Consider the following 57,671-nt stretch of genomic DNA (forward strand, 5'->3'; position numbering starts at 1 on the left):
GCGCAGTGTCATTTCTCGCCCTATACCGGGATGGCTTCCAAGGATGGGCGAAACTGGTCATCAACGACGAGACCGACACGTTGCTCGGAGCGACCTTCGTCGGCCCGCAGTTCTCGGAACTGATTCAAGCGGCCACCCTGGCCATCGTCGCGAAGGTCCCGGTCAGTTTCCTACGCCATGCGGTCGCGCCGCATCCGACGGTCAATCAGGTCTGGGATCCGCTGCTGGCCGAGGAGTCCGAACTCGCCCGGTTACTGAAAAACGAGACGCAGAAAGCACAGAAGAGCGCTTGAGCCTTGAAGGAACCACCATGACCTACGACCGGCCGCCCGTCTCGCCGTGACCATGCTTGTGGCGGGAATCCGCACGCTCGGCGGAAACGTGGAGACATTCGACGTGGACGACCCCCGACCCTTGGCGGCCGACGAGGTCCTCATCGACGTTCGCGGCGCCGGTGTCGGCAACTGGGACAACATCATTCGGTACGGGGGTTGGGACGTTGGCACGGGGCCGCCGCTGGCGCTCGGTGTCGAGGCCGCCGGGGTCATCAAAGCCGTCGGCAACAGCCCGGGCGGATTCGGTGTGGGCGATGAGGTGCTGTGTCACCCCGTGCCGCTGCGCGACCACGGCGCGTGGGCGCCGCTTCTGATCGCACCCGTCGGATCGCTGGCGCGCAAACCACCCGAGATCCCTTGGGAGACCGCGGCGATCTTTCCGGTGCCGGCGTTGACCGCCGAGCAGGTGGTCGGCGAGGCGTTGGCGCTTCGCGGGGGAGAGACGTTGCTCGTTCATGGCGCGGGTGGGATCACCGGCGGGCTCATTGTCCAGCTGGCCGCCCTGCGCGGGGTCGACGTCCTCGCCACGGCCGGTCCGCGCAGCGCCGTCCGGGTCCGCGAGCATGGGGCCCGCGAAGTGATCGACTACCGCGATCCGCTGTGGCCGCAACACGCGAGGGCGTTGGCGAGGGGCTCTGTCGACGCCGTCGCCAACGCGGCCCCGGGGGGTGCAGGTGCGGCCATGACCGCGCTTGCCGACGGCGGCCGGCTGGCCACCATCACCCCCGACCCGCCCGCACCCACCCGCGGGATCGGCGTGACGTCGGTTTACGTCCGTTCCGACGGGGCGCAACTCGGCCGCCTCGCCGCGCTACTCGCCTCCCGTCGATTGAGCATGCCGACCCCGCGTTCCTGCGGCCTGGATCAGGCCGCCGCCGCCCTCGCGCACGTGGTCGCGGGCCACGAGGCCAGCGGAGTCGCCATCACGACAGACAGCTCACAAAGTCAGCCGAAAAGCACACACCGCCAAGGAGTCTCGCGATGACCACCATTACCCCGATCCGCACCGGAGTGGCCGATCACATCGGGCACTACGCCGACGCCGTCGCCGTATCCGGGGGCGGCACACAGATTTTCGTCTCCGGAACACCCGGGGTGCGCGAAGACGGCACGCTGCCCGAGGACTTCACTGACGAGGCCCGGCAGTGCTGGGCCAACGTCGAAAAGGCACTCGGCAAGGCCGGCGCGACGCTCACCGACATCGTCTACATGCGCCAATGGGTCACCGGCCGTGACAATGCGTCCGCCTACCTGGCGGTAAGCAAAGAAATCATCCGCCACCGGCCTGCCGCCATGTTCAGCATCATCGACGGGCTGGTGTGGCCCAACATCCGCGTGGAGGTCGAAGTCATCGCCATCCTGCCGGCATGAGCGACTACGCAAGAGTCGAGTTGTCCACCGACGAACTATTGACCACGACCCGTTCGGTGCGCAAGCGCCTCGATTTGACCAAACCCGTTCCCATCGGCCTGATCCGGGAATGCCTGGAGATCGCGGTGCAGGCACCGACGTCGGCGAACGTGCAGAACTGGAGCTTCATCGTCGTCACCGATGCCGAACAGCGTCGGGCGATCGCCGAGGTGTACCGGCGCACCTGGGACTCGATCGCCACGTCGCCGTACGCGGTCGCCGATCGGTTCAAAGACGATCCCGCGCGCAATCGCGAGCAGCGCAAAGTCTCCGACAGCGCGGCGTACCTCGCCGAGCACCTCGGCGAGGTCCCGGTCTTGATGATCCCGTGCGTCGAGGTCATCGACGGTGACGGCACGCTGACGGGCGAAAACGCCAACCGGTATTGGAGTTCGGTCATGCCGGCCGCGTGGAGCTACATGCTCGCCGCGCGCTCCCGGGGCTTGGGGACCACGTGGACCGGGGTGACGATCATGGCCGACGACGAGATGCGGGCCATACTCGGGTTGCCCGACAACGTCTATCACGCCACGACCATCCCCACCGCCTACTACACCGGCACGACCTTCCGCCGTGCCAAACGGATTCCGCTCGACGACGTGCTGCATTTCGACCGGTGGTGAGAACCGATGATGACCAGCTCACGCAACGGGTCTGGCGCCCAGCCACGGCCATACGACGAACGGGCCCCGCAATGACGTTGCGCGACGCGGCACCGACCCGCCGGGCGATGGTGGTCGCGGTGACGGTGTCGATGGTCGCGTTCTTCGATTCCACCGTGATCAATCTGGCTTTGCCGGCCACCGAGCACGATCTCGGCGGTGGTCTGGCGTTGCAGCAGTGGGTCATTGACGGCTACCTGTTGGCGATGGCGGCCGCGATCTTGCCCGGCGGCTCCGTCTCGGACCTGTTCGGGCGCGTTCCGGTGATGCGCTTCGGGCTGTTGACCTTCGGCGCGGGCTCGGTCCTGGCGGCGGCCGCCACCTCGCCCGCGATGCTGATCGCCGCGCGCCTCGTCCAAGGCCTGGGTGCCGCGTTCCTGGTGCCGGGCTCGCTGGCGTTGATCAACACGGTCTTCGACAAGGCGCAGCGGTCCGCGGCGATCGGCGTCTGGACCGGGTGGACGGGAACCGCCTTCGCTGCGGGCCCCCTGCTGGGCGGAATGTGCGTCGACTTTCTGGGCTGGCGTTGGATTTTCGTGCTGTCGGCGATCCCTATGGCGGTCGGGTATGCCCTGACGTTCTGGCTGTGCCCGGTATCGGGGCGGGTCGAAGGCGCCCGTGTCGATACCGCGGGGGTGGTCCTGTCGGCGGTGGGGCTGGGCGCGACCGTATACGCGTTGATCGAATCCCAACGCGATGGCTGGACCGACCCGGCTGTCCTCGCACCATTGGTGGTCGGGGTCGCCGCCCTGGCCGGCTTCGTGAGGTGGCAGCACCGCAGCAAGTGCCCGATGCTTCCGTTGTCGCTGTTCACCTTTCGTAACTTCGCTGCCGCCAACCTCGTCACCGCCTTCGTCTACGGCGCATTGACGCTGGGATCGCTGGCCGTCGCCCTCTACACCCAGGAAATCGGCCGGTACTCCGCCACGGCGGCCGGACTCGCCACCCTGCCGATCCCGGCGCTGTCGTTCGTGTTCGCCCGCCATGTCGGTCGCATCGCCGCGCGGGTGGGACCACGCGCGTTCCTGATCGGGGGCCCCGCCGTGGCGGGATTGGGACTGCTGCTGATCCGTCCGAAACCCAGTGGATTCCACGCGATCAGCGACCTTATCCCCGGGATGACCGTGCTGGGCATCGGGCTGGTCGCGACGATCACACCGCTGACGTCGGTGATGCTGGCCTCGGTGCCGACCGAACACAGCGGCCTGGCGTCGGCGATCAACAACGCGGTGTCGCGGCTGGCCGCGCTGATGTCGATCGGGTCCATGGGCCTCATCACCGTCGGCGCGGCGAGCGCCGCCGGATTCGCCCGCGTGTTGGAGGTGAGTGCCGCGCTATTCGCCCTAGGCGCGTTGTGCGCCGCACTGTTGATAACCAATCCGCCTGGCGGGTGCCGACCCGTCCCGTGCGACATCGCGGCGTTGTGCCGTGACCGGCCCGGCGTGCAACCGGCCGTGGCCTCGAGTCCGTCTGCCGCGATGGAGGAGACATGACAGCACATTCCGCACCGTCCGGGGCGCAAGATTACGAGCGCATGATGACCATGCTGACCGGTTTCTGGGTCACGCAGATCGTTCGTGCTGCAGCGACTTTCAACGTGGCGGATCATCTCGCCGCGGGTACCGACACGGCTGAAGCGATCGCGGCGGAAGAGTCCATCGATCCGGCCGCCACCCGGCGGCTTATCCGTGCCTGCGCCTCCCTGGGTCTTGTCACGTCGGACGATGGTGTGCGGCTCACCGGGACGCCCTTGCTCAGCACGCTGCTGCGCGACGACCCGAACTCGTTGCGTGGCATGGTCCTTGCCCAAGCCGCGCCTGGTCATTGGCTGACCTGGGGCCGCTTCCCGGATGCTGTTCGCAGCGGCACCGGCCAGATGAAGGCTGCACACGGCGCACCCGGCACGATCTTCGACTATCTGGCCGCGCATCCCGACGAGGCGAGTCATTTCACCGAAGCCATGTCGAATCTCAGTGCGGCCGCTGCGATCGAGATCGCAAAGGTGGTCGACACCCGAGGCGTCAGATACGCGCTGGACGTTGGGGGAGCAAACGGCGAGGTCCTTCGGGCGATGATGCGGGCCAACCCCCACCTGCGCGGTGGCGTCTTCGACTTGCCGCACATCGTGCCCGACGCCGCGACGGCGGCGCGCAAAGATGGTCTGCACGAGCGTCTTACCGCGGTGGGAGGCGATTTTTTCGAGACGGTACCGCCCTCGGATCTCTATGTGCTCAAATACATCCTGCACGACTGGGACGACCAGAACTGCATACGGATCTTGAGAAACTGCCGTGCCGCCCTGCAAGAGAACGGGCGCCTCGTCGTCATCGACTATCTTGTGGGAGAATTCGGGCTTCCCGGGCTGCCGGCGATGATGGACATGAACATGTTGGTCATGAATGGTGGCAAGGAACGCGACATCGCCGAGTTCGACGCGCTCTTCGCCTCCGCCGGATTTCGCCGCACGACCGTCGGCCAGGCTGGGCAGTTCGCGGTCATCGAAACCGTAGGGATCTGAACATGGCATCCGAGCGAATGCGCCCACCGCGGGAATCAACTCGACCGCTGTTGCGTTCGGCTAGCCGTGGCGCACGCGAAGAGATGTCTTAATATCAGCCGGTCGAGCATTCCTGATCGGGGGGCACGGTGTTAACGCTTCTCAAGCGGGCATGGGTTCCGCTGGTCGTGGCTGTGGCGCTGGTCATCGGTGGCGTCGCAGTGATCCGACTCAACGGCGTTTTCCCAGGACCCGGGCTGCCCAAGCCCGATCCCCGGGACGCGACCCCGCCGTATGCGGCCAAGACCGCCATCTACGAAATCCTGGGACCGCCCGGGACGACCGGCGTCGTCAACTGGATGGATGCGGAGTCACTGCCGCAGAAGGCCAACTTCACCACCTTGCCATGGTCGAAGACGATCGTCGCCGAGATGCCCGGCATCTTCGCCTACGTCGTCGCCCAAGGTGACAGTCCCTTCATCGGCTGCCGCATCACCGTCGACGGCAAGTTGGTCGATCAACAACAGGCCACCAACCGGAACGCGCAGGTTTCCTGCTTGGACAAGTCCGCGTGAGCAGCGATAGCAGCGACGCTGACGACACGGCCGAAATCCCCGTCGTGCAGCGCACCGAGGTTGAGCGGAAACCGCGGATCGCCCGCACCATCCGCGTCCTGGCACTGCCGATCATCGTGGTCTGGCTGCTGATCGCGATCGGCGTCAACGTCTTCGTCCCACAGCTGGAAAAGGTTGCCGAGGAAGTCTCGGTGCCGCTCTCGCCGTCCGACGCGCCCTCGGTGACCGGGATGAAGCACATCGGGGAGAAATTCAAGGAGTACGACTCCGACAACCTTGTCCTGGTGACCCTGGTCGGTGACAAACCCCTCGGCGAGGATGCTCACCGGTTTTACGACGATCTGGTCAAGAAGCTGCAGCAGGACCACGAACACGTCGAGCATGCGCTGAATTTCTGGGGACAGCGATTCACGTCTTCCGGTGTCGAGAGCTACGACCACAAGGCCGCCTATGTTCAGGTCAACCTGCGGGGTGACCAAGGCGGGGCCGTCGGCGACAAATCGGTTGCGGCGGTTCGCAAAATCGTCGCGGACTCGAAACCGCCGGCCGGGGTGAAGGCCTACGTCGCCGGTCAGGGAGCCCTGACCGCCGACACGATCGTCGTCGGCGACGCGAGCCTGGCCAAGATGACGATCATCACCATCATCATCATCGCGATCATGCTGATGTTCGTCTATCGATCCATCGGCACGGTGTTGCTGACGATGGTCATCCTGTTCGTCGGACTGGCCACCGGTCGCGGCGTCGTTGCGCTGCTGGGCGAAACCGGCATCATGGGGCTGTCGACCTTCGCCGTCAACTTGTTGACGGCACTGGCCATCGCCGCCGGCACCGACTACGCCATATTCATGGTCGGCCGCTACCAGGAGGGCCGCGAACGGGGGCTGGATCGCGAAGCCGCCTATTACGACACGTTCGCCGGTGTCACCAAGGTGGTGCTGGGCTCGGGTTTGACGATTGTCGGGGCGCTGGCCTGTCTGAAATTCACCCGGCTGCCGTACTTCAGCTCGCTGGCGTTTCCGTGTGCGGTCGGTCTGCTGGTGGTGGTGGCCGCGGGCGTCACGCTGACGCCCGCGCTGATCGCCTTCGCAAGCGGCTTCGGCCTTTTCGACCCGAAGCGCGAGTTCAACTACACGCGGTGGCGCCGCTTGGCGACGGCCATCGTGCGGTGGCCGGCGCCCATCCTCGCTACGTCGGTCATCCTGGCGATCGTCGGCGCAATTGGCTTGATGGGCTTCACTCCTCGTTACAACGACCTGTACTACCTGCCGCCGAGCGCTTCGTCGGTGCAGGCGTACACCGCGGCCGATCAACACTTCACCCAGGCCCGGTTGAACCCGGACCTTCTGATGATCGAATCGGACCACGATCTGCGCAATCCGAGGGACATGCTGGTCCTGGACAAGATCGCCGGTGCCATTTTCCGGGTGCCGGGCATCGAACGTGTGCAGAGCATCACCAGGCCTCTGGGCCCGCCGATTCAAGACGGATCGATTCCGTTCCAGCTCAGTGTGCAAAGCGCGCCGATCCGCAGCAACCTGAACTACCTGAAGGATCGCGTCGCCGACATCAAGAAGATCACCGGTTTCCTCGACACCCAGATCGCGCTGTTGGAGCGTCAATACGCGGTCACACAGAAGCTCGCGAACGCCGCCGACGACAGCTCGAAAACCACGGGGGAGACGGCGGCCATCACGGACGAAATCCGAGATCACATCGCGGATTTCGACGACTTCTGGAGACCGATTCGCAGCTACTTCTACTGGGAGAAGCACTGCTACGACATCCCGATCTGCTGGTCGCTACGGAGCCTGTTCGACGCGCTGGACGGGTTCGATCTGCTGGCCGAAAAGTTCCACGCCCTCACGAGCGACCTCACCAACACGGCCAAGGCCACGCGCGAACTGCTGGCGATCATCCCCGAGAACATCGCCGTCTCGAAGTCGATCCGGGATACGACGCTGACCATCTACAGCTCGTTCGACAGCCTGATCGATCAGTTCGACCGGTTGACCGACACGAACGCCGTGATGGGCAAGTCCTTCAACGACGCCCAGGTGGAGAGCCTGTTCTACCTGCCACCCGAGATCTTCCAGAACTCGGACTTCCAGCTGGGGTTGAGCCTGATGGTGTCGCCGGACGGCAAGGCCGCGCGCTTCATCATCACTCACTCCGTGGATCCGGCGACGTCGAAGGGAATCGCGTCCGTCGATCAGGAGCGCCAAGCGGCCAAGGAGGCGCTGAAACTCACCTCGCTGGAGAACGCGGACATCTACCTCGGCGGCACGGCCGCAACGTTTTACGACATCGCCAACGGCGCCAAGTACGACCTGATGATCGCCGGGGTGGCCTCGATCGTGCTCATCTTCATCATCATGGTGATCGTGACCCGCGCGCTGGTCGCGGCGGGCGTCATCGTCGGCACCATCGTGATGTCGCTAGGGGCCGCCTTCGGGTTCTCGACACTGATCTGGCAGCACCTTGGTGATTTCCAGTTGCACTGGGTGGCAACCGAATTCGCGTTGATCGTGCTCCTGGCGGTGGGGTCCGACTACAACCTGATGCTGGTGTCCCGCATCGAGGAGGAGATCGGAGCGGGGCTGAAAACGGGACTCATCCGCGGCATGGGTGTGACCGGGCCGGTGGTGACGGCCGCCGGCGTGGTGTTCGCCGTCACCATGGGCACGATGATCACCAGCGATCTCCGGGCGATCGGCCAATTCGGCACGACGATCGGCATCGGCCTGTTGTTCGACACGTTCGTCGTCCGATCGCTCATCACGCCGTCGATCATGACGGTGATGGGACGCTGGTTCTGGTGGCCGAAGCGGGTACGGGTCCGCCCGGCCAGTCAGATGCTCCGGTCGGTCGGACCCCGCCCGCTTGTTCGTGCACTGCTGTACCACCCGCAACGCGGGGTGCCGTCGGATGCGCAGACATAGCAGCCGGCGGGACAATCGGTCTACGTTTCGCGATGCGCCGCCATGGCGGCTTCGCGCTGAGCCTTCTCTTTGACGTGGGTCGAGCAGCAATGCACGATCTCGCAATGGTAGCGGTCACTGCACTCGTGCGAACAATAGACCGATGCGGCCGGGAGCCACTCCGGATCGGATAGGTCACGCCGCCGGGCATCCGGGTCGAACGTGTGGCCGCAATGCACGCAGGTCTTGGTCTTGACCATACTGGTCAGAATACGCGCGGCTGCCCTGAATCGGTGCTGGTTTCTTATCGCTAGCGGACAATTTCCGTTTCGAAAACAGGTGGCGGCCATTTCAAAATAATTTCGTTGCGCTTGCAAATTAACTATCTTCTGAAAACCGAGCCGTCGTCGTCGATTCTCACTGCAAAGTCGGTTCACTCACCCGGGTGAATACGGTGCCGGGGTGATGACAGCTCACCCCGCCTGGCCGCAGTCTCACTACAGATCGGACGGGATTGCTACCCCGGTTGGGGGCTCGTCAGGAGACCGGGAAGGGACCCGAGCATGCATTTTGACGGCAAGAAGGTCATCGTTGTCGGGGGCAGTGCGGGCATGGGCCGGCAGGTCGCGACGGACGTCGTCGACCATGGCGGCAGCGCGGTGATCGTGGGACGCTCGAAAGCCCGTGTCGACGACACCGTCGCCGACCTGACGGGCCGGCGTGGCCACGCCTGGGGCATCGCCGCCGAGCTGACCGACCGCGCTGCGATCGCCGATGTGCGGCGCGCGCTTGCCGAACAGCACAGCGATGCGACCCTTTTGGTCAACGCGGCCGGATTCTTCATCCCCAGGCCGTTTCTCGATTACGACGCGCAGTTCTACGACTCCTACATGGAGCTCAACTACGCGCTGTTCTTCCTGACTCAGGCCGTCGTTGCGGGGATGGTCGCCAGGGGTGAGGGCGGGGCCATCGTCAACATCGGCAGCATGTGGGCGCATCAAGCCATCGGCCGGACCCCATCGGCGGGGCATTCCATGCAAAAGGCCGGGCTGCATGCGCTCACCCACAACTTGGCCATCGAGCTTGCCGGGCACAAGATCCGCGTCAACGCGGTGGCACCGGCCGCGGTGAAGACCCCTGCCCTCGAGCGATGGGTCCCGAAGGACGAGATCGACGCCACGCTAGAGACGTTCGCGCCGTTTCATCCCTTGGGACGGGTCGGCACGGCCGCCGACGTCGCCAACGCCGTGACGTATCTGCTGTCGGATGAGGCCAGTTGGGTCACCGGCGCAATCCTCAACGTCGACGGCGGCGTCATGGCCGGCCGCAACTGATCGAACACGCGCTACCGAGAAGCCCATCCGGTGTTGGTTATCGCTTCGGGCCGCAGACCGAACTTTCGCCCGACTCAGTCGATGAGCGCAACCGGGGAAGGGTAATCACGAATGCCGACGTTGCTTGATCTTGGGCGAGCGCCAATATTGTTGGGGCCGTGCTTGTTACCGCGTGATCGTCGTGACCGGATCGTACTGACGGAACGGGTGGACCGCATGTCGCGGCGCTCCACGTCGTTTGGGCTTGGCCGCGACGAGGAGGGGCCCCGATGAGTGACGCCTATGTCCTCGGCGGAGTGCGTACGCCGTTTGCCCGCTACGGGGGCGCGCTATCGGCGATCCGTGCCGACGACCTGTTGGGCATGACGCTCAAGGGCGCATGCGAACGGGCGGGCGTTCCCCTGGATGCCGTCGAAGATGTCCACGCCGGATGCGTGAACCCCGCCCATGAGGGGATGGGTGATATCGCACGATGGGCCGCACTTGCCGCTGGGTTTCCCGACAGCGTCGCGGGCTTGACGGTGAATCGGTTCTGCGGCTCGTCGTTGAGTGCGGCGGTGAGTATCAGCCATGCCATCAAGGCCGGCGATCTGGGCTTGGGCATCGCGTGTGGGGTCGAATCGATGTCGCGCTCGGGTTGGGCGCTGATGAAGGGAGACGCGGCCTTCAACCCCCGCGGTCCGGTGTTGATGCTCGACACGATGTGGAGTGGTGCGGGCGGTCCGCCGAATTCAGTGTTGCTGGCGCGCAACGCCTACCTCAGCATGATCGAGACGGCGCAGAATGTCGCGGATCGCTATTCGCTGAGCCGTCGGGAGATTGACGCGTTTGCGCTGCGCTCGCAGCGCCACGCCAAAGCCGCTCGCGATCGGGGGAGGCTGGCCAAAGAGATCATGGCAGTGTCGATCCCGGCTACCAAGAAGACGGCGGCGCGCATGGTTGAGCATGACGAGTTCATCCGCGATGACACCACGGCGGAGGCGCTGGCGGCACTTCCGGCCCAGCCGGGCACCACGCAGATGACGGCGGCGAACTCCTCGCCCCTGAGCGACGGCGCGAGCGCGGTACTCATCGGTTCGAAGGAACGCGCGGCCGACTTGGGCCTGCAGCCGTTGGCCAAGATGGTGTCGAGCGCCGTCCATGGGATCGATCCGCTGATCATGGGGATAGCTCCAGCGTGGGCGATGCCGGCGGCGATCCGGCGTGCCGGCCTGACCCCGCAACAGATCGATGTCTGGGAGATCCATGAGGCGTTCAGCGCGCAAGCCTTGGGGGTGCTGCGGGAGTTACCCAACCAACTCGACGGCTTTGTCGTGCCCGATGACAAGCTCACGCCCAACGGTGGCGCGGTCGCGATCGGGCATCCGTTTGGCGCGACCGGAGCGCGGTATTTGTTGACATTGTCCATTGAGCTACGGGAACGTGGCGCACGCTATGGCGTGATCGGGGTGTGCATCGGCTCGGGCCAAGGGGTGGCGGTAGTGGTGGAAAACCCTGATGCCGTGTAGCTTTCGGCCCCCTGGCGCAGCGCAGTCCGGCTTCCTCGAGACGAATCACCCGGACGATCGGAATTCGGATGATGACACCCCGGCGACTCTCACCGAGCATGAGGTCATCGCCCATGACCTCAGCTGCCACCCGTGACGATGCGGAAGGGATAGTGGATCGTGAGCGAATCGGCAACATCGATGGGCAGTATCGAACGCAGTGCCCACCATGGACTACAGACGATCATCACCGACAACGCCCAAGACAGTCGGTTCGAGGCCGCCGTCGACGGCCAGGTGATCGGTCGGCAGCCGTACCGCCGCTACCGCGCGCACATCGTTTTGATGGCCACCGAGGTCGATGCGCAATGGCGTGATCGGGGGGTCTCCTCGGCGATGATCAGTGGTGTGCTCACTCTGATCCGGAGGGCCGGACATACCGTCATCCCACGGTGCAAGGTCACGGCCGACTACATCCTGCGCCACCCCGAATATCGGGACCTGGTCGCCGACCAGTATCAAGGATTGCTCCGCCCGGTGTCGCGGCCGGCTCGCGACAGCCCCTAATCGCCCGCGCTTGTTCCGTGGCCGGCCGCCCGTCAGCGACGACGTAGTCGCCGCTCTGGTGAGCGTATCCTGCTGTGTGCGTTCAGTTTCGGAAGATGCGATTCCCTGATGGGAGGCAAGTCCACTCATAATGCGGACGCGTTCGATCTGTCCCGCGAACAGCGGGCTCCCGCGAGCGCAGGCTCATCCGTCCACGCTCGGGTTCACTGCGGCGCACTACTCACCCGGGTGAATTGGTGGTTGGGGTGATGACAGCTCACCCGGCGTGGTTGCAGGTTCACTAAGAGCAGGACCGCGCAGGATTGCCCCCCGTTGTGCGGCGGCCGAGCTGAGCTGTTTAAGCGCCGTCGATACCGGGGACGGCGATGAACCGTCACGGAAAACCTAAAGGAGACCTCGATCATGCAGTGTGAGGCCAGATGGTTGTTTCGGTGACGACAGAAGAGTTGGGAAGGTGGAATTGACGTGGCAACTGACATCTTGAGGCCGGGCGGGCCACCCGCTAGGTCTGTCGGGCGCACCGAAGGCAAGTCGGTGTTCCAAGGCACTATCGGTGTCCGCCACATCCTCGACAAGCTTGATGCGGAGGGGCGCTTCTCGGTCCTCGAGCATCCGATGTCGCCACGAGCGCTGGCCGCACCGCTTCATCGCCACCACAACGAAGATGAGTACAGCTGGATCATCGAGGGACGTGTAGGAGCTTTGCTCGGCGATGAAGTGCTCTATGGCGGGCCCGCCGACTTCATCTTCAAGCCGCGGGGCCAATGGCATACGTTCTGGAATGCGGGTGACGAACCCGCCCGCATCCTCGAGATCATTTCCCCCGCAGGATTTGAGCAGTTCTTCGACGAGCTCACCGACCTTGGCGGTGTGGACAAGATATCGACGGAGAGCCTAGACGAACTCTGTGCACGCTACGAGCTGGAGATGGACGTCGACAGCGTGCCCGAACTCTGCAAACGCTTCGGCGTGAGATTCCCCGGTGAGCCCATTTGATGAAAGGAACCCCCGCATGTCCAAGCCCGAATTCTTCGATACGCCCGGGTACGGCGAGATTGCCCGCACCCGCAACCACTACCGCCAAGCTCTGCGCATCGGCGATCGCATCGAGATCTCCGGGCAGGGCGGCTGGGACGCGAATTTCACCTTGTCGGTCACATCCTTAGAGGACGAGATCGACAAGGCGTGTGACAACATCGAGAAAACCCTCGCCGAGGCGGGCGCCACCTGGGGCGACGTGGTGAACGTACACTCCTACCATGTCCCCACCGCCGACGATTCCATTGGCAGTCAACACATGTCGTTGATGGTGGACCAGTTCCGCAAGCGGCTCGGTGAACGGCAGCCGCTGTGGACCGCACTGGGCGTCGAGGCGCTCGCACTGGCCGGCCAGCGCGTCGAAATCGAGGTCGTCGCCATCGCCGGATTTGGCAGCAAGTAGACCGGTTCGGTCAAGAACAACTCGGAAAGGTCCATCATGAAGATCGTGGTCATCGGCGGTCGCGGGCTTATCGGCTCGAAGGTGGTGAGCCAGCTCAGCGCGCAAGGACACGACGTGCTCGTCGCCTCCCGCCGATCCGGTGTCGATTCACTCACCGGTGAAGGCCTGGCCGACGCCGTCGCCGGTGCGGACGTCCTGGTCGACGTCGCCGATTCGCCGGTGTTCGACGATGAACCCGTGATGCACTTCTTCACCACCGCGACCGCGAATCTTCTCGCTGCCGAACGGGAAGCGGGGGTCAAACACCACGTCGCGTTGTCCGTGGTGGGCGCGCAGAGCATGCCGGACAGCGGCTACAACACCGCGAAAGCCGCTCAGGAGAAGCTGATCAAGGATTCGGGCGTGCCTTATTCGATCGTGCGAGCAACTCCGTTCTACGAATTCGCGGTCGGCTTGGCCGATTCCGCCACGGACGGGGACATTGTCAGGTTGCCACCCGCACTGTTCCGTCCCATCGCCGCCGACGACGTCGCCACCGCCGTGGCCCGCGCGGCGGTCGAGCCCCCGAGCAACGGCGTGACGGAGATCGCCGGACCCGAAGCGATGGGAATGGACGACTTTGTCCGCACGGGCCTCGCCGCCGGCGGTGATCATCGACGGGTCGTGACCGACGCCCAGGCCCCGTACTTCGGCGCGGTGATCGACGATCACACCCTCGCACCCGACGACAACGCCACGATCTTCACCACTCGATACTCCGACTGGATCGATGCGCACCGCGCGTCGTAACCCCAGGCTGAGGCAGCGAATGTTGTTGGATGCGAACGACTCCGAACCGAAATCAACGTTCACCGTGCTGCAGGAAGTGCGGTCGCCGTCGATTCCGGCCGACGCCCACGTACTGACCGTCCTCATCAACCATCCACCCGGCGCCCCCGGAAACCCGCCGCATCGGCTTCCCGGCGGACCGGGATTCGGGTACATGATCGACGGGGAGATGCTGTTCGAGATCGAAGGTGAAGCGCCCCGCGTCCTCCGCGCGGGAGACGCGTTCTGGGGGGCCGGCGGCGACGTGATCCACTACCGGGACGCGAACAACCGCGCTGACATTCCTTGTAGCTTCGTCCTCACGTTGCTGTGTGTGCCGGGGCGACCGTTGCGCGAATGGGTTACCCAAGAGGAGCTCGAGGCGCGAAAGGGTTTGCGGGTCAACGGCTGAACGGCCGGCGGCCCGCTGCGCCCGGCTTCGCGCCGCCGCAGGCTAAAGGTGGAACGGCAGGTGGGGCAGATGCAGGTGGTGGTGGTGCGGGTGGCCCATGGGCGGGCACGTCTCCAAGCTGATCATCGCCGCGTGCAGCACACCGCCGTCTTGAGTTCCGTTAGCGCCCAGGCATTTACCGTTGGTGATCGCCTGGGCGTCCGACGGTGTCTGCCGTTGATATGAGGTCGATTCGGTGACGGTCACGGTGGTGGGCGCGCCCGGGCCGCCGGGGCCCAGCCCGGTGACGGTGATGGTGTTGCCCGACACCGACGCAACCGTCCCGTAGAACCCGGCCGGCGGCGGGCACTTGCCGTCCGCGGACGCGGTGACCGTCACCGCTTGCGCGGTGACCGCCCCGGGGGTCGGCGCGCTCTGCGGGGTGGCGCGGACGTTCACGCAGCTGCCGGGGGTCACGTCGGCCAGCTTGGCCGGGGTGACCTGGACAACCCTCGTCTCGGGCGTGTAATCCACACTCGCGGAGCCGGTTCGCGTCCGCAGCGCGATCGTGCCAGCCGACACCGACTGGACCATGCCCTCGACGTAATCCTTGCCGACCGGCGGCGGCGGGGGCGGCGCCGGCGGTGGCACCGCGCTCGGTGCGGCGCTGGGCGGGACGGCCGTGACGGCGGGCGGCGCGTTACTGCTCGACGTGTCGCGCGGGGAGTCGCACATGGCCACGCACAACGCGATGAAAACGATCACCGCGGCGATCGCGATGTGCGTCGGCCGGGGTTTCAACGAAGCGGCACGCACAGACTCTTCTCCATCACATGTTCGCCCTCGTGGCCAATCACCCCCGGCGGGCGCGGTTTTCGCTCGCGCCCGCCGGCGGTGACGGCAATCTCAGCTGGCTCGAGCCTGGGTCATCCACCCTGGCCGGGCTGCTTGGGCTTGCCGCATTTGCCGTCGACGGCCTGTCGTAGCTTGATGCTCGTCGCCTGCAGCGCGCCGCCGCTGTCCGTGGTTCCGCGCGCGGACAGGCACTTGCCCGGCGCGATCGCTTCGGTGTTCGCGCTGGTCTGCTTGGTGTATTTGGTCTTGTCGTCGACCGTGACCGTCGTCTGCGTGGTGTTTCCGCTGGCATCCGTGCCGGTCAGGTTGATGGTGTTGCCCGACACCGACGCAACCGAACCCCGCACCCAGGCCGGCTTGGCGGGGGCCGGCGACGGCGAGCCGGACGGCGGTGTGCTGCTGGCCCCGCCGGGGGTGGACTCGTGCGGTTTGGGGCAGGTGCCGTTGACGGACTCGCTGATCTTGACCTTCGCGGCCGTCACCGGCTGCCCGGGCGCCGATCCCTCGGTGGGCTTCACGCTGAGGCAGCTGCCCTGGGTCACGTCGGGCAGGCCGGCCGGAACGGCCTCGGTGATCTTGGTGGTCGAGGTGAAGTTCACCGCGGCGGTCGCGTTGTCTTCCTTGGTGACCTGGATGGAGTTGCCGGCCACCGACGCGATAAGGCCGCTGACCTTAGCTTCGGCGTTCGGGGTGGACGAGGGGGCCGCCGAGGTCACGGTGGACGTCGACGTCGAGGTCGAGGTGGAGGTGGAGCTGGATTTGTTCGACGAGCCGCAGGCGGACAGGGACAGGGCGGTGGCCCCCGCGACCGCGAATACCGCGAAGCGCGTGAGCCGGGGCACGGCACAGCTGGCAGACATCAACGTTTCTCCATTCGTCGGTGAGAGCGAACGTCATGGTTTACCCATTTGAGCTGTGCGTAACCTGTGACCGTCAGAAGGCCTCTTCGGGCACCCTCATGATCTCGTCGTCGATGGCCTCGATGACCGTGCGCAGGGAGGTCAGCTTCGGCAACATGTTCTTGGCGAAGAACGTCGCGGTCGCGACCTTGCCCTGATAGAACGGTTCGTCAGCGCCCGCCGCGCCGTCGGTCAGCGCGCGGTGTGCGACGCCGGCCTGCACCAGCAATCGCCAGCCGATCAGCAGATCGCCCACGGCGAGTAGAAACCGCACCGAGGCCAGCCCCACCTTGTAGATATCGGTGGGCTGTTGGGCGGCGGACATCAGATACCCGGTCAGTGCGCCCGTCATCGCCGTCACGTCGTCGTACGCGGTCTGCAGGAGTTGGGCGACCGGCTTGAGGGCCTCGTCGCAGTCGTCGATGGTCGCGGTGATCTGAGTCGTCAGGAACTGCAGGGCCTGGCCCCGATCGCGCACGATCTTGCGGAAGAAGAAGTCGAGCGCCTGGATGGCGGTGGTGCCCTCGTAGAGCGAGTCGATCTTGGAATCGCGGATGTACTGCTCGAGCGGGTAGTCGGCCAAAAAGCCGGAACCGCCCAGTGTCTGCAGCGATTCGGTCAGCACCTCGTAGGCCCGCTCCGAGCTCACGCCCTTGACGATGGGCAGCAGCAGATCGTCGATCCGGTGTGCCATGTCGTGATCGGCGCCCGAAACACGTTGGGCCACTGCGTCATCCTGGTGTGCGGCGGCGTACATGTAGAGCGCCCGCAGGCCCTCGGCGTAGGCCTTCTGGGTCATCAGGCTGCGGCGCACGTCGGGGTGGTGGATGATCGTGACCCGCGGCGCGGTCTTGTCGGACATCTGCGTCAGGTCCGCACCTTGCACCCGCTCCTTGGCGAAAGCCAGCGCGTTCAGATAACCGGTGGACAGCGTGCCGGCGGCCTTGACGCCAATCGTCATGCGCGCGTGCTCGATCACGGTGAACATCTGCGCGATACCCCGGTGCACGTCGCCGACCAAGTAGCCGACGGCGGGCACATCGGTTGCACCAAAGGTCAATTCGCACGTGGGTGAGGACTTGATGCCCATCTTGTGTTCCAAGCCGGTGACGAAAACCCCGTTGCGCGAACCGAGTTCGAATGTGTCCGGGTCGAACAGATAGTTGGGCACATAGAACAGGCTCAGGCCTTTGGTGCCCGGACCCGCGCCCTCGGGGCGGGCCAGCACCAGGTGGAAGATGTTCTCGGCGGTGTCGCCCACGTCGCCGCCGGAGATGAAGCGCTTGACGCCCTCGATGTGCCAGGTGCCGTCGGGCTGTTCGAAGGCCTTGGCGCGTCCGGCGCCGACGTCAGAACCCGCGTCGGGTTCGGTGAGCACCATGGTGGCCGCCCAGCCGCGCTCGACGCCCTCGGCGGCCCAGTGCCGCTGCTGCTCGTTGCCCTCGATGTACAGGGCCTGGGCCATCAACGGGCCGAGGCAGAAGAAGTTCGCCGACGGGTTGGCGCAGATGATCATCTCGTTGACCCCCCACGCCAGCGGCGGGGGTGCGGCCATGCCGCCGATCTCCTCGGCCAGCATCAACCGCCACCAGCCGGCCTCCTTGATCGCCTGCACCGTCTTGGCCAGCTCGTCGGGCACGCTGATGGTGTGCTCGGCCGGGTCGAACTCCGGCGGGTTGCGGTCGGCGAAGGCGAAGGATTCGGCGACCGGGCCCTCGGCGAGGCGGGCGGCCTCGGCCAATATCGTGCGGACCGTCTCCTCGTCGAGTTCGCTGTAGCCCCCGGTGCCCAGGACGGCGCCGATGTCGAGGACCTCGAAGAGGTTGAACTCGAGATCACGGACGTTTGCGATGTAGTGGCCCAACGCGATTCCCTCACTGGTTCATTGAGGCGGCGGATGGTCAGGCCCAGTCTGTCGGACGCGGGAAAACGTACGCAACCGTAACCAGCGGCGGGCGCGGCGCCGCGGGACGGGAACACCGTGTCGGCGCCGGGCGTTACCGCAAATGTGACAACACTCGATCTCACCGCTGAGAAGTTCAACGAAACCATCGAGGGCAACGACATCGTGCTCGTCGACTTCTGGGCGTCCTGGTGTGGTCCATGCCGCCAGTTCGGCCCCACGTTCCAGGCCTCCTCGGAGAAACACCCCGACATCGTGCACGCCAAGGTCGACACCGAGGCCGAACAGCAGCTGGCCGCGGCCGCCCAGATCCGGTCCATCCCCACGCTGATGGCCTTCAAGAAGGGCAAACTGCTGTTCAACCAGCCGGGTGCGCTGCCGCCCGCCGCCCTGGAGGACCTGGTCCAGCAGGTCCGGGCGTTCGACGTCGACGCCGCCGAAGCCGGCCCGGCCGAGTAAGCGCGGCACCGCGCCGGCGTCGGCCACGCGCTAGGTTGCATGGGTGAGTTTGGTACTGGTCGACCACCCGCGGCCCGGCGTCGCGCTGATAACCCTCAACCGGCCCGAGCGGATGAACTCCATGGCGTTCGACGTCATGGTCCCGCTCAAGGAGGCCCTGGAAAAGGTCAGGTACGACAACGCGGTGCGCGTCGTCGTCCTCACCGGGGCCGGCCGGGGCTTTTCCTCGGGGGCTGATCACAAGTCCGCGGGCTCGGTGCCCCACGTCGAGGGGCTGACCCGCCCCACCTATGCGCTGCGCTCCATGGAGATTCTCGACGAAGTCATCCTGGGTTTGCGCCGGTTGCACCAGCCGGTGATCGCCGCGGTCAACGGCCCCGCCATCGGCGGCGGCCTGTGCCTGGCGCTGGCCGCCGACATCCGCGTGGCCTCCACCACCGCGTACTTCCGCGCCGCCGGCATCAACAACGGGCTGACGGCCAGCGAACTGGGGTTGTCCTACCTGCTGCCGCGGGCCATCGGGTCGTCGCGGGCGTTCGAGATCATGCTGACCGGGCGCGACATCACCGCCGAGGAGGCCGAGCGCATCGGGCTGGTGTCCTGCCAGGTGCCCGACAAGCAGCTGCTGGACACCTGCTACGCCATCGCCGCGCGGATCGCGGCGTTCTCGCGGCCGGGCGTCGAGTTGACCAAGCGCACGCTGTGGAGTGGACTGGACGCCGGTAGCCTGGAAGGGCACATGCAAGCCGAAGGCTTGGGACAGCTTTTCGTCCGCCTGCTCACCGCCAACTTCGAAGAAGCGGTTGCCGCACGCGCAGAACGACGACCAGCGGTATTCACCGACGACAAATAGGCGTCTTTTCAACTCGGGAGAGCGATCGTGATCACGGCCACGGACCTGGAGGTCCGCGCTGGCGCGCGCATCCTGCTCTCGCCCGACGGCCCCGATCTGCGGGTCCAGCCCGGCGACCGCATCGGCCTGGTCGGCCGCAACGGCGCCGGCAAGACCACCACCCTGCGCATCCTGGCGGGGGAGACCGAGCCGTACGCCGGGTCGATCACCCGCACCGGCGAAATCGGTTATCTGCCACAGGATCCCAAAGAGGGCGACCTCGACGTGCTGGCCCGCGACCGGGTCCTGTCGGCCCGCGGGTTGGACGTGTTGCTCACCGACCTGGAAAAGCAGCAGGCGTTGATGGCCGAGGTCGCCGACGACGACGCCCGCGACCGCGCGATCCGTCGGTACGGGCAGCTCGAGGAGCGTTTCGTGGCCCTGGGCGGCTACGGCGCGGAGAGCGAAGCCAGCCGCATCTGCGCCAGTCTCGGCCTGCCGGAACGGGTGCTGACCCAGCAGCTGCGCACCCTGTCCGGGGGGCAGCGCCGCCGGGTGGAATTGGCGCGCATCCTGTTCGCCGCCTCCGAGGGCGGAGCGGGAACCTCGGGCTCGGAGACCACGCTGTTGCTCGACGAGCCCACCAACCACCTCGATGCGGATTCCATCGGCTGGTTGCGCGATTTCCTGCGGGCCCACACCGGCGGGCTGGTGATCATCAGCCACAACGTCGAATTGCTCGCCGACGTCGTCAACCGGGTGTGGTTTCTGGATGCCGTGCGCGGCGAGGCCGACGTCTACAACATGGGCTGGCAGAAATACCTGGACGCGCGCGCGACCGACGAGCAGCGCCGCCGCCGGGAGCGCGCCAACGCCGAACGCAAGGCCGCCGCGCTGCGCACCCAGGCCGCGAAGCTCGGCGCCAAGGCCACCAAAGCCGTTGCGGCCCAGAACATGTTGCGCCGCGCCGACCGGATGATGGCCGCGCTCGACGAGGAGCGCGTCGCCGACAAGGTGGCCCGCATCAAGTTCCCGACGCCGGCCGCCTGCGGGCGCACGCCGCTGGTCGCCAAGGGGCTGAGCAAGTCCTACGGGTCGCTGGAGGTGTTCACCGGCGTCGATCTGGCGATCGACCGCGGCTCGCGGGTGGTGGTGCTGGGGCTGAACGGCGCCGGCAAGACCACACTGCTGAGGCTGCTGGCCGGCACCGAGACCCCCGACACCGGAGGGCTCGAGCCCGGGCACGGCCTGCGGATCGGCTACTTCGCGCAGGAGCACGACACCCTCGACAACGACGCGAGCGTGTGGGACAACATCCGCCACGCCGCACCGGATTCGGGCGAGCAGGACCTGCGCGGCCTGCTGGGCGCGTTCATGTTCAGCGGTCCGCAGCTCGACCAATTGGCGGGCACCCTGTCCGGCGGTGAGAAAACGCGGCTCGCGCTGGCCGGTTTGGTGGCGTCGACCGCCAACGTCTTGTTGCTCGACGAACCGACGAACAACCTCGATCCGGCGTCGCGCGAGCAGGTGCTCGACGCGCTGCGCAGTTACCAGGGCGCGGTGGTGCTGGTGACGCACGACCCCGGCGCCGCCGAGGCCCTCGACCCGCAACGAGTGGTGCTGCTACCGGACGGCACCGAGGACTACTGGTCCGACGAATACCGGGATCTCATCGAGCTCGCCTGACTTGGCCTGATGGTGGCGACCCGCTGCGCCCGGCTTGGACTCTGCGGCGGTCGCGCTTGCGATCGCCACTGGCGGCAAGCGCCCCAAGGCGATTTGGCGAAATTCGCCCGCCGTCGACGACGGCTTCTTACTCTAGGTTTCTTGCGGTCGTGTCCCGGTGTCGGAGGAGCCATGAGAAGAGCAATGCACAGGTCGGCCAAGGCGCGCGACCAGTTGTTGGACGAACTGCGCCACGCCTACGAAGGCGGGGCCAGCATCCGCAGCCTGGTTGCCACGACCGGTAGGTCGTACGGGTCGATCCACAGCCTGCTGCGGGAGTCGGGTACCACGATGCGCAGCCGCGGCGGCCCCAACCGGACCGCGAAGGCGGCGCGGGCCTAACCTCGAGAACCGTTGCGCCGCATCGAGTTCTCGACCAGGTCGAGCACCGAGGCCAGGCGTTGCGGGTCCTCGCCGGACGCCAGCCGGGCGACCAGGCCGTCGAGCACCAACTCCAGATAGCACTGCAGTACGTCGCCGGGCACGTCGTCGCGCACCCGGTGTGCCTCCGTCTGCCGGCGCAACCGATCGGTGGTCGCCGCCGCCAGCTCGGCCGAACGCTCCGCCCAGCCGCGGCTGAACGCGGGATCGTTGCGCAGCTTGCGGGCGATCTCCAATCTGGTGGCCAGCCAGTCGAACTGGTCGGGCGCGGCCAGCATGTCCCGCATCACCTGGATCAGTCCCGCGCGGGAGGCCACGTCGGCCATCCGCTCGGCGTCCTCGTGGGCGAGTGCGAAAAACAGCGCGTCCTTGTCCCGGAAATGGTGGAAGATCGCGCCGCGCGACATCCCGATCGCCTTCTCCAGGCGGCGCACCGTCGCCTTGTCGTAGCCGAATTCGGCAAAGCAGCGGCGGGCGCCGTCGAGGATCTGGCGGCGGCGAGCCGCCAGATGGTCCTCGCTGACTTTGGGCACGAGTGGCTGGGCCGGTCTCGCGCTAGTCCGACTTCTGGCCCGACTTCAGCATGTTGCGCAGCACGTACTGCAGGATGCCGCCGTTGCGGTAGTAGTCGGCCTCGCCGGGGGTGTCGATGCGCACCACGGCGTCGAACTCCACTGCGTCCGAACCGTCCTTGCTTGCCTTGACCTTCACCGTCTTCGGCGTCTTGCCGTCGTTGAGCGCCTCGATACCGGTGATGTCGAACACCTCGGTGCCGTCCAGCCCCAGGTCCTTGGCGGACTTGCCGTCGGGGAACTGCAACGGGATCACGCCCATACCGATCAGGTTGGACCGGTGGATGCGCTCGAAGGACTCGGCGATCACCGCGCGCACCCCGAGCAGCCGCGTTCCCTTGGCCGCCCAGTCACGCGACGAGCCCGACCCGTACTCCTTGCCGCCCAGCACCACCAGCGGAATGTCTTGCGCCGCATAGTTTTGCGCCGCGTCGTAGATGAACGCCTGCGGCGCGTCATCCTGGGTGAAGTCGCGGGTGTAACCGCCGGACACGTCGGCGAGCAGCAGGTTGCGCAGCCTGATGTTGGCGAACGTGCCACGGATCATCACCTCGTGGTTGCCGCGCCGCGAGCCGAAGGAGTTGTAGTCCTTGCGCTCCACGCCGTGCTCGTCGAGATACTGCGCCGCCGGGGTGCCCGGCTTGATGCTGCTGGCGGGGGAGATGTGGTCGGTGGTCACCGAATCACCGAGCAGCGCCAGCACCCGCGCGCCGGTGATGTCGGCGACCGGCTCGGGCTCGGCGGGCATCCCGTCGAAGTACGGGGGCTTGCGCACGTACGTCGAATCCGGGTTCCACTCAAAGGTGTTGCCGCTCGGCGTGGGCAGGTTGCGCCAGCGCTCGTCGCCCTTGAAGACGTCGGCGTAGTTTTTGGTGAACATCTCCTGGTTGATCGCCGAGGCGATGGTGTCGGAGACGTCCTTCTGCGACGGCCAGATGTCTTTGAGGAAGACGTCATTGCCGTCCTTGTCCTTGCCGAGCGGCTGCTCGTCGAAGTCGAAGTCCATGGTGCCGGCGAGCGCATAGGCGATCACCAGCGGCGGCGACGCCAGGTAATTCATCTTCACGTCGGGGTTGATGCGGCCCTCGAAGTTGCGGTTGCCCGACAGCACGGCGGCCACCGAAAGGTCGTTGTCGTTGATCGCCTTCGAAATGTCCTCGGGCAGCGGGCCGGAGTTACCGATGCACGTGGTGCAGCCGTAGCCGACCAGATAGAACCCCAACTTCTCCAGATACGGCCACAGGCCGGCCTTGTCGTAATAGTCGTGGACCACCTGGGAGCCCGGGGCCATGGTGGTCTTCACCCATGGCTTGGAGACCAAGCCCTTTTCGACGGCGTTGCGCGCCAGCAGCGCGGCGCCCAGCATCACCTCGGGGTTGGAGGTGTTGGTGCACGACGTGACGGCGGCGATCACCACCGCGCCGTGGTCGAGCACGAACTCGCCGAGCTCGTCGGACTTGACCGTCACCGGGCTGCTCACGCGGCCCTTGGAGTGCGCGGCGGCCGATTGCACCTTGTGGTCGTCGGCGTGGCCGTTGGTTGCCTGCCCCGGGTCACTGGCCGGGAACGACTCATCGACAACCTCGTCGAGCTTGGAGTATTCCTTCTTGTCGGGGTCGTCACCGACGTAGTCGCAAATCTGCTCGCGGAACGTGGATTTCGCGTCGGCCAGCGCGATCCGGTCCTGCGGACGCTTGGGGCCGGCGATGGACGGCACCACGTCGGACAGGTCGAGTTCGATGTATTCGGAGTACTCGGGCTCGTGCTTCGGGTTGTGCCACATGCCCTGTTCCTTGGCGTAGGCCTCGACCAGCGCCAGCTGCTCGTCGTTGCGGCCGGTGAACTTCAGATAAGAGATCGTCTCCTCGTCGACCGGGAAAATCGCTGCGGTGGAACCGAATTCGGGGCTCATGTTGCCCAGGGTGGCTCGGTTGGCCAGCGGCACCTCGGCCACGCCCTCGCCGTAGAATTCGACGAACTTGCCGACCACGCCGTGGTGGCGCAGCATTTCGGTCACGGTCAGCACGACGTCGGTAGCCGTCACGCCGGGCTGTATCTCGCCGGTCAACTTGAAGCCGACCACGCGGGGGATCAGCATCGACACCGGCTGGCCGAGCATCGCGGCCTCGGCCTCGATGCCGCCCACGCCCCATCCGAGCACGCCGAGGCCGTTGACCATCGTGGTGTGCGAGTCGGTCCCCACGCAGGTGTCGGGGTAGGCCACCACTGTGCCTTGCGCGTCCGCGCGAGACATCACCACTTTGGCGAGGTATTCGATGTTGACCTGGTGCACGATGCCGGTGCCCGGGGGCACCACCTTGAAGTCCTGGAACGCCCCCTGGCCCCAGCGCAGGAACTGGTAGCGCTCCCCGTTGCGCTGGTACTCGATCTCGACGTTGCGCTCGAACGAGTCGGCGGTGCCGAACAGGTCGGCGATCACGGAGTGGTCGATCACCAGGTCGGCCGGCGCGAGCGGGTTGACCTTCTCCGGGTCGCCGCCGAGGTCGCCGATCGCCTCGCGCATGGTGGCCAAGTCGACGATGCACGGCACGCCGGTGAAGTCCTGCATCACGACGCGCGCCGGGGTGTATTGGATCTCAATGCTGGGCTCCGCCTTGGGATCCCAGTTCGCGATGGCCTCGATGTGGTCCTTGGTGATGTTGCTGCCGTCCTCGTTGCGCAGCAGGTTCTCGGCCAGGACTTTGAGGCTGTAGGGGAGCTTCTCGGTATTGGGGACGGCATCGAGGCGATAGATCTGGTAACTCTTGTCGCCGACCTCGAGGGTGTTGCGGGCTCCGAATGAGTTCACAGAATCAGTCACTTCAACTCCCAAGGATTTAGTTCTAGCGCCGACGGGCTGAGTGTCGGCGGATCGTCCAAAACGATCATGCAACTTTAACAGTACGCTTGTCCTGCATTACTACGGCAGTCCTGATTGCAGTCTTATCGCGGTGGCCGCCGGTTAAACCTTCGCGTGCGCCCGAATCTCGCCGGGATGAACGCGGCGCGATCGGCGCCGGGCGCGATGCGGCGCCCGCGCGTCGCGTACGGTGCCTCTAGCACTACCGCAGGAGGCGCAGATGACCGGGCACGTTTCTTTCGGACCGCCGCCGCAAACGGTTCCGGTCCTTCCCGCCTACATTCCGGTGGACGTCGACATGACGATGATCAAGGCCCAGGTCGCCGCCACCGGGGTCAGCGCGCCACCGGCGGCCATGCCCGGTTTGCTCGAGGTGGTCAACCAGGCGCACGGCGACGGCATCAACCTCAAGATCGTGCTGCTCGACCACAACCCCCCGAACGACACCCCGCTGCGCGACATCTCGACCGTGGTCGGCGCCGACTACCACGACGCCACCGTCCTGACGCTGAGCCCGAGTTACGTCGGCAGCTACAGCACGCAGTTCCCGCGCGTCACCCTCGAGGCCGGCGAGGACATCGCCAAGACGGGCAACCCGGTGGTCTCGGCGCAACATTTCCTGCACGAGCTCGACACGCCCGAGTTTCCCTGGACCGGCCTGACGATCTTCCTGTTGATCGCGGTCTTCGCCGCGGCCGTCGGCACCCGATTGCTGCAGGTGCGCGGCGAGCGCTCAGCAACCTCGGACGGGTCGGCGACCGCTGAGGACGCCGAGGCCAACACCGGGTCCTGACGACTCGCGGCTAATTCGGCAAACGGGCCAGGTCACCGTTCGGTCACATTAAACGCACGTAGAGAGTGCGATTTCGGTGGAGCGTTTGCACGCCCACCTGTGTGACGTACGGTGCAAATGATGCTGGTGTTGTCTTTGGCGCCTTACGAGAATGCTGTGGCCGGCGCCGCCCGTCGCGTCGAGCCGTAGGAGACCTAGTCGAATGAGACGCACACGCTGGGGGTCTTCCGCGCGACCGACCGCAAGATTGCTCCGGCCCGTCGTGCCATCGGTGTTGAGCGTGGCCCTCTTGGTGTGCACCCCGGGACTGGCGGAGGCTGACCCCGCAGCCGACAATCTCGCGGCACTGATCGCGAACGTCGCCAAGGCCAACCAGCGCCTGCAGAATCTGAGCGCCGAAATTCAGACCGAACAGGAAAGCGTCAACAAGGCCCTCGTCGATGTGGAGACCGCCCGGGACAACGTGGCCACCGCCCAACACGATCTGGAGACCAGCCAGCAGGCGGTCAAGGACGCCAACGCGGCGATCGCCGGGGCGCAGCAGCGCTTCAACACGTTCGCCGCGGCCGCCTATATGAACGGACCGTCGAGCAGCTACCTGACCGCCAGCAGCCCCGACGACATCATCGCCACCGAGGCCGCCGCCAAGAGCCTGACCGCCAGTTCGCAGACCGTGATGGCCAAGCTGCAGCAGGCCCGCACCGAGCAGCTGAACAAGGAATCGGCGGCGCGGCTGGCCAAGCAGAACGCCGACAAGGCCGCCGCCGACGCCAAGTCCAGCCAGGATGCCGCCGTGGCGGCGCTGACCAATTCCCGGCAGAAGTTCGACGAGCAGCGCGAGGACATGATCCGGCTGGCCGCCGAGCGGAACCAGGCGCAGGCCAAGCTCGAGGCGGCCAAGCGTGAGGCCGCCGCCCGGCAAGGGTCGGGCGGCTCCCCGGCGTCGGGCGATCGCTGGGAGACGGGAACGCCCGGCGGAGCGGCGCCGTCGTCCGGGGCCCGCCAGTGGGACGGCGCCTGGGACCCCACGCTGCCGATGGTCCCGAGCGCCAACATCCCCGGCGACCCGATCGCGGTGATCAACCAGGTGCTGGGCATCTCGGCCACCTCGACACAGGTCACCGCCGGTCTCGGCCGCAACTTCCTGCAGCAGCTGGGCATCCTCAAGCCCGACGACACCGGCATCACCAACGCGGCGCCGGGCGGGGTCGGGGGGCGCATTCCCCGGGTGTACGGCCGGCAGGCCACCGAGTACGTGATCCGGCGCGGCATGTCGCAGATCGGTGTGCCCTACTCCTGGGGCGGCGGCAACGCGGCCGGCCCGAGCAAGGGGATCGACTCCGGGGCCGGCATCACCGGTTTCGACTGTTCGGGCCTGGTCCTGTACTCGTTCGCCGGGGTGGGCATCAAGCTGCCCCACTACTCGGGCTCGCAGTACAACCTCGGCCGCAAGATCCCGTCCTCGCAGATGCGCCGCGGCGACGTCATCTTCTACGGCCCGGGCGGCAGCCAGCACGTGACGATCTACCTCGGTGACGGGCAGATGCTCGAGGCTCCCGACATCGGGTTGAAGGTTCGCGTCGCCCCGGTGCGCACCAGCGGCATGACCCCCTACGTGGTCCGATACATCGAATGGTGATCCAGTGAGAACTGAACGGGAAGTCATGCGCCGCAAGCGATTCCGTCTCATCAACTTCGCCTGGATCACCACCGTGGTGACCGGGCTGATGCTTTCTGTGGCCGGTCCGGCTCCGGTGGCCGCGGCCGATCCGGGCGCGTGGGATCCCACCCTGCCGGCCCAGATCAGCGCCGGCGCCCCGGGCGATCCGCTCGCCGTCGCCAATGCCTCGCTGCAGGCCACCGCCCAGGCCACCCAGACCACGTTCAATTTGGGCAAGCAGTTTTTGGGCGGGCTCGGCATCAACATCGGCGGCGATCCCGCTCCCAGCGCGGCCACCCCCTCCAACCCCGGCGGCAAGATCCCGCGGGTCTACGGGCGGCAGGCCATCGAGTACGTGATCAAGCGCATGGGGTCGCAGATGGGCGTGCCCTACTCCTGGGGCGGCGGTTCGCTGGACGGCCCCAGCAAGGGCGTCGGCGACGGGGCCAACATCACCGGCTTCGACTGCTCGGGGCTGATGCGCTACGGCTTCGCCGGGGTCGGCGTGCTGATCCCGCGGTTCTCGGGTGACCAGTACAACGCCGGGCGCCACATCCCGCCGGATCAGGCCAGGCGCGGCGACCTGATCTTCTACGGCCCGAACGGCGGCCAGCACGTCACCATGTACCTGGGCAACGGCCAGATGCTGGAGGCCTCCGGCAGCGCCGGGAAGGTTACGGTCAGTCCGGTTCGTAAGCCGGGGATGACGCCGTTCCTGACCAGGATCATCGAGTACTGATCGCGGGGGCCGGCGACCCATCGGCCGGGCGAGCGTCGACGGGGACCGGCAGGCCTGGAATAGTTGGACGAGGGCACGTCGCTGCCCGGCAGTCGTGTCCGATTGAGCGTGGAGGGTTCTTGATGACAGCAGCAGGTGGGCCGCCGCCAGGCGCCAGTGGTTACTCGGGCCCGGGCGGGCAAGCAGGTTCGCCGGCTCACGAAGCGCCGACGGGTGGGGGCAACGGACTGGCCGCCGAGGTCCAGACGCTCGAGCGCGCCATCTTCGAAGTCAAACGCATCATCGTCGGCCAGGACCAGCTGGTGGAGCGGATGCTGGTCGGCCTGCTGTCCAGGGGCCACGTGCTGCTCGAGGGTGTGCCGGGCGTCGCCAAGACGCTGGCCGTCGAGACGTTCGCGCGGGTGGTCGGCGGGACGTTCGCGCGCATCCAGTTCACCCCCGACCTGGTGCCCACCGACATCATCGGTACCCGCATCTACCGGCAGGGCAAGGAGGAGTTCGACACCGAGCTCGGCCCGGTGGTGGTCAACTTCCTGCTCGCCGACGAGATCAACCGCGCGCCCGCCAAGGTGCAGTCGGCGCTGCTGGAGGTCATGCAGGAACGCCACGTCTCGATCGGCGGCAAGACCTTCCCGCTGCCCAACCCGTTCCTGGTGATGGCCACCCAGAACCCGATCGAGCACGAGGGTGTGTATCCGCTGCCCGAGGCGCAGCGCGACCGCTTCCTGTTCAAGATCAACGTCGGCTATCCGTCGCCGGAAGAGGAGCGCGAGATCATCTACCGGATGGGCGTGCGCCCGCCGGAGCCCAAGCAGATCCTCAACACCGGCGACCTGTTGCGACTGCAGGACATCGCCGCCAACGTCTTCGTGCACCACGCGCTGGTGGACTATGTGGTGCGCGTCGTGACGGCCACCCGTCATCCGGAACAGCTCGGCATGAACGACGTCAAGACGTGGATCTCGTTCGGTGCGTCGCCGCGCGCCTCGCTGGGCATCATCGCCGCCTCCCGGTCGCTGGCGCTGGTCCGCGGCCGCGACTACGTGATTCCGCAAGATGTCGTGGACGTCATTCCCGACGTCCTGCGGCACCGGCTCGTGCTCACCTATGACGCGCTGGCCGACGAGATCTCGCCGGAGATCGTCATCAACCGGGTGCTGCAGACGGTCGCCCTGCCTCAGGTGAATGCCGTTCCGCAGCAAGGGCATTCGGTGGCCCCGGTGATGCAACCCGCCGGCGCGGCCAGCGGTCGGTGACCGGGCCCAAGGGGCGGTCGGCTGTCCATCCCCCGTCGATGCAGCGCGGGCAGATCGATGACCCGAAGCTGTCGGCGGCGCTGCGCACCCTCGAGCTCACCGTCAAACGCAAGCTCGACGGTGTGCTGCACGGCGATCACCTCGGGCTGATCCCGGGCCCGGGCTCCGAGCCGGGGGAGTCGCGCGAGTATCAGCCCGGTGACGACGTCCGCCGCATGGACTGGGCCGTCACCGCGCGCACCACCCATCCCCACGTTCGGCAGATGATCGCCGACCGCGAGCTGGAAACCTGGTTGGTGGTGGACATGTCGGCCAGCCTGGACTTCGGCACCACGGTGTGCGAGAAGCGCGACCTGGCGGTGGCGGCCGCGGCCGCGATCACCTTCCTCAACAGCGGCGGCGGCAACCGGCTCGGCGCGATCGTGTCCACCGGCGCGAACATCACCCGGGTGCCCGCCCGCTCCGGCCGCCAGCATGAGCAGACGCTGTTGCGCACCATCGCCACCACGCCGCGCGCGCCGGTCGGGGTGCGCGGCGACCTGGCGACGGCGATCGACGCGCTGCGCCGCCCGGAACGCCGGCGCGGTATGGCGGTGATCATCAGCGACTTCCTCGGGCCGATCAACTGGATGCGCCCGCTGCGCGCGGTCGCCGCCCGGCACGAGGTGCTGGCCATCGAGGTGCTCGACCCCCGCGACGTCGAACTGCCCGACATCGGCGACGTGGTACTGCAGGACGCCGAGTCCGGGGTCACCCGCGAGTTCACCATCGACGCGCAGCTGCGCGACGACTTCGCCAAGGCCGCCGCGGCGCACCGCGCCGACGTGGCGCGCACCATCCGCAGTTGCGGGGCCCCGGTCCTGACGCTGCGCACCGACCGCGACTGGATCGCCGACATCGTGCGGTTCGTGGAATCCCGCCGGCGCGGGGCATTGGCGGGGCGCCAGTGACTCGCATATGAGCCTGCCGCTCCTGGGCCCGATGTCGTTGTCGGGCTTCGAACATTCGTGGTTCTTCCTGTTCCTGTTGGTCGTCTTCGGCCTGGCCGCGCTCTACATCCTGATGCAGTTGGCGCGGCAGCGGCGCATGCTGCGGTTCGCCAACATGGAGCTGTTGGAAAGCGTTGCGCCCAAACGGCCTTCGACGTGGCGGCATGTGCCGGCCATCCTGCTGGTCGCGTCGCTGGTGCTGTTCACGATCGCGATGGCGGGCCCGACGAACGACGTCCGCATTCCCCGCAACCGCGCGGTGGTGATGCTGGTGATCGACGTGTCGCAGTCGATGCGCGCCACCGACGTGCAACCCAACCGGATGGCGGCGGCCCAGGAGGCGGCCAAGCAGTTCGCCGACGAGCTCACCCCGGGCATCAACCTGGGACTGATCGCGTATGCGGGGACCGCGACGGTGTTGGTGTCGCCGACGACCAATCGGGACTCGACCAAGGCCGCGCTGGACAAGCTGCAGTTTGCCGACCGCACCGCCACCGGGGAGGGCATCTTCACCGCCCTGCAGGCCATCGCGACGGTCGGCGCGGTGATCGGCGGCGGCGACAAGCCGCCGCCGGCGCGCATCGTGTTGTTCTCCGACGGCAAGGAGACGATGCCGACCAACCCCGACAACCCGAAGGGCGCCTTCACCGCCGCGCGCACCGCCAAGGACCAGGGCGTGCCGATCTCGACGATCTCGTTCGGCACCCCCTATGGTTTCGTCGAGATCAACGACCAGCGCCAGCCGGTGCCGGTCGACGACGAGACCCTCAAGAAGGTGGCCCAGCTCTCGGGCGGAAACGCTTACAACGCAGCGTCTTTGCAGGAGCTGAAGGCCGTCTACGCGACCCTGCAACAGCAGATCGGCTACGAGACGATCAAGGGCGACGCGAGCGTGGGCTGGGTGCGGCTGGGCGCGCTGGTGTTGGCGTTAGCGGCGCTGGCGGCGCTGCTGATCAACCGCCGCCTGCCGACTTGAGTCTTCGCCGTCCCCCTGAGCCCGCTTGTAACGCCACGGCGGGATTCCGCGCGATTTTTCGCCCTGGCGTTACAAGCGGCGGCTTCGGGCGTCGCGCACCCGGCGAATGATGTCGGAGGGATGGTGCTCGGCGATGACGCGGACGACGATCCAGCCGTAACGCTCGAGCATCTCGAGTCGGCCGATGTCCTTGGCGTATTGGGTGCGCAGGGACCGATGGTGGTCGCCGTCATACTCGACCGCGACCTTGATGTCCTCCCACCCCATGTCCAAATACGCCTCGGCCCAACCCCATTCGTTGCGTATGGCGATCTGTGTCTGCGGCCGCGGGAAGCCGGCATCGATCAACAACAGACGCAGCCACGTTTCCTTCGGGGACTGAGCCCCGCCGTCGACCAGTTCGAGAACCGCCCTGGCGGCCCTCACGCCGTGGCGGCTGCGGTAGCGGTCCGTGAGCACCTCGACGTCGGCCATCTTCAGCTCCGTCGCTTGCACCAGCGCATCGATCGCGGCGACCGCGATGTCTCTGGGATGACGACGTGCCAAGTCAAGCGCGGTGCGCGCCGGCGTGGTGACGCGCATCTGCTCGACGACGGTGATCTCGTGCGGTTCGATGCGTTCCTCCCAGACGTGTACTCCCGGGGCCGGACGTCGATTGGTATCGATGATCTCGGCGGGTCGGGACGGGTCGATCCACCGAGCCCCATGCATGGCGGAGGCCGAGAAGCCCGCCAGGACGCCCCTTCGGCGCGATCGCAGCCAGCACGCCTTGGCCCGCAGCATCGCCGTCAGTTCGGCATCCCTCGGCAGGTACACATCGCGATGCAGGGCGACGTAACGACTCCGCAGCTCATGCCGCGACATCAGTCGCGCGGCCAGGGCTTCGCTGCCCAGGAACGGGTCGGTCATGACGAGAGTGTGCTGAGTCACACCGACACCGGATCGCGCTCGTAACGCCACGGCGGGATTCCGCGCGATTTTTCGCCCTGGCGTTACGGCCGGTGGCAAAAAGCGGGACGAGGGAAACGGGGGAGGTTTCGGCCAGCGTGAGCCGAGGCGATAGGTTGACGGGGTGACTGACACGGCCACCAAGAACACCACCGAAAGTGCTGCCGACTACGGCAGACCCGCATTCGTAGCCCGCTCGGTCCTGGTTACCGGAGGAAACCGGGGGATCGGTCTGGCGATCGCGCAGCGGCTGGCCGCCGACGGCCACAAGGTGGCGGTCACGCACCGGGGATCCGGGGCGCCCGAGGGGTTGTTCGGCGTCGTGTGCGACGTCACCGACAACGAGGCCATCGACCGCGCGTTCAAGGAGGTCGAGGAGCACCAGGGCCCGGTTGAGGTGCTGGTGTCCAATGCCGGCATATCCAAGGACGCATTCCTCATCCGGATGACCGAGGAGCGGTTCGAGGAGGTCATCAACGCCAACCTCACCGGGGCGTTCCGGGTGACCCAGCGCGCCGCGCGCAGCATGCAGAAAAAGCGGTTCGGCCGCATCATCTACATCGGCTCGGTCTCCGGCAGCTGGGGCATCGGCAACCAGTCCAACTACGCGGCCGCCAAGGCCGGCCTGATCGGCATGGCCCGCTCGATCTCCCGGGAGCTGTCCAAGGCCAACGTGACCGCGAATGTGGTGGCGCCGGGCTACATCGACACCGAGATGACCCGTGCCCTCGACGAGCGGATCCAGGCGGGTGCGCTGGACTTCATCCCGGCCAAGCGGGTCGGCACCGCCGCCGAGGTCGCCGGGGTGGTCAGCTTCTTGGCATCCGAGGACGCCAGCTACATCGCCGGCGCGGTCATCCCGGTGGACGGCGGCATGGGCATGGGCCACTGACTTCAAATACGACATACGGACACTAAGGACGGACATGGCTGGACTGCTCGACGGCAAACGGATCCTGATCTCGGGGATCATCACCGATTCGTCGATCGCGTTTCACATCGCCAAGGCGGCCCAGGAGGCCGGGGCGCAGTTGGTGCTGACCGGTTTTGACCGGTTGCGCCTGATTCAGCGCATCGCCGACCGGCTTCCGGAGAAGGCGCCGCTGATCGAGCTCGACGTGCAGAACGAGGAGCACCTGAACTCGCTGGCCGAGCGGGTGACGGCCGAGATCGGCGACGGCAACAAGCTCGACGGCGTGGTGCACTCGATCGGGTTCATGCCGCAGACGGGGATGGGCATCAACCCGTTCTTCGACGCGCCGTACGAGGACGTCTCGAAAGGCATTCACATCTCGGCGTATTCGTACGCCTCGCTGGCCAAGGCGACGCTGCCGATCATGAACCCCGGCGGTTCGATCGTCGGCATGGACTTCGACCCGAGCCGCGCGATGCCGGCGTACAACTGGATGACGGTCGCCAAGAGCGCGCTGGAATCGGTCAACCGGTTTGTGGCGCGCGAGGCGGGTAAGTTCGGCGTCCGCTCCAATCTCGTTGCCGCGGGCCCGATCCGGACCCTGGCGATGAGCGCGATCGTCGGCGGTGCGCTGGGCGAAGAGGCCGGCGCCCAGATGCAGCTGCTCGAGGAGGGTTGGGACCAGCGCGCCCCGATCGGCTGGAACATGAAGGACCCGACACCGGTCGCCAAGACGGTGTGCGCGCTGCTGTCGGACTGGCTGCCGGCGACGACGGGGACCATCATCTACGCCGACGGTGGCGCCAGCACGCAATTGCTTTAGGGCCTAATGGAATTCGACGCCGTCCTGCTGCTGTCCTTCGGTGGGCCGGAAGGCCCCGAGCAGGTGCGGCCGTTCTTGGAGAACGTCACCCGGGGTCGCAACGTGCCGCCGGAACGCCTCGACCACGTCGCCGAGCACTACCTGCATTTCGGCGGGGTGTCACCGATCAACCGGATCAACCTGGCGCTGATCGAGCAGTTGCGCGCCGAACTGACCGACCGCGGCCTGGACATCCCGGTCTATTTCGGCAACCGCAACTGGGAGCCCTACGTCGAAGACACCGTCGCAACCATGCGCGACAACGGGATTCGCCGAGCGGCGGTGTTCACCACCTCGGCGTGGAGCGGCTATTCCAGCTGCACCCAATACGTCGAGGACATCGCTCGGGCGCGACGCGCCGCCGGGCCGGACGCACCCGAATTGGTCAAGCTGCGGCCGTATTTCGACCACCCGCTTTTTGTCGAGATGTTCGCCAGGGCAATCACAGACGCGGCCGAAAAGGTTCCCGACGCGCGCCTGGTGTTCACCGCGCATTCGATCCCGGTGGCCGCCGACGAGCGGCTGGGCCCGCGGCTGTACAGCCGGCAAGTCGCCTACGCCGCAAGCCTTGTGGCGGCCGCCGCCGGATACGCCGACTACGACCTGGTATGGCAGTCGAGGTCGGGGCCGCCCCAGGTCCCGTGGCTTGAGCCCGACGTCGCCGACCACCTGGCGGCCCTGGCGGAGGCGGGCACGACGGCCGTCGTCGTCTGCCCGATCGGTTTTGTGGCCGACCACATCGAGGTGGTATGGGACCTCGACCACGAGTTGGCGGGACAGGCCGAGACCGCGGGGATCACGATGGTGAGGGCGTCAACGCCCAACGCCCACCCGCGTTTTGCGCAACTGGCCGTCGACCTGATCGACGAATTGCGCCACGGCCGGGCGCCCGAACGCGTGACCGGTCCCGACCCGGTGCCCGGCTGCCTCGCCAGCGTCGACGGCGCGCCATGCGAGCCGCCGCACTGTGCGGCCCGCTATCAGGACTAGTCCGCCCAGGCCGAATGCAGGATCGCGGTCACGGCGGCCATCCGCGCCGAACGCACCACGGCGGTCAGCGGTCGCAGCGCGTCGCTGGCCATGCGGGCCTCCGACGACGACTGCGTGCCGAGCGGTTCGAGGCCGGCGGCGATGGGCGCGGCGAAACGGTCCGGTGAGTCGGACCGGCTCAGCCCCGCGCTGACCGCGATGATGGCGTCGACGTGCGCGGCGTTCTCCAGCACCCGCAGCGCGCGCGACGGAGCGTGATCCGGAATGCGGTGTTGCCGTGCGGATTCCAGCAATTGTTCGACCAGCCCCCGCGGATCGTCGACGTCGGCCGATCCCAGCCCGATGGTGCCCAGCGCGTCGGCGGCCGAGCGCACGGCGGACCGCAGGGTGTATTCGGCGTCGCCCAGCTCGTAGTGGTCGAGTATCGGGGCGCCGGGCAGCGAGTACACGGTCCACGTCAGCGTGCACAGTTCGGCCAGGCCGGTCTCGTAGTCGTCGGGCGTGTCGTCGTCGTCCTGATAGGAGAATTCGGGGACCAGGCCGACGGCGGTAGCGGGGCTGTGGGGGTTGGCGATGATGATCGCCTCGCCGGCGGACAGCGCGTCCCGCTCGAACTGCGTTCCCGGGGCCAGGCCGCGCACATCGCCGGGTACCGGCAAAACCACGTTGATGGTCCCGCGCATCAGGGGAGGCGCCCCCCGCGTCGACGTGGGGCGGCCCACCGCGGCGCGCAGAGTCTGCAGCAGCGTGACCGTCCCGGCGTCGTTGACATCGGGCCACGGCAGCCCGGTATGACCCGCCGCCACGGCATCATACGCGGTCACCGATTGCTTTGGCGCCCAAACGGATAACGCGTCCAGGACGTCATCGGGCGCGGCCTTACCCGCGAGCCAGGCATTGGCCCACAGGGACAGCGAAACACTGGGACACCACACCAGACGCAGTGTAGTTGTTTTGCCCCGCACAGGCGGATCACGCGTATCCTTGCCGCATGCACGCCGCGCTGCTATGGCTAATATTCGCGCTGGTGCTGGCCGGTGCGGAGGCGCTCACCGGCCATATGTTTTTGGTGATGCTCGGCGGGGGCGCGCTGGCCGCGGCCCTCACGAGTTGGTTGCTGGATTCACCGGTGTGGGTGGACGGCGCGGTGTTCCTGGTCGTCTCGGTGCTGCTGCTGGTGGTGGTGCGTCCGCCGCTGCGGCGCCGGCTGACGCCGAACGTGCCGCGCTTGGGAATCGAAGCGCTGGAGGGCAAAACCGCGCTGGTGCTCGAGCGCGTGGCCCGCGACAACGGTCAGGTGAAGCTCGACGGCCAGGTGTGGACCGCGCGTCCGCTCGACGAGAACGACGTCTACGAACCCGGCGAGCCCGTGACCGTGATGCAGATCGACGGCGCCACCGCGGTGGTCTTCAAGGCCGGCCTGTAGGGCCGCGAGAACGGCTGCGAAAGAAAGGAACTCCGATGCAAGGTGCGGTTGCTGGTCTGGTGCTGCTGGCGGTGCTGGTGATTTTCGCCATCGTCGTGGTGGCCAAGTCGGTGGCGCTGATACCGCAGGCCGAGGCCGCGGTGATCGAACGGCTGGGCCGCTACAGCCGCACCGTCAGCGGACAACTCACACTGCTGGTGCCGTTCATCGACCGCATCCGGGCCCGGGTGGACCTGCGTGAGCGGGTGGTGTCGTTCCCGCCGCAGCCGGTGATCACCGAGGACAACCTGACCCTCAACATCGACACTGTCGTCTACTTCCAGGTCACGGTTCCCCAGGCGGCCGTCTACGAGATCAGCAACTACATCGTCGGCGTCGAGCAGCTCACCACCACCACGCTGCGCAACGTGGTCGGCGGGATGACGCTGGAGCAGACGCTGACATCGCGCGACCAGATCAACGGGCAGCTGCGCGGCGTGCTCGACGAGGCCACCAACCGCTGGGGCCTGCGGGTCGCACGGGTCGAGTTGCGCAGCATCGACCCGCCGCCGTCGATCCAGGCGTCGATGGAAAAGCAGATGAAGGCCGACCGCGAGAAACGGGCGATGATCCTGACCGCCGAAGGTATGCGCGAGGCGGCCATCAAGGAGGCCGAGGGTCAGAAGCAGGCGCAGATCCTGGCCGCCGAGGGCGCCAAGCAGGCGGCGATCCTGGGCGCCGAGGCCGAGCGGCAGTCCCGGATGCTGCGCGCCCAGGGTGAGCGCGCCGCCGCCTACCTGCAGGCGCAGGGGCAGGCCAAGGCCATCGAGAAGACCTTCGCCGCGATCAAGGCGGGCCGGCCCACCCCGGAGATGCTCGCCTACCAGTACCTGCAGACGCTGCCGGAGATGGCCCGCGGCGACGCCAACAAGGTGTGGGTGGTGCCCAGCGACTTCAGCGCGGCGCTGCAGGGATTCACCAAACTCCTGGGCACCCCGGGCCAGGACGGGGTGTTCCGCTTCCAGCCCTCGCCGGTCGAGGACGCGCCCAAGCACAGCGCCGGCGACGACGCCGACGTCGCGGACTGGTTCTCCACCGAAACCGACCCCGCGATCGCCCAGGCGGTGGCCAAGGCGGAGGCGATCGCCCGTCAGCCGGCCGAAGGCCCGGGCGAGCTGACTCAATAGGATTGCGGGATGAGTGCGTTGACCTCCCCCAAGACTTATGCGGCGCTTGGCGCCTTCCACGCCGTCGACGCGGTACTGTGCGGCGTCCAGGTGGCCCCGATCAAGAAGGTGCTGGATGACGTGGGCCTGCCGGAGAACGTGCGGCCCGTGTTGCCGGTGGTGAAGGCGGCCGCCGCGGTCGGCCTGCTGTCGGTCACCCGTTTCCCCGTCCTGGCGAGGGTGACGACGGCGATGCTGACGCTGTACTTCGTGGTGGCGGTCGGCGCGCACGTCCGGGTGCGCGACAAGGTCGTCAACGGCCTTCCGGCCGCGCTGTTTTTGGCCCTGTTCGCCGCGATGACGGTCAAGGGCCCGGACCGGGGTTAGTCCAGCTTCAACTCGACCAGCGGCAGCGGGGTATTCGTGTCGGTGATCGGCGCGCCGAGCGTGTCCTCGAGCACGGGGCGCATCCGCTCCCACGTTTTTGGGTGGCGGGTTCGGTAGTCGGACAGCGTGCGGTCGGCCTCGTGTTGGTCGAGGACGCGCGCGGCGGCGGGCCTGGGCGCGTGGCTGCCGGCGTAGACGCGTACTCGAGGGTTGGCCGCAATGTTGCGGAACCACTGGGCTTTTCGGCCAAATCCGGAGGCCACGACGTAGGTGTCGGGGGACGGGTGGTCGATGACCTCCAGCACCGCGTGGCGCGGCGCTCCGGATTTGCGGCCGATGTGTTCGAGCAACAGGATGCGCGAGCCGAACAGCGCGCCCGCACGGGCCTTGTAGATCCAGATCGGTGCGCGCATCAGGTGGCGCGACCGTAGCAGCCGTGCGGCGAGTTTGGCGGGGAGCGGAGACGATTGATCTCGTGGCACGCTCCCCATCCTGCACTCAGGGGCGCGGCGCGGGGGACGGTGGCGGCGGGGGCGGCGTCGGGACACCCTCGTGCGGCGGTCCCGGCCAGGCGCCATGCGGCGGTTCCAGCGGGCCCGGCGGGCCGGGCGGGCCGGGCGGGCCGGGCGGGCTGGGCGGCGGCGCAAATCCGAACCCTCCCGGACCGGCCATCGGCGGCGGGGGCGCATGGAACAGCATCGGCGGGGGCCCGGGTGGTGGCGGCGGGCCGGGCGGACCGACGCTGACGATCCAGGCGAAGGCGATGGCCGCGACGGTGCCGACCGCGCCCACCAGCGCTCCCGCCACCCCGGCGGCGATCACCACACCGGTGGGGTGACGGCGTCGCTCGGGCGGACGGTGGGCGGGCGGCGGATTGCTCGGCGGATTGGTGTCGATGTCGTCGTTCGTGGTCATGTCACGGACGGTAGGAGCCGGATCTGAAGTGGATCTGAAGAAACTGCGCCGAGTCCCATCCGCCACTGCCGTCACGAGCGGAAGGAAGCAGTGTTGTGCCCACCTCCGAGCGACAACGGCCGCGACGCCGCGCCGGCAGCGAGATTGTCGCTCGGAGGTGGGCACCGAACACATCGCCGACCTCTTGTGACCAACGAGGCTGCCGTGGCGGGAGAGACCGGCGTCTTCAGGTTCGTTTCAGCACCGGCGCCGACAATGGTGGTCATGACTGATTGCGTCCGCACGGCCGCGGGTCGCGGCGGTCACTTCAGCGTGGGCACACCGCGGGTGCTGGTCGTCGAAGACTCAGAGACCATCCGGGAGATGGTCAGCGAGGCGCTCGCCGATGTCGGCTATCACACCGACGCCCGCTGCGACGGCGACGGGCTGGAAGAGGTGCTCGACGGCATGCGGCCCGATCTCGTGGTGCTCGACGTGATGCTGCCGGGCCGCGACGGGTTCGCGCTCATCGATGTCATCCGCGAATGGGGCGACATCGGAATCGTCTTGATCACCGCTCGCGACGGGCTGCCGGACCGGTTGCGCGGCCTCGACGGCGGAGCCGACGACTACGTCATCAAGCCGTTCGAGTTGGCCGAGCTGGTGTCGCGGGTCGGCGCGGTGTTGCGCCGGCGCGGACGGCTGCCGCAGGTGGTTCAGGTGGGCGAAGTTGCGCTGGACCTCGGCGCCGGGGTCGCCGCGCGCGACGGCCACCGGCTCGACCTGACCGCCACCGAGCTGCGCGTGCTGGCCTTCCTCGTGGAGCAGCGGGGCCGGATCGTCTCCGCCGCCCAGATCCTGAACGGGGTGTGGGGCTACGACGCGTACGACCCCAACCTGGTGCAGGTGCACGTCAGCGGATTGCGGCGCAAGCTCGAGGCCCACGGCCCCCGGATCCTGCACACCGTTCGCGGCATCGGCTACCGGCTGCAACCCGAGCGGCCATGACGGGCGCATCGACGACGCCGACTCCGTCGCTGCAACGGCGCGTGACGCTGGTGGTGTTGGCGCTGCTGGCCGTCCTGCTAATGGTGCTCGGGGTGACCATCGACGTCACGATGGGCGTCCTCACCCGCCACAATCTGCACGACCGGCTGCTCGCCGAGACATCGCGCGCCGACGCGCTCAGCGCCGCGCACACCTCGCCCGATCGGATCGCGGCCGAACTCAACGGCGGCGGGATTCGCGGGCTCGTCGTCACCGCCGACGGCGCCGCCTACGGAGACCGCGGGATCAGCCCCGACCTGACCGCCGGACCGGTGCAGCCGCCACCGCCGCCCGTTCCGCCACCTCCGCCACCGCCGTATCCGCCTGCGCCCTATGCGTTTCCGCCGCCACCGCCGCCGCGACCGCCAAGGCCCGGCCCTCCGCCGGATGCCACCGCGACGGCCGTGGTGCATCCGTTGCCCGACGGCTCCCGGGTGATCCTGGTCGCCGACACCACGCAGACGACGCAGGTCACTCGCCAGCTGCGTGGGCTGCTGATCGCGGCGGGCCTGGTGACCTTGCTGATCGCGGCGCTGTTGCTGATCGCGGTTAGCCGGGCGGCGCTGCGGCCGCTGGATCGGCTCACGGCGCTGGCCAACGCCATCACCACCGGGGACCGCGGCTGCCGCCTGCATCCCGAGCGCACCGACACCGAACTCGGCCGCGCCGCAAGCGCTTTCGACGGCATGCTGGACGCCTTGGAAACGTCCGAGCGCCGCGCCCGGCGCGCCGCCGACACCGCACAGCGCGCGGAGACGGCAGCCCGGCGATTCCTCGTCGACGCCGCCCACGAGCTGCGCACCCCGATCGCCGGCATCCAGGTCGCCGCCGAGCAACTCGCCAACAGCGCCTCCGAACACCACGACGGAAGCCAATATCGCCGGGCGGCGCTGCTGTTCTCCGATGCGCGCCGGGCCGGACGGCTCGTGTCCGACATGCTGGACCTGAGCCGCATCGACGCCGGGCTGGCGCTCGAGCGCGATGACGTCGACGTGGCCGCCGTGCTCGATGGCGAAGTCGACCGAGCCGCCATGCTGGCACCGCAGATCACGGTGCGCCGCACCGGATTACCGTCGCTGACGCTACAGGCCGACCCGACCCGGTTGTCGCAGATCGTGTCCAACCTGCTCGACAACGCTCGCCGGTACACCCCGGCCGGCGGCGCCATCACCGTCGACCTGCGCGCCGGCGACGACGTCGCGGAGGTCACCGTGACCGACACCGGGCCGGGCATCCCGGAGCAGGAGCGGGATCGCGTCTTCGAGCGGCTGGTGCGCCTGGACACCGGGCGCGCCCGCGACCACGGCGGCGCCGGGCTGGGACTGGCGATCGCCCGGGCGCTGGCCCGCGCCCACGGCGGCGACCTGGAGTGCCTGCCCCACGAGGGCGGCGCTCAGTTCCGGCTCGTCCTGCCGATCAACGCCCGGCGATCGGGATAGCTGAGTCGGACCGGGCGCGGAACGAGGCCAGGGTCGAGCAGCGGCATCTGCGCTGGATTCGCTTCTGGCCCAAGCTGTTTGGCGGCCGGCTGTCCCGTACGGACGGTCATGATTGCTCCGTCACGTCTGCGGTCATGGCTACCAGCACGCGCTTGAACCGTTCGACCAGCTTTTCGATTCTGTCCGCCGTGAACACGTCGGTATCGAATTCGATGCGGAGACCCAGTTCGTGGCCCGGCGCGACTTGCACCGAAAGCGGGTAGTGATTGTATTCGCGGTTCGTAAAGCCAGTTATCTTCAACTCGTCGACGGCCGACAGCGCGGCGGTGTCGATCGGATAGTTCTCGTACACGAACATCGTGTCGAACAACTGGTCGTGTCCCGTTATGCGGTGTATCTCACTCAGAGCCAGGTGCTGGTGGTCAAGCGTCTTGGTGTAGGCGATCTGCAGCTGCTCAAGCAGGTCGGCGGTGGTCGTCTCCGCGCCGATGGTCGCCCGGACCGGGACCGTGTTGATCAACAGACCGACCATCGATTCCGCGCCGGCCAGGTCGGTCGGCCGCCCGGACACCGCGGTGCCGAACACCACGTCGTCCTGTCCGGTCAGCCACGTCAGCAGCAGCGCCCACGCGGCCTGCAGGACGGTGCTGACCGTGGTGTGGTACGAGCGCGCCAGCTCGCCCAACGCCTTCGTGGTCTCCGCGGACACTCGGAACGACTCCGCACCGCGCAGACCGAGCGCTAGGCCCCCCGGGGGTCCCACCAGGCTGGGAGCGCCGAACCCGTCGAGGACCTCACGCCATGCCGTCTGAGCCGCGCCTCGGTCTTGTTCGGACAGCCAGGTGACAAAGCTGCGATACGACGGGGCGGCGGGCAACCGCACACCGTAATAGCTGGCGAAGATTTCCTGCAGCAGGATCGGCTTCGACCAACCGTCGAGCACGATGTGGTGGTTGGTGAGCACGAACCTATACAGATCGTCTGCGGTGCGGATCAAGGCAGCCCGGAACGGCGGCCGGCCCGCCAGATCGCAGACCGCGACGCGCTCGGCGGTGCACAGCTGCTGCACCTGTTCCTCGAGATCGGCGTCTGCCGAGCTGAGCTCGACGTACTGCCAGGCCAGCGCCGGATCGGCGGGCATGACCTGCACCGGTTCGCCGAAGTCTTCGCAGAAACCGGCCACCAGGTTCGGGTGGCGGGTGACGACGGCGTGCACCGCCTCGCGCAAGCGTTGCGGATCAAGGGCACCACTCACGGTGATATCGAGCTGCACCGCATACAAGTCGTCACCGCCGCGCCCGCTGCCGGCGTAGTACAGCAGGCCCTGCTGCAGCGGCGTTAGCGGCAACACATCGCCGATCCGGTACTGCTGCGCCAGCCTGTCGATGTCGCGCTGGGCGAGACGGGCCGGCGCGATGTCGGACGGGGTCAAGCCGCCCCCACCGCCGCGCACGTGCGCGCAGATGCCGGCCAGCGCGTCGAACCACAGCTCGGCGAGCCGGCTGATCTGCTTGTCGTGCAACGCCGAACGCGCCCAGGTCCAGTTGGCCTGCAGCTGCGGGCCGGCCTCGGTGTCCATCGTGCCGGCATTGAGCTCCACGGTATGCGCCAGCGGCATCTCCACGGCGCCCGCGGCGCCGCCCAGCGAGAAACTGTTCTCGCTGAGCCGCCATAGCTCACTGGAGAGCTCGGCCGCACCCCCCAGACGACCTAGGTAGTTGAAGCCGATCACGGGGTCGGACCCACCCAGATCGACCTCGGGGGTGAGGTAGCGCAGCAGCCCGTAGGTCAGCGGATCGGGCAGGGCGCGCAGCTGTTCCTTGGCGTCCTTGATCGCAGTGCCCAGTGCATCCTCACCCGCTATCACCTGTCCCCAGGACAGGCCGCCGGCCGGGCCCCCGAAGTTCAGCGCCACCGGGTACTTGGTGGTGAACCAGCCCACCGTGCGCGACAAGTCGATATGCGGGGCCAGCTCCTCCTGGCGGCCGTGGCCCTCCACATTGATGCCGATCGGGGCGCTGACGCTCAAGAATTGGGTCCACGCCAGCCCGAACGCGATCAGCAGGATGTCCTGCACCCCGGCATGAAACGCCGCCGGGACCGCACCGAGCAGCAGGCGGGTCGTCTCGACATCCAGGGACACCGACAATTGGCCGGCGCTGACGTAGGTGTCCTCCGCCTGTACCGGCGGCAGCACGGCCGGGATCGCCGCCACCTGACGCCACGCCTCGGCCTGGGCCATCACCTCCGCGGTCTGCGCGTACTCGGCCAACAACGACGACCACCGCGCAAACGACGTCCCGGTTGCCGGCAGCGCCACCGGCTGGCCACTGCGATGCTGGGCCCATGCAATGTTGATGTCTTCCAACAGGATTCGCCACGACACGCCATCGACGGCCAGGTGGTGAATGATCAACGCCAACTGGTTGGTCGACTCGGCCCACACCGCGCGCAGCAATGCCCCGGTCCCCGGGTGCAGGCGTGACCGGGCCGCCACCAACGCCTCGGCCGACAGCGCGTCGACGGTGTCCGCGCAGCCGCCGGCATCTACCGTCCCGGCTTCGGGCACCCACAACGACCAGCCGCCGGCGCCGTCGTCGTCGACGCGCAGCCGCAACGCGGCATGCCGGTCAAGCAACGCCTGCAGCACCACCATCGCGTCGCCCTGTGCGACACCGGCAGGAGCTTGCAACACCATCGTCTGGTTGAACTGCTCGACCGGACCCTCGACGCTGTGCAGCCAGCGCATGATCGGGGTAGCCACCACCGGCCCGGTGCCCTCGTCGACCACGCCGCCCTCGCCGTCGGCGACCACCGTGGCGACCTGTGCGAGGCGCGCCGCGGTCTGTTCGACGAAAACGTCACGCGGACGGCACATTACGCCGGCCGCGCGGGCGCGGGCCACGACCTGCATCGACAGGATGCTGTCGCCGCCCAGATCGAAGAACGAATCATCGACACCGACCCGCTGCACACCCAGTACCTGGGCATAGATGCCGGCCAGGATTTCCTCGACCGCGCTCGATGGAGCCCGGTAACGGTCGACATCGGAGTATTCGGGTGCCGGCAGGGCGCCGACATCGAGCTTGCCGTTGACCGTCAAGGGCAGCGCCTCGAGCACGACGATCGCGGTCGGCACCATGTAGGCCGGCAACCGTTCACCCAACTGCGTACGGATCTCGGCCGGGTCGGCGGCCCCGGTGATGTAGCCCACCAGCCGCTTGTCGCCGGGGCGGTCCTCGCGCGCGATCACCGCCACATGATCGACCCCGTCCAGATCGGCGAGGGCCGCCCGGATCTCACCGAGCTCGATGCGATACCCGCGGATCTTGACCTGCTCGTCAGCGCGGCCGACGTAACGCAGCTGTCCGTCGGCGCCCCACGACACCAAATCCCCGGTGCGATACATGCGGGCCCCCGGCTCCCCGAACGGGCACGCCACAAACCGCGTCGAGCTCAATCCCGGCCTGCCCACATACCCCGCGGCCAACCCGGCACCGGCCACGTACAGCTCGCCGACCACCCCGGCGGGGACCTGACGCATCCACCCGTCGAGTACGAAGAAGGCAAGGTGGGTCAACGGCACGCCGATGGGGCTGGCATTGCTGTCGACGTCGCCGTCGAGGATCTCGCGGAACGAAGCGTGCACGGTCGTCTCGGTGATGCCATACAGATTGATCAGACGCGGCAGTCCGGGATGGCGGTTCAGCCACGTCTGCAGACGCTGGGGTTCGAGCGCCTCGCCCCCGAACACCACCGCCTGCAACTTCAGCTGCTGACCCAGCTCCGAGGCGAGCCCATCAGCGGTCTGCAGCGCATAAAACGCGGACGGCGTCTGGCTCAACACGTTGACCTGTTCACGAACCAGTAAGGCGTGCAACTCTTCTGGCGAACGCACCACCGAATCGGGCACCATCACCAACCGCCCGCCGTACAGCAGCGAACCGAAGATCTCCCACACCGCGAAGTCGAATGCCAACGAATGACACTGTGTCCACACCTGTCCCAGCGTCAACTGGGTGTCCAGCGAGTCCAGCAATTGGGTGACGTTGCGATGAGGCACCGCAACACCTTTGGGTGCCCCGGTCGTGCCCGAGGTGTAAATGACGTAGGCGATATCGTCCGCGGCCGGCGGCGCCAACGGCGTCTCGGGCTGGGCCGTCACCGCAGGGTCGTCGATGTCGATGAGCGGCAGGCCCGACCCCTCCAGTCGTGACCGCATGTCCGCGTTGGTGACCATCGCGATAGGCGCAGAATCGCCCAACACGAACTCGATCCGCGCCGCGGGCACCGTCGGATCGATCGGCACATACGCGGCACCGGTTTTGAGCACCGCCAGCATTGCCACCACCGCCTCGGGCGTACGCGGAAGCAACAGGGCCACACGCGTACCCGGGCCCGCACCCTGAGAAATCAGCAAGTGCGCCAACCGATTAGCGGACCCCTCGACCTGACGGTAAGTCCATGACCGATCCCCATAGCTGATCGCCACCGCCTCCGGGTCGCGGACCGTCGCCTGAACGGCGAACAATTCGGGGATCGAGACCGCGGACGCCTCCGGCTCGGCCAGCGCCGGCCGGTTGCCCCACTCGTCGAGGCGGTCGTGCTCGCAGCGGTCGAGCAGATCGATCGACGACAACCGCCGGGCGGGATCGGCGGCCATTGCCACCAGCGCCCGCCGCAAACGGTCGATCAGCGTGTCGATGGCCGCACGGTCAAATGCGTCCGTGTCGAATTCGACGCGAACACTGAGTTCGTGGCCCGGCGTCGCCACCACCGAAAGCGGATAGTGGTTGAATTCGCGGCTGTCGAACGCGGTAACGGCCAGCTCATCGGCGCCCGACAGGGCACCGGCGTCGATCGGATAGTTCTCGTACAGGAACAGCGTGTCGAACAGTTGATCGTGGCCGGTGGCGCGGTGAATCTCAGGGAGAGCCAGATACTCGTACTCGAGGGTTTCGTTGTGGACGCGCTGCAGCTGCTCCAACAGATCGGCGACTGTCGTCCGGGTGGTGGCGTTGGCCCGCACCGGCACCGTGTTGATCATCAGCCCCACAATGGATTCCGAGCCGCGCAGCTCGGTCGGCCTACCGGAGACCGCGGTGCCGAACGCCACATCATGCTGACCGGTCAGCCACATCAGCAGCTGCGCCCACGCGCCCTGCAACACGGTGCTCACGGTGGTGTGGCACGAGCGGGCCAACTCGGTCAGGGACGCCGTGGTCTCGGCGGACATCCGGAAGGAAGCGACGTCGTGGCGCCCTACCTGGCCAGGGGTGCCCACCAATGTCGGCGCGTCGAAGCCCACCATCACGTCGCGCCAAACCGCCTGTGCGGCACTGCGATCCTGTCGATCCAGCCAGCTGACAAAGCTGCGGTACGACGGGGCCGCGGGCAGCCGCTCGCCGTAGTAACTGCCGAACACCTCCCGCATCAGGATCGGCAGCGACCAGCCGTCCGCCACGATGTGGTGAATGGTGAGCACCAACCGGTATTGGTCTTCTGCGACGCGGATCAACGCCGCACGGAACGTCGGCTTGTCAGCCAGGCCGCAGACCGCGGCGCGCTCAGCGGCACACAGGCGTTCCACCTGCTGATCGGCGTCCGCGCCCGCGGGGTCCAACTCGACGTCCTGCCACCCGATCACCGGCTTCGCCGGGATGACCTGCACCGGCTCGCCGAAGTCTTCGCGGAAGCGGGCCAAAAGGTTGGGATGGCGGTTGACCACCGCCTGCACGGCCTCGCGCAGGCGCTGCGCATCGAGGGGGCCGTGGACGGTGATACCGAGCTGCACGGTGTACAGGTCGTCCAGACCCGGCACGAAGCTGGTGTGGAACAGCAGACCCTGCTGCACCGGGGTCAGCGGCAGCACGTCCACGACGTCGCCCTGCGAGCAGAGTTCGTCGATCTGCTGTTGGCTGAGTCGGGCGGGAGCGATATCGGATGGGGTAAGCCCGCCGCCGCCGGCTTTGACGTGCGCGCCGATACCGGCCAGAGCCTCAAACCACAACTGGCTCAGGCGGCCGACCTGCTCGTCGTTCAGCGCCGAGTGCGCCCACGTCCAGTTCGCCTGCAGCTGCGGCCCGGCGTCGGTGTCGATGGTGCCGGCATTGAGCTCCACCGTGTGCGCCAACGGCAGGGGCACCGCCGCAGCCATGCCCGCAAACGACAGGCTGTCCTCGTTGATCCGCCACAAATCGCCGGGCAGGTCGGCACCCGCACCGAGACGGCCCAGGTAGTTGAACCCGATCGTCGGGTCAGACCCACCGAGATCAACCTCTGGGTTCAGGTAGCGCAGCAGACCATAGGTCAGCGGATCGGGCAGGGCGCGCAGCTGTTCCTTGGCGTCCTTGATCAGTGCGCCGAGTGCGGCCCCACCGGTGACCACTTGTGCCCACGACAGGCCACCGACCGTCAGCGCGACCGGATATTTGGTGGTGAACCAGCCCACCGTGCGAGACAGGTCCACGCAGGGAGCCAGCTCCTCGTGGCGCCCGTGACCCTCGACGTCGATACCGATCGGCACAGCCGCGCCGGCGCCGAGAAACTCCGCGAACGCCAGCCCGAAAGCGATCAGCAAGATATCGCCGACCCCGGCGTGGAACGCCGCGGGCACCTCACCCAGCAGCAGGCGGGTTGTCTCGACATCCAGCGACGCCGACAGCTGGCCCGCGGACTCGTAGGTGTCCGCCTCGGGTTGCACCGTCGGCAACGCGGCCGGTATTGCCGCCACCTGTCGCCAGGACTCGGCCTGCGCCACTACCTCGGCGCGGCGCGCATGGTCGGCAAGCAGCGCCGACCACCGCGCAAACGATGTCCCGCCGGCGGGCAACGCCACGGGCCGGCCACCGTGATGCTGTGCCCAGGCGATGTTGAGGTCCTCCAACAGGATTCGCCACGACACCCCGTCCACGGCCAGGTGATGAATGATCAATGCCAGCTCGCCGGTGGACGTCGCCCACACCGCGCTGACCATCACTCCCGCCCCAGGGTTCAACCGCGAGCGGGCCTGTGCCAGCGCCTCATTCGACAACACATCGACGGTATGCAGGCATCCGCGCGCGTCCACCGACCCAGCTTCGGGTGCCTCCAGCGACCAGTCGCCGGCGCCGTCATCGTCGATGCGCAGCCGCAACATCGCATGCCGATCGAGTAGCGCCTGAAGGACAACCGCCACGTCGGCTGCCGTCACACCCGCCGGGGCGGCGACCACCATGGTCTGGTTGAACTCGTCGATCGGGCCCTCGACGTCGCGCAGGCAGCGCATGATCGGAGTGGCCACCACCGGGCCGATTCCCTCGTCGACGACGCCGCCTTCGGCACTGGACACCGTCGCGACCCGCGCCAGTCGCGCCACCGTCTGTTCGACGAAAACGTCACGCGGGCGGCACATCACCCCGGCTGCGCGCGCGCGGGCCACGACCTGCATCGACAGGATGCTGTCGCCGCCGAGGTCGAAGAACGAGTCATCGACCCCTACCCGCTGCATCCCGAGGACTTGGGCGTAGATCTCGGCCAGGATTTGTTCGACCGCGCCGGCCGGGGCCCGGTACTCACCGGCGGTGAATTCGGGTGCGGGCAAGGCACGCTTGTCGAGTTTGCCGTTGGCCGTCAATGGGATTGCCGGCAACACGACCACTGCGGCGGGGACCATGTAGGCGGGGAGCCGATCAGCCAGTGCCGCGCGGATCTCGGCCGGGTCGGCGGTGCCGGTGATGTAACCCACCAGCTGCCTGTTGCCCGGGCGGTCCTCGCGGGCGATGACCGCCGCCTGGTCCACCCCGTCGAGAGCAGCCAGGGCTACCTGGATTTCACCGACTTCGATCCGGTACCCGCGGATCTTGACCTGCTCGTCGGCGCGGCCCAGGTGTCGCAGCTGCCCGTCCGCGCCCCAGGAGACCAGGTCGCCGGTGCGATACATCCGTGTTCCGGGGGCCCCGAACGGGCACGCCACAAAGCGCGACGCGGTCAAACCAGCACGCCGCACATACCCGACGCCCACGCCACGACCGGCCAGGTACAGCTCACCGACCACCCCGGCCGGCACCGGCTGCAACCACTTGTCGAGCACGAACATTGCCGCCCCGGGTATCGGCGACCCGATCGGCACCAGGCCCGGTCCCGGCGTCAGCGGCGTACTCATCGATGCACACACTGTCGCCTCGGTCGGGCCGTAGGCATTGATCATCACCCGCCCGGGTGTCGCCCAACGATCCACGACGTCGGTCGGGCAGGCCTCACCGCCCACCACCAACGCCGTCGACTCCAGCCCTTCCGGTGACAGCATCGCCACCGACGACGGAATCTGAGTCAGGACGCTGACGTGTTCCGCGACCAGCAATGCGTGGAGATCTTCCGGGGACCCGGCGACTGCCTCCGGCACCACCAGCAGCCGCCTACCCCGCAGCAGCGCACCCCAGATATCCCACACCGATAGGTCGAAGGCCGAGGAGTAGCACTGCGCCCACACCCCGCCCGGCGGCAGGAGTTCGTCGAGCGCCTCGATCAGCCACGTGACGTTGTGGTGCGTGATGGCTACGCCCTTGGGTGTTCCGGTGGTACCGGAGGTGTAGATGATGTAGGCGACATTTTCGGGGGCGGGATACGGAAGTGGGGTGCCGGGTTGGGCCTCGATGGAGGGATCGTGGACATCGATGACCGGCAGGTCGGATTTGTCCAGCCGTGAGCGCAGTTCGGCCGTGGTGATCACGGCGGTCGGTGCGGCATCGGCAAGCACGAACTCCATCCGCGCCGACGCATGCGCCGGGTCGATCGGCAGATACGCCGCCCCGGTCTTGAGCACGGCCAGCATCGCCACGATCGCCTCCGCGCTCCGGGGGAAAAGCAGCGCTACACACTGCCCTGGGCCAACCCCACGGCCGGCCAGAAGATGGGCCAACCGGTTCGCGGCCTCATCGAGCCCCCGATACGTCATGGCGCGGCCGTCGAACGTCACCGCTATTGCCTCGGGGGTGCGCTCGGCGTGCTCGGCGAACACCGCCGGAATCGACGCCGACGCGGTTACCGGCCGGGCTGACGCCGCGCGATGCGACCACCTATCGAGCCGGTCGTTCTCTTCCGCATCGAGGATTTCGATCGAGGAGATCGGCCGTTGTGGATCGGCGGTCATTTCCATCAGCACCTGCTGCAGGCGTGCCGCCAGATAGGGAACGCCAAAGCTCGCAAAGGGTTGTCCGACCCCCGCCGTGCTGAGAAACAGCTGATCGGCGGCCCCGATGAAGAACAGGCCGAAGTGCCCGGCCGGGCCGTTGTTGGTGTACGTCGCGGTTGCCGGAGCGCCTCCGAGCTCCAGGGTCAATCGAGATGGGATGAAATTGACACCTACCCGGTTCGATGGCTCTCTGAGGCTGCGGGAGCCGACTTCACCGTCGAGCTGGTGCACCGGAAACCGTTGATGCTTCAGCAATTGTCGTATCTGGACGTCAACGTGCTGACAAAAATCGGCGACCGTTGTCTGCGGTGACGTCTGCAGGACCAGCGGCACAACTCCGGCGAGCATCCCTGGGAGCGTCTTCGACTCGGGACGTACGCGCCGGCTGACCGGGAAATCCAGTGCCACCTCCGAACCGCTTCCCGACCATGCATGCACCACGAGTGCGGACGCCGCGGTGATGACCGAATAGCGACGGATGCGCAGCTTCTTTGCCAACGCTTGCATCCGGGCGACGGCGGTCGCGTCCAATTGGACTGAGGCCGAAGGCGAACACGGGTCCCCGCTGGCGTTGGTCTGGGGGAGCTGATAGTCGTGTCCGCCCTCCGGCGGAAGGTTCTTGCGCCAGTACGCCTCGTCTTCCAGATAGTCGGTGGATGCTTCGTATCCCGACTCGAGGTCAATCAAATCCTGCGCCGAGCCGAAATAGGCGTCGGGAACGGGCGATCCAGCCACCATTGCCGAATAGATGGTGGCAACCCGACGGGACACCAGCGCCATGCCCAACCCGTCCAAAACGATGTGGTGGCAGCAGCCGAACAAGTAAAACTCCTCGGCCTGCGTCTGGAACAGGACGAATCTGAATAGCTGGCCGTTCAACGCCATCGGCGTGCGCTGGATGGAGGAAGCACTCCGACGGACGTCCTGCACGGGATCGAGCGAGCCGGTCAGGTCGTGAAACTCGACCTCGACGTGCGGGCAATCGATCGGCCGTTGGAGCACCTGCCCGTCGACCTCGAAGAATGAAACCCGGAGCGGCTCGGCTTCCGATACCGCTTGGCGGATCGCCCGCTCGAGGACATCCCGGCGTATCGAGCCTTCGATCTTTATCAACAGGCCGAGCTGCCAATCCGTGCCGGCATAGCCCGATTCATGCGAGAGCCAGATGTCCAGTTGTCCGCGTGTCAGCGGTAACGCCAGGCCATCACGCCCCATCGACTCCCCCAGAGCTCCACCCACTCGCCCCGCTTACCTCGAGTGGTTACTGGTCAAAATCCTGCCCGTCGTCTGCTCGTCGCGCAGAGATTTCGGCCGAATGTCGGGCCAATTCTTCTCGATGCGAATGCTGAAACGCCGCGCGTCGGCTCCCGTAGCGGCCATCCGCCCTCCAGCTGGACCACCGGCGAAGCCGCCGCTGGGACATGTGAATCCGGTTGAGGGGCAAGCGGATTGGGATCGAGACCGAGGCGCGGACCGGTTCCGCAGGAGGTTCCTGACGGCGTCACGACTGGGCGATCGCACAGGATGCGTTCGGCGCGACGTGAACGATCAGCTGGCCGGATTCGGGCCCGGATCGGTGTGACGGTCGCCAACCGTGCCGGGAGATAACAGTGTCGCCGCGTATCGGCGATTTTGCGAACGTGCGGGGCGGACCACGGTTACACTCCGTTTCGATTCGGGGGATTTACCGCCGGCGACGCACCTGATCTCGGGCGATCAACGTGAGCGCAGGCACCGGTAGGACGTGGGTGTTGAGTTTCGCCATTGGGAGGGGCGTCAATGAACCGACGATCGGATTATGTCTTCACTGAACTCAGCCATCACACGGACGACTGCGTGCCGGTAATACAACAATATCTTGATTTTCTTGTCCGTGGTGACGGTCGAAAAGCTCATTGTCCATTCACCGAGACGATGCTCGGAAAGCGCCAATTCTACTACGATACGAGCGATTTTCTCCTGGATGAGGAGGAATTTTTCCGGGCTATCGCGGAGATGCGTGAATTTCACGCTAGACATTCTGATCGTTATTTGGTTGTCGGGGTGGCGTATCAGAATGTCGATAATTTCCGGCAAGCGGTCGCTGCCCAAGGTGAAGTGTGGCGACAGAAAATGAGGCTCGAGCTTATAGCCGCTGGCCTGACGATTGCCTGGACTCATCCGAAAAATCCACTCGGCACCCATACGGATCGCGATAAGCCTGTCGAGCCTCTTTGGGTGAGCGATATTCCACTTCTTATGCTCAGGAATCTCGACAAGGGCGATGAACCGTTCATGGTGAGCGCCGATTCCAAGACCGCGTTCGTGCTGGGCATGAAATATCGCGAATCAATACCAATCGCGATACGTCCTGGCGCGATGAGTCCGCAGCTGGAATCGCACTATAAGTTGAACGCTCTGGCGGATCTCATGAATCATGTTCGACTTTCCTCCGTCAGATCGGTAACGGCCGATTTGGCCGGAGACCTCACGGTGCTTTTGAAAAGCGGAAAAACCTGCGCGCATGCGTGGAGTCCCGAGCCCGCGATATCGGAGGTAATGCAAAATGCTTGAGCTTCCGTGCACCCGGATTGTCGAAAGGCGGGAACGCCCCGTCGATCTGAAGTGACCAACTTTTGGGGCAGGAAAGCTTAGCAACTTCGACCTGAGGGGAGCGCCAGGCGACGACATCTGGAAATCAACCATGAACGCCGCTTTCCGGCAGTAACAACGTTGCTTTTTAGCGACTAGGTCACAAACGTTTGTCCTGGTGAACGCCCCGGTGTAATCCGGGCGGACATCCTGCGTCATCGCAATCCCCATGGACAGAGAAAGACTCGATTGATTCTGCGCGGCAAGGAGGACGTGAATGTACTTACGCTCAACCGCGTGGATCCGTGCGCAAAGGCTTACGTATAGCCGCGCATTTATTGTGTTCACCCGCATGTCGAAATCGGCAAATAACTTATTGCGCGAAGAAGTTTGACTAGCAAAGTCGGAACAAGGTGGTGCCACATGGTCTTCTATGCAGTGCATCGGCGGCGTATTCCTCGTCGGGCGCCGTGGTGACGGGGGTCGAAATGCTTGCCGCCACAGAGCTAAGGTCACGGGGCGCCGGTGATGTGGCCGCAATTCCGCGGGGCTTCCCAGCTCCCAGGTTCGTGCGGCCGACCATTGCGGTGCCGACCGTGCTGGTCTGGCTTGGGTCGCTCGTTGCGTGGTTGGGGGCGACGGCGGCGGTTCTGTGCGGAGTGAGTCGTTGGTGGTTGGTGGTCACCATCGTCGTTCAGGGTCTCGTAACGTTTTCCATGTTCTCGGTGCTGCACGAAGCGATTCACCACACCGTCGGCCGGCCAAAGTGGATCAACCAGGTATTCGGTCGCTTGTCGATGCCGTTCGTCTCATTGTTCGGAACTTTCCCCATGCTCGCGTATACGCATCTGGCGCACCATCGCAACACCAACGAAGGTATCCATGAGGATCCGGACGCGTGGAGTCTCACGGGTCCGCGTTGGCAGCTGCCGTTGCGCTGGTTGACGATCGATGCCTGGTATTGCCGCTTTTACTTAATGCGCCTGCGCCGGCGCCCCCGTAAGGAAGCTGTGGGATTTGCCCTATACCTCACTCTGGCCCTTGCCTTCGTAACCACCATCCTGATTCTCGGCTACTGGCGAGAGCTGGTGCTTATCTATTTCATCCCACAGCGGATCGGCATGGTCATCCTCGCGTGGTGGTTTGACTGGCTGCCTCATCACGGTCTTGTTCCGATAAAGACCAATCGATTCCAGGTCACCCGCGCTCGGGTTGGCTGGGAGCGTGTTCTGTGTCTGTTATTGATGTATCAGAACTACCACGTAGTTCATCACCTCCATACTGCGATTCCTTTCTACCTGTACGTAAAGGCATGGCGGGCCGCAGAATCGGAGTATCTGGATCGAAACGTGCCGATCAGCACCGCGTGGGGCCAGGACATGACGCCTTCGGAGTACCGCAGATGGCGGGGGGTCAGTAGCGGCATCGTCGAAGCGGATCGCGGAGATCGGTGGGTAGCGGTTCGACCACACCTCGACGCGGCTGGCGCACCCCCGCCCTCATCATCCCGGCGGCGCAACGGACCGCCCGGCCCCTGTCCCGGCGGCGCGAAATCGTCCTTCTCGCACCGCTTGCCGCGACGTTAGGAACTCAGCGCGAAGCTCTGGCCTGAAGAAGGGCGGGGCAGAGAGTGTTCAGCGTGGGGACGACGGCGCGGCGATCGCGGTCAGGTTCCACTTGTCCAGCCACGGCCGCACCAACTCGGCGACGGAGAATTTGGCGCGGGCGGCGCACCCGGCCTTGGGCGTGTAAGGATCACCGCCGCGGATGAGGATGCCGACGGCGCTGACTGTGCCGTCGCGTTCGTAGTGGTACACCGGCCCACCCGAATCGCCGCACTGGCCACTCGCCAGGAACACGACCTTGCTGGCGGTGATCTCCACGATCTGCCCGCAGGCGTCCGCGCCCGAACCCATGCCGAACTTGCACAACTGTTGTCCGACTTGAAGATTGGTGGCGACGCCGGTGACCGGTAGCGACGCGGCGACCGCCGCGGACTGGGGAACGTTGTCAGCGTCGAGCGTGATCAGGCCGATGTCGTGCTGTTCGTCGTGGACCCCCTCGCTGATCGTCTCGGTGAACGTGCCCAGCGTGGTGTAGGGAAGGACCCCGCCCAGGTTCATCGTCACCTTGCTCCGCTGACCGGGCCGATTGCAGTGACCGGCGGTGAGGATCCCGGCCCGGCCGCCCCCGGTATGCACCAAAAATCCTGCGGTGCAACCCATTCCACCGGATCCGTCGGCATACTCGACGTAAATGCCAGCACCCGGGCCGATGGCGCTGGCCGCGGGCAGATCGATCGGCGCCAGGGTCGGCGGCGGCGGTAGGGGAGGCTGCCGCGCCGGGGTCGCGGCCCTGGGGTACAGGCAGACGGCCGCCACCAGGGCGGCGGTGCTGCACACCGCCGCCAGGATGAGCAGTGTGGTGTGCAGCTTGGCGCGCTGCGGCACATCGGAGAAACGGCTCTTCGGCTTGCGCCGGCGCTGGTCCCGGCTGGGCAGAAAGCCCAACACGGCCAGCACCGCCAACACCAGGGCACTGAGCGGCAGCGCGACGGTACGAGCCGGCGAATAAGGCGACCCCCAGCTGGCGAACTCCAGCGCGTACACGCCCCCCATTAGATCGGTCTTTGCCGCCTCGCGCGGCGCTCTCGACAGAGTTGGTGGATCAGCCGACGGTGGCCGGCTCGGGGGAGGGTTCGTCATCGACGCGACGGTGTGCGCGGCGGTGGTGCCGACGGAAGTGGCGGACCTCGATGATCAAGCCCGCCAGGCCAAGCGCGCTGGTGATCGCCGACACCAGGTAAAGCAGCGAGCTCGGGTGACCGGCCAGCGCGTCGCCGAGGACGACGACGGCGGTGGTGCCGGGCAGCAGGCCGGCCAGCGTCGCCAGGCCGTACGGCAGCACCCGCACGCTCGACGCGCCGGCGGCGTAGTTCAGCGCCGAGAACGGCACCGCCGGAATCAATCGCAGCGACACGATCGCCAGCCAGCCCCGCTGCCGCAGCCGTTCTTCCACCGTGTCGATCGATCGGTGGCGCACCAGGCGGTTCAACCGCCACCCGAGCGCCCGCACCAACAGCAGGGCGATCATCGCGCTCGCCGTGCTGGCGACCACCGCGATGGCGACGCCCAGCAGCGGGCCGAAGAGCAACCCGGCCGCCAGCGTGAACGCGGTCCGCGGGATGGGCACCACCGTCACGACGATGTGGGCGACCAAGAACGCCAGCGGGAACCACGGTCCGAGGGACTGCGCCCAGTCGCGCATCTGCACCGGCGAGGGCAGCGGAAGCCACGACGCCAGCACCAGCAGCGCTGTGATGCCCACCACTGTCCAGACGATCCGCGACCGAGACACACTTCGCGCCGCCGCGCCGATGGCGCAGCCGAGATCGCGAAGCGTCGCGGTGATTTTGCTGGTGGCGGAACCCGTCACGGCATCCAAGGTTACGGGGCGCAGATGAATTGGGCGTTGCCCGCGGCTGGCGTTTCGTCCAGAACCCGGTCGGGTGGCGGCGCCTGGCGGTTTTTAGCGGAGAGCTCCCATCAATTAGCCTCAATAGCTAAGTGGTATCCCCAAAGCTGTAGCCCAAATGCTGGGAAAAGGGAGCAATCGGTGTCCATTGATGTACCCGAGCTCGCCGGCCTAGAACAGGTTCGCGGGCGTTGGCGCAGTGCGGTCGCCGGAGTGCTGGCCAAGAGCACCCGGAAGGACCCCGAGCAGTTGGGGGACGCGCCGGAGCGCCTGCTGGAGACCCCGACGTACGACGGGATCGCGATTCGCGCGCTCTACACCGCGCTCGACGAGCTTCCCGAACCGCCGCTGCCGGGCGAGTGGCCCTACGTGCGAGGCGGCGACGCGCTGCGCGACGTCAAGACCGGCTGGCGGGTCGCCGAGGCGTTCCCGGCCACCCCGGTGCCCGGCGTCGCGGCGGCCGACGTCAACTCCGCGGTCCTCGACGCGCTCGGCAACGGGGCCAGCGCCCTGGTGCTGCGGATCGGGGAGTCGGGCGTGGCGCCCGGCCAGCTGGCCGACGCGCTGCAGGGCGTCTACCTGAGCATGGCGCCGCTGATCCTCGAAGCCGGCGCCGACTACGCGGCGGCCAGCGACGTGGCGCTGGCGCTGGCCGACGGGGTGGAACCCGACCAGCGCGCCACCGTGTCGATCGACCTCGGCGGCGACCCGCTGACCGCGGCGCTCAGTGAGCGTGCCGCCCCGAAGATCGAGGACGTGGTCGCCGTCGCCAAGCGGGCCGCCGAGCACACCGGCGTGCGGGCGATCACCGTCGACGGACCCGCGTTCCACAATCTGGGCGCCAACGCGACCTGGGAGCTGGCCGCCGGCGTCGCGGCCGCGGTGAGTTACCTGCGGGTGCTCACCGAGGCGGGGATGCCGATCGGCCGGGCGTTGCGCCAGATCAGCTTCCGGTTCGCCGCCGACGACGACCAGTTCATGACGATCGCCAAGTTCCGCGCGGCGCGCAACCTGTGGGCGCGGGTCGCCGAGGTCGTCGGCGATCCCGATGCCGGTGCGGCCGTCATCCACGCCGAG

The 57,671-nt window shown here is 66.9% G+C and carries 49 protein-coding genes and 1 pseudogene (2 of these 50 only partly in view); 37 read left to right on the forward strand and 13 right to left on the reverse strand.

Translation table 11 applies throughout. The annotated features are described in order from the left end of the window. The 8 genes from QGN31_RS10000 to QGN31_RS10035 all read left to right on the forward strand — a co-directional run. On the forward strand, nucleotides 1–293 hold the 3' end of the coding sequence (locus QGN31_RS10000; RefSeq protein ID WP_043955786.1) for a dihydrolipoyl dehydrogenase family protein. 1,186 nt of this gene lie to the left of the window's left edge; 293 of the gene's 1,479 nt are visible here — the last part of the coding sequence; the start codon falls outside the window, past its left edge; its stop codon occupies nucleotides 291–293. 52 nt (nucleotides 294–345) lie between these two features. After that, nucleotides 346–1,320 carry an NADP-dependent oxidoreductase gene (locus QGN31_RS10005; protein WP_232065665.1) on the forward strand — a complete coding sequence of 325 codons (975 nt, stop codon included), beginning with the start codon at nucleotides 346–348 and terminating at the stop codon, nucleotides 1,318–1,320. Continuing rightward, nucleotides 1,317–1,706, forward strand: a complete 390-nt coding sequence (locus QGN31_RS10010) for a RidA family protein (protein ID WP_014385211.1) — start codon at nucleotides 1,317–1,319, stop codon at nucleotides 1,704–1,706. The genes QGN31_RS10005 and QGN31_RS10010 overlap by 4 nt, the downstream gene beginning before the upstream one ends. Further along, a complete protein-coding gene (locus tag QGN31_RS10015) occupies nucleotides 1,703–2,368 on the forward strand; it encodes a nitroreductase family protein (RefSeq protein WP_014385210.1) in 666 nt (221 codons plus the stop codon). The genes QGN31_RS10010 and QGN31_RS10015 overlap by 4 nt, the downstream gene beginning before the upstream one ends. Before the next feature lie 71 nt (nucleotides 2,369–2,439). Beyond that, the gene (locus QGN31_RS10020; RefSeq protein ID WP_201359311.1) at nucleotides 2,440–3,900 is read left to right on the forward strand and encodes an MFS transporter; all 1,461 of its coding nucleotides are present in this window, start codon (nucleotides 2,440–2,442) and stop codon (nucleotides 3,898–3,900) included. Beyond that, entirely contained in the window at nucleotides 3,897–4,925 is a 1,029-nt protein-coding gene (locus QGN31_RS10025) for a methyltransferase (protein WP_041297908.1), read from the forward strand. Before QGN31_RS10020 ends, QGN31_RS10025 begins: the two co-directional genes overlap by 4 nt. Nucleotides 4,926–5,053: 128 nt before the next feature. Then, a complete protein-coding gene (locus QGN31_RS10030; RefSeq protein WP_008258012.1) occupies nucleotides 5,054–5,479 on the forward strand; it encodes an MmpS family transport accessory protein in 426 nt (141 codons plus the stop codon). Further along, the gene (locus QGN31_RS10035; protein WP_014385207.1) at nucleotides 5,476–8,421 is read left to right on the forward strand and encodes an MMPL/RND family transporter; all 2,946 of its coding nucleotides are present in this window, start codon (nucleotides 5,476–5,478) and stop codon (nucleotides 8,419–8,421) included. Before QGN31_RS10030 ends, QGN31_RS10035 begins: the two co-directional genes overlap by 4 nt. A gap of 20 nt (nucleotides 8,422–8,441) precedes the next feature. Here QGN31_RS10035 and QGN31_RS10040 read toward each other — a convergent pair whose 3' ends face one another. Next, nucleotides 8,442–8,660 carry a hypothetical protein gene (locus QGN31_RS10040; protein ID WP_009955746.1) on the reverse strand — a complete coding sequence of 73 codons (219 nt, stop codon included), beginning with the start codon at nucleotides 8,658–8,660 and terminating at the stop codon, nucleotides 8,442–8,444. Between the two features lie 303 nt (nucleotides 8,661–8,963). Here QGN31_RS10040 and QGN31_RS10045 point away from each other — a divergent pair, with 303 nt between their 5' ends. The 7 genes from QGN31_RS10045 (at nucleotide 8,964) to QGN31_RS10075 (ending at nucleotide 14,448) form a co-directional block, all read left to right on the forward strand. Further along, nucleotides 8,964–9,734: an SDR family NAD(P)-dependent oxidoreductase gene (locus tag QGN31_RS10045; protein ID WP_014385206.1), complete on the forward strand. Its 771-nt coding sequence runs from the start codon at nucleotides 8,964–8,966 to the stop codon at nucleotides 9,732–9,734. Nucleotides 9,735–10,003: 269 nt separating this feature from the next. Continuing rightward, complete coding sequence (locus tag QGN31_RS10050; protein WP_014385205.1) at nucleotides 10,004–11,242, forward strand: thiolase family protein; 1,239 nt, start codon at nucleotides 10,004–10,006, stop codon at nucleotides 11,240–11,242. 159 nt (nucleotides 11,243–11,401) lie between these two features. Further along, the gene (locus tag QGN31_RS10055) at nucleotides 11,402–11,788 is read left to right on the forward strand and encodes a GNAT family N-acetyltransferase (protein WP_014711983.1); all 387 of its coding nucleotides are present in this window, start codon (nucleotides 11,402–11,404) and stop codon (nucleotides 11,786–11,788) included. A 465-nt stretch (nucleotides 11,789–12,253) separates the two neighbouring features. After that, the gene (locus QGN31_RS10060) at nucleotides 12,254–12,784 is read left to right on the forward strand and encodes a cupin domain-containing protein (protein WP_232518819.1); all 531 of its coding nucleotides are present in this window, start codon (nucleotides 12,254–12,256) and stop codon (nucleotides 12,782–12,784) included. A 16-nt stretch (nucleotides 12,785–12,800) separates the two neighbouring features. Further along, the gene (locus tag QGN31_RS10065) at nucleotides 12,801–13,229 is read left to right on the forward strand and encodes a Rid family hydrolase (RefSeq protein WP_008258002.1); all 429 of its coding nucleotides are present in this window, start codon (nucleotides 12,801–12,803) and stop codon (nucleotides 13,227–13,229) included. 36 nt (nucleotides 13,230–13,265) lie between these two features. Beyond that, nucleotides 13,266–14,018 carry an SDR family oxidoreductase gene (locus tag QGN31_RS10070; RefSeq protein WP_008258001.1) on the forward strand — a complete coding sequence of 251 codons (753 nt, stop codon included), beginning with the start codon at nucleotides 13,266–13,268 and terminating at the stop codon, nucleotides 14,016–14,018. Between the two features lie 19 nt (nucleotides 14,019–14,037). Further along, nucleotides 14,038–14,448 carry a cupin domain-containing protein gene (locus tag QGN31_RS10075; protein WP_008258000.1) on the forward strand — a complete coding sequence of 137 codons (411 nt, stop codon included), beginning with the start codon at nucleotides 14,038–14,040 and terminating at the stop codon, nucleotides 14,446–14,448. A 42-nt stretch (nucleotides 14,449–14,490) separates the two neighbouring features. Here the strand turns inward: QGN31_RS10075 and QGN31_RS10080 are convergent, their stop codons facing one another. Together QGN31_RS10080 and QGN31_RS10085 are read right to left on the reverse strand one after the other, a co-directional pair. Next, nucleotides 14,491–15,228, reverse strand: coding sequence for a DUF5666 domain-containing protein (locus tag QGN31_RS10080; RefSeq protein WP_014380449.1), 738 nt, complete (start codon nucleotides 15,226–15,228; stop codon nucleotides 14,491–14,493). A 125-nt stretch (nucleotides 15,229–15,353) separates the two neighbouring features. Beyond that, on the reverse strand, nucleotides 15,354–15,932 hold the full coding sequence (locus QGN31_RS10085) for a DUF5666 domain-containing protein (protein ID WP_008257998.1): 579 nt from the start codon (nucleotides 15,930–15,932) through the stop codon (nucleotides 15,354–15,356). On the opposite strand from QGN31_RS10085, the gene QGN31_RS10090 reads away from it, so the two are divergent. Beyond that, nucleotides 15,916–16,194, forward strand: coding sequence for a hypothetical protein (locus QGN31_RS10090; RefSeq protein ID WP_014380448.1), 279 nt, complete (start codon nucleotides 15,916–15,918; stop codon nucleotides 16,192–16,194). The genes QGN31_RS10085 and QGN31_RS10090 overlap by 17 nt on opposite strands. Before the next feature lie 21 nt (nucleotides 16,195–16,215). On the opposite strand, the gene QGN31_RS10095 is transcribed toward QGN31_RS10090, so the two are convergent. Beyond that, nucleotides 16,216–18,045 (reverse strand): acyl-CoA dehydrogenase, encoded by a 1,830-nt coding sequence (locus QGN31_RS10095; RefSeq protein ID WP_009953260.1) that lies wholly within the window; start codon nucleotides 18,043–18,045, stop codon nucleotides 16,216–16,218. Between the two features lie 144 nt (nucleotides 18,046–18,189). Here QGN31_RS10095 and trxA point away from each other — a divergent pair, with 144 nt between their 5' ends. The 4 genes from trxA to QGN31_RS10115 all read left to right on the forward strand — a co-directional run bounded on the left by trxA (nucleotide 18,190) and on the right by QGN31_RS10115 (nucleotide 21,442). Next, on the forward strand, nucleotides 18,190–18,543 hold the full coding sequence (gene trxA / locus QGN31_RS10100; protein WP_009953261.1) for a thioredoxin: 354 nt from the start codon (nucleotides 18,190–18,192) through the stop codon (nucleotides 18,541–18,543). Nucleotides 18,544–18,586: 43 nt separating this feature from the next. Continuing rightward, the gene (locus tag QGN31_RS10105) at nucleotides 18,587–19,396 is read left to right on the forward strand and encodes an enoyl-CoA hydratase (protein ID WP_008257990.1); all 810 of its coding nucleotides are present in this window, start codon (nucleotides 18,587–18,589) and stop codon (nucleotides 19,394–19,396) included. Nucleotides 19,397–19,423: 27 nt separating this feature from the next. After that, entirely contained in the window at nucleotides 19,424–21,061 is a 1,638-nt protein-coding gene (locus tag QGN31_RS10110; protein ID WP_014385196.1) for an ABC-F family ATP-binding cassette domain-containing protein, read from the forward strand. Between the two features lie 183 nt (nucleotides 21,062–21,244). Beyond that, complete coding sequence (locus tag QGN31_RS10115) at nucleotides 21,245–21,442, forward strand: helix-turn-helix domain-containing protein (protein ID WP_008257988.1); 198 nt, start codon at nucleotides 21,245–21,247, stop codon at nucleotides 21,440–21,442. Here the strand turns inward: QGN31_RS10115 and QGN31_RS10120 are convergent. Both QGN31_RS10120 and acnA read right to left on the reverse strand, forming a co-directional pair. Then, nucleotides 21,439–22,014 carry a TetR/AcrR family transcriptional regulator gene (locus QGN31_RS10120; RefSeq protein ID WP_008257987.1) on the reverse strand — a complete coding sequence of 192 codons (576 nt, stop codon included), beginning with the start codon at nucleotides 22,012–22,014 and terminating at the stop codon, nucleotides 21,439–21,441. The genes QGN31_RS10115 and QGN31_RS10120 overlap by 4 nt on opposite strands. Nucleotides 22,015–22,036: 22 nt before the next feature. Continuing rightward, complete coding sequence (acnA, locus tag QGN31_RS10125) at nucleotides 22,037–24,874, reverse strand: aconitate hydratase AcnA (RefSeq protein ID WP_043955070.1); 2,838 nt, start codon at nucleotides 24,872–24,874, stop codon at nucleotides 22,037–22,039. Between the two features lie 259 nt (nucleotides 24,875–25,133). Between acnA and QGN31_RS10130 the strand changes: the two genes are divergently transcribed. From QGN31_RS10130 to QGN31_RS10155, 6 genes are all read left to right on the forward strand, one after another. Beyond that, on the forward strand, nucleotides 25,134–25,706 hold the full coding sequence (locus tag QGN31_RS10130; protein WP_008257976.1) for an Rv1476 family membrane protein: 573 nt from the start codon (nucleotides 25,134–25,136) through the stop codon (nucleotides 25,704–25,706). Nucleotides 25,707–25,908: 202 nt separating this feature from the next. Next, complete coding sequence (gene ripA / locus QGN31_RS10135; protein WP_014711976.1) at nucleotides 25,909–27,345, forward strand: NlpC/P60 family peptidoglycan endopeptidase RipA; 1,437 nt, start codon at nucleotides 25,909–25,911, stop codon at nucleotides 27,343–27,345. Nucleotides 27,346–27,370: 25 nt separating this feature from the next. Continuing rightward, on the forward strand, nucleotides 27,371–28,105 hold the full coding sequence (gene ripB, locus QGN31_RS10140) for an NlpC/P60 family peptidoglycan endopeptidase RipB (RefSeq protein WP_008257972.1): 735 nt from the start codon (nucleotides 27,371–27,373) through the stop codon (nucleotides 28,103–28,105). A 122-nt stretch (nucleotides 28,106–28,227) separates the two neighbouring features. Continuing rightward, nucleotides 28,228–29,361 (forward strand): chaperone MoxR1, encoded by a 1,134-nt coding sequence (gene moxR1, locus QGN31_RS10145; protein WP_008257970.1) that lies wholly within the window; start codon nucleotides 28,228–28,230, stop codon nucleotides 29,359–29,361. Between the two features lie 38 nt (nucleotides 29,362–29,399). Continuing rightward, nucleotides 29,400–30,311: a DUF58 domain-containing protein gene (locus QGN31_RS10150; protein WP_014380439.1), complete on the forward strand. Its 912-nt coding sequence runs from the start codon at nucleotides 29,400–29,402 to the stop codon at nucleotides 30,309–30,311. A gap of 7 nt (nucleotides 30,312–30,318) precedes the next feature. Further along, the gene (locus QGN31_RS10155; protein ID WP_008257965.1) at nucleotides 30,319–31,326 is read left to right on the forward strand and encodes a VWA domain-containing protein; all 1,008 of its coding nucleotides are present in this window, start codon (nucleotides 30,319–30,321) and stop codon (nucleotides 31,324–31,326) included. 69 nt (nucleotides 31,327–31,395) lie between these two features. Here the strand turns inward: QGN31_RS10155 and QGN31_RS10160 are convergent, their stop codons facing one another. After that, entirely contained in the window at nucleotides 31,396–32,235 is an 840-nt protein-coding gene (locus QGN31_RS10160; protein WP_014942430.1) for a hypothetical protein, read from the reverse strand. A gap of 163 nt (nucleotides 32,236–32,398) precedes the next feature. Here QGN31_RS10160 and fabG1 point away from each other — a divergent pair, with 163 nt between their 5' ends. From fabG1 to QGN31_RS10175, 3 genes and pseudogenes are all read left to right on the forward strand, one after another. Further along, nucleotides 32,399–33,166 (forward strand): 3-oxoacyl-ACP reductase FabG1, encoded by a 768-nt coding sequence (fabG1, locus tag QGN31_RS10165; protein WP_014942429.1) that lies wholly within the window; start codon nucleotides 32,399–32,401, stop codon nucleotides 33,164–33,166. Between the two features lie 34 nt (nucleotides 33,167–33,200). Continuing rightward, entirely contained in the window at nucleotides 33,201–34,010 is an 810-nt protein-coding gene (gene inhA, locus QGN31_RS10170; protein WP_009953267.1) for an NADH-dependent enoyl-ACP reductase InhA, read from the forward strand. A gap of 6 nt (nucleotides 34,011–34,016) precedes the next feature. Further along, nucleotides 34,017–35,064, forward strand: a pseudogene (locus tag QGN31_RS10175) (ferrochelatase); the annotation flags it as partial. On the opposite strand, the gene QGN31_RS10180 reads toward QGN31_RS10175, so the two are convergent. Then, nucleotides 35,036–35,974 carry a hypothetical protein gene (locus QGN31_RS10180; RefSeq protein ID WP_326544697.1) on the reverse strand — a complete coding sequence of 313 codons (939 nt, stop codon included), beginning with the start codon at nucleotides 35,972–35,974 and terminating at the stop codon, nucleotides 35,036–35,038. The pseudogene QGN31_RS10175 and the gene QGN31_RS10180 sit on opposite strands and share 29 nt — an antisense overlap. 56 nt (nucleotides 35,975–36,030) lie before the next feature. Here QGN31_RS10180 and QGN31_RS10185 point away from each other — a divergent pair, with 56 nt between their 5' ends. From QGN31_RS10185 to QGN31_RS10195, 3 genes are read left to right on the forward strand one after another with little or no spacing between them, the layout of a single operon-like run. After that, the gene (locus tag QGN31_RS10185) at nucleotides 36,031–36,465 is read left to right on the forward strand and encodes an NfeD family protein (protein WP_008257952.1); all 435 of its coding nucleotides are present in this window, start codon (nucleotides 36,031–36,033) and stop codon (nucleotides 36,463–36,465) included. 35 nt (nucleotides 36,466–36,500) lie between these two features. Continuing rightward, the gene (locus QGN31_RS10190) at nucleotides 36,501–37,631 is read left to right on the forward strand and encodes an SPFH domain-containing protein (RefSeq protein WP_043955066.1); all 1,131 of its coding nucleotides are present in this window, start codon (nucleotides 36,501–36,503) and stop codon (nucleotides 37,629–37,631) included. 9 nt (nucleotides 37,632–37,640) lie between these two features. Continuing rightward, the gene (locus QGN31_RS10195) at nucleotides 37,641–37,997 is read left to right on the forward strand and encodes a DoxX family protein (RefSeq protein ID WP_008257948.1); all 357 of its coding nucleotides are present in this window, start codon (nucleotides 37,641–37,643) and stop codon (nucleotides 37,995–37,997) included. Here QGN31_RS10195 and QGN31_RS10200 read toward each other — a convergent pair. Both QGN31_RS10200 and QGN31_RS10205 read right to left on the reverse strand, forming a co-directional pair. Next, the gene (locus QGN31_RS10200; protein WP_043955063.1) at nucleotides 37,994–38,488 is read right to left on the reverse strand and encodes a nitroreductase family deazaflavin-dependent oxidoreductase; all 495 of its coding nucleotides are present in this window, start codon (nucleotides 38,486–38,488) and stop codon (nucleotides 37,994–37,996) included. The genes QGN31_RS10195 and QGN31_RS10200 overlap by 4 nt on opposite strands. 7 nt (nucleotides 38,489–38,495) lie before the next feature. Further along, on the reverse strand, nucleotides 38,496–38,912 hold the full coding sequence (locus tag QGN31_RS10205; protein WP_014942424.1) for a hypothetical protein: 417 nt from the start codon (nucleotides 38,910–38,912) through the stop codon (nucleotides 38,496–38,498). A 255-nt stretch (nucleotides 38,913–39,167) separates the two neighbouring features. Between QGN31_RS10205 and QGN31_RS10210 the strand changes: the two genes are divergently transcribed. Both QGN31_RS10210 and QGN31_RS10215 read left to right on the forward strand, forming a co-directional pair. After that, entirely contained in the window at nucleotides 39,168–39,899 is a 732-nt protein-coding gene (locus QGN31_RS10210) for a response regulator transcription factor (protein WP_014385186.1), read from the forward strand. Next, nucleotides 39,896–41,377: a HAMP domain-containing sensor histidine kinase gene (locus tag QGN31_RS10215; protein WP_014385185.1), complete on the forward strand. Its 1,482-nt coding sequence runs from the start codon at nucleotides 39,896–39,898 to the stop codon at nucleotides 41,375–41,377. The genes QGN31_RS10210 and QGN31_RS10215 overlap by 4 nt, the downstream gene beginning before the upstream one ends. Before the next feature lie 106 nt (nucleotides 41,378–41,483). Here QGN31_RS10215 and QGN31_RS10220 read toward each other — a convergent pair whose 3' ends face one another. Further along, a complete protein-coding gene (locus QGN31_RS10220) occupies nucleotides 41,484–51,764 on the reverse strand; it encodes a non-ribosomal peptide synthetase (RefSeq protein ID WP_014942423.1) in 10,281 nt (3,426 codons plus the stop codon). Between the two features lie 564 nt (nucleotides 51,765–52,328). Here QGN31_RS10220 and QGN31_RS10225 point away from each other — a divergent pair. Further along, nucleotides 52,329–53,102, forward strand: a complete 774-nt coding sequence (locus tag QGN31_RS10225; protein WP_014385183.1) for a hypothetical protein — start codon at nucleotides 52,329–52,331, stop codon at nucleotides 53,100–53,102. Nucleotides 53,103–53,797: 695 nt separating this feature from the next. Then, nucleotides 53,798–54,706, forward strand: coding sequence for a fatty acid desaturase (locus QGN31_RS10230; RefSeq protein ID WP_326544698.1), 909 nt, complete (start codon nucleotides 53,798–53,800; stop codon nucleotides 54,704–54,706). Between the two features lie 48 nt (nucleotides 54,707–54,754). On the opposite strand, the gene QGN31_RS10235 is transcribed toward QGN31_RS10230, so the two are convergent. Further along, on the reverse strand, nucleotides 54,755–55,738 hold the full coding sequence (locus QGN31_RS10235; RefSeq protein ID WP_201409411.1) for a S1 family peptidase: 984 nt from the start codon (nucleotides 55,736–55,738) through the stop codon (nucleotides 54,755–54,757). A 49-nt stretch (nucleotides 55,739–55,787) separates the two neighbouring features. After that, complete coding sequence (locus QGN31_RS10240; RefSeq protein ID WP_095580255.1) at nucleotides 55,788–56,555, reverse strand: TVP38/TMEM64 family protein; 768 nt, start codon at nucleotides 56,553–56,555, stop codon at nucleotides 55,788–55,790. A 180-nt stretch (nucleotides 56,556–56,735) separates the two neighbouring features. On the opposite strand from QGN31_RS10240, the gene mutA reads away from it, so the two are divergent. After that, nucleotides 56,736–57,671, forward strand: the 5' portion of a protein-coding gene (gene mutA / locus QGN31_RS10245) for a methylmalonyl-CoA mutase small subunit (protein ID WP_014942418.1). It continues 942 nt past the right edge of the window; 936 of the gene's 1,878 nt are visible here — the first part of the coding sequence; its start codon is at nucleotides 56,736–56,738; the stop codon falls past the right edge of the window.

The organism is Mycobacterium sp. 2-64, from assembly GCF_035918375.1.
Classification (GTDB): Bacteria; Actinomycetota; Actinomycetes; order Mycobacteriales; family Mycobacteriaceae; genus Mycobacterium; species Mycobacterium intracellulare.

Bases quoted from the DNA above. Each gene is read 5' to 3' on its own strand.
- QGN31_RS10075 (WP_008258000.1), top strand. From the start codon at position 14,038: ATGTTGTTGGATGCGAACGACTCCGAACCGAAATCAACGTTCACCGTG.
- QGN31_RS10235 (WP_201409411.1), bottom strand. From the start codon at position 55,738: ATGGGGGGCGTGTACGCGCTGGAGTTCGCCAGCTGGGGGTCGCCTTAT.
- QGN31_RS10130 (WP_008257976.1), top strand. From the start codon at position 25,134: ATGACCGGGCACGTTTCTTTCGGACCGCCGCCGCAAACGGTTCCGGTC.
- QGN31_RS10040 (WP_009955746.1), bottom strand. From the start codon at position 8,660: ATGGTCAAGACCAAGACCTGCGTGCATTGCGGCCACACGTTCGACCCG.
- QGN31_RS10195 (WP_008257948.1), top strand. From the start codon at position 37,641: ATGAGTGCGTTGACCTCCCCCAAGACTTATGCGGCGCTTGGCGCCTTC.
- QGN31_RS10050 (WP_014385205.1), top strand. From the start codon at position 10,004: ATGAGTGACGCCTATGTCCTCGGCGGAGTGCGTACGCCGTTTGCCCGC.
- QGN31_RS10220 (WP_014942423.1), bottom strand. From the start codon at position 51,764: ATGGGGCGTGATGGCCTGGCGTTACCGCTGACACGCGGACAACTGGAC.
- QGN31_RS10155 (WP_008257965.1), top strand. From the start codon at position 30,319: ATGAGCCTGCCGCTCCTGGGCCCGATGTCGTTGTCGGGCTTCGAACAT.
- inhA (WP_009953267.1), top strand. From the start codon at position 33,201: ATGGCTGGACTGCTCGACGGCAAACGGATCCTGATCTCGGGGATCATC.
- QGN31_RS10015 (WP_014385210.1), top strand. From the start codon at position 1,703: ATGAGCGACTACGCAAGAGTCGAGTTGTCCACCGACGAACTATTGACC.
- QGN31_RS10210 (WP_014385186.1), top strand. From the start codon at position 39,168: ATGGTGGTCATGACTGATTGCGTCCGCACGGCCGCGGGTCGCGGCGGT.
- QGN31_RS10045 (WP_014385206.1), top strand. From the start codon at position 8,964: ATGCATTTTGACGGCAAGAAGGTCATCGTTGTCGGGGGCAGTGCGGGC.
- QGN31_RS10005 (WP_232065665.1), top strand. From the start codon at position 346: ATGCTTGTGGCGGGAATCCGCACGCTCGGCGGAAACGTGGAGACATTC.
- QGN31_RS10205 (WP_014942424.1), bottom strand. From the start codon at position 38,912: ATGACCACGAACGACGACATCGACACCAATCCGCCGAGCAATCCGCCG.
- QGN31_RS10065 (WP_008258002.1), top strand. From the start codon at position 12,801: ATGTCCAAGCCCGAATTCTTCGATACGCCCGGGTACGGCGAGATTGCC.
- QGN31_RS10070 (WP_008258001.1), top strand. From the start codon at position 13,266: ATGAAGATCGTGGTCATCGGCGGTCGCGGGCTTATCGGCTCGAAGGTG.
- QGN31_RS10025 (WP_041297908.1), top strand. From the start codon at position 3,897: ATGACAGCACATTCCGCACCGTCCGGGGCGCAAGATTACGAGCGCATG.
- QGN31_RS10200 (WP_043955063.1), bottom strand. From the start codon at position 38,488: ATGGGGAGCGTGCCACGAGATCAATCGTCTCCGCTCCCCGCCAAACTC.
- QGN31_RS10215 (WP_014385185.1), top strand. From the start codon at position 39,896: ATGACGGGCGCATCGACGACGCCGACTCCGTCGCTGCAACGGCGCGTG.
- ripB (WP_008257972.1), top strand. From the start codon at position 27,371: ATGCGCCGCAAGCGATTCCGTCTCATCAACTTCGCCTGGATCACCACC.
- QGN31_RS10190 (WP_043955066.1), top strand. From the start codon at position 36,501: ATGCAAGGTGCGGTTGCTGGTCTGGTGCTGCTGGCGGTGCTGGTGATT.
- QGN31_RS10020 (WP_201359311.1), top strand. From the start codon at position 2,440: ATGACGTTGCGCGACGCGGCACCGACCCGCCGGGCGATGGTGGTCGCG.
- QGN31_RS10160 (WP_014942430.1), bottom strand. From the start codon at position 32,235: ATGACCGACCCGTTCCTGGGCAGCGAAGCCCTGGCCGCGCGACTGATG.
- QGN31_RS10090 (WP_014380448.1), top strand. From the start codon at position 15,916: ATGGAGTTGCCGGCCACCGACGCGATAAGGCCGCTGACCTTAGCTTCG.
- QGN31_RS10115 (WP_008257988.1), top strand. From the start codon at position 21,245: ATGCACAGGTCGGCCAAGGCGCGCGACCAGTTGTTGGACGAACTGCGC.
- QGN31_RS10185 (WP_008257952.1), top strand. From the start codon at position 36,031: ATGCACGCCGCGCTGCTATGGCTAATATTCGCGCTGGTGCTGGCCGGT.
- moxR1 (WP_008257970.1), top strand. From the start codon at position 28,228: ATGACAGCAGCAGGTGGGCCGCCGCCAGGCGCCAGTGGTTACTCGGGC.
- QGN31_RS10150 (WP_014380439.1), top strand. From the start codon at position 29,400: ATGCAGCGCGGGCAGATCGATGACCCGAAGCTGTCGGCGGCGCTGCGC.
- QGN31_RS10010 (WP_014385211.1), top strand. From the start codon at position 1,317: ATGACCACCATTACCCCGATCCGCACCGGAGTGGCCGATCACATCGGG.
- ripA (WP_014711976.1), top strand. From the start codon at position 25,909: ATGAGACGCACACGCTGGGGGTCTTCCGCGCGACCGACCGCAAGATTG.
- QGN31_RS10225 (WP_014385183.1), top strand. From the start codon at position 52,329: ATGAACCGACGATCGGATTATGTCTTCACTGAACTCAGCCATCACACG.